We start from the raw sequence: 40,459 nt of genomic DNA, 5'->3' as shown, positions 1-40,459 counted from the left end.
GCATGAGGCTGCATGAGGTGGCCACAAGCCTGCTTCCAGCCGCCCGATCCGGAAGGGAGACAAGAGAGCCCCCCTCAGAGAGAACAGCGTCCCGCTGGCCTGACTAATTCTGCGGCCTGCTAGAGTGCAGGTGGCTACCCGCAGGCCGGACTGAAGCTGATACGTTTCGCCGGATTTATTGTCAGACCGCTGATGCCCGGTGCGATGCCGAAAATTAATGATTGTTCGTGGAATAATATGAGTGCCTCGTACGTCTTTTCCTTAAGTGCCTGTGTTCAGCAGCACATAGCCAGCGGCCAAGGGAGGAAAAAATGGCGCCAGACAATGACAAGAAACGCTCGGTTCAGGAATTCTTTGCGGAAAACCCGGAACAGGCGGATCGCGAGTTTTTCGGACGGGTTGCGAATCCTGACCGGCGCGGGTTTCTGAAGCGGACCGGGCTTGCCACGATGGCAGCCATGGTCGGCACCTCGATCCCTTTTCACCGCAGCATGCCTATCGGGTTTGTCCCGGCCGCGATGGCGGGCGAGGATGTGCTGACCGGCAAGGACGGGCTGACGCTGCTTAATGACCGCCCGTTGAACGCTGAAACCCCGCCCGAGCTGCTGGATGATCCGATCACCCCGACCAGCCGGCACTTCATCCGCAACAACGGTCTGCCACCCGAGGATGTGGACCCCGAAACCTGGACACTGACCATTGACGGTTTTGTCGACACGCCGCTGGAGCTGAGCATCGCGGACCTGCAGGAACAGTTCGAGGTGGTGACCATGGCACTGACACTCGAATGCGGAGGTAACGGGCGCGGTTTCTTTAACCCGCCGGCCAAGGGCAACCAGTGGACCTATGGCGCGGTGGCCTGTTCGGAATGGACCGGCGTGCGTCTGAAGGACGTGCTGGAGAAGGCGGGTGTTCAGTCCAATGTGGTTTATACCGCCCACTATGGGGCCGACGCTCATCTGTCGGGCAACCCGGACAAGCTGCCGATTTCACGCGGTATGCCGATTGCAAAGGCACTGACCGACAATATTCTGATCGCATTTGAAATGAACGGCGGCCCGCTGCATCCGATGAACGGCGCGCCGCTGCGTCTTGTGGTGCCGGGGTGGCCTGCCTCCACCGCTCAGAAATGGCTGACCCGGATCGAGCTCCGCGATCAGGTTCACGATGGTCCCAAGATGACCGGCACCGCCTATCGCGTACCTGCCTACCCGGTGTCTCCGGGGCAGAGCGTGCCGAAGGAGGATTTTGTGATCATCGAGCGGATGCCGGTGAAATCGCTGGTGACTTTCCCGGCGAACAACAGCGATCTTGGCGCCTTGCAAACTCAGGTGCGCGGCCACGCCTGGTCCGGCGACCGCACGGTGGAGAAGGTGGAAATCTCCACCGACTTCGGCGCGACCTGGAACGCGGCCGAGCTGGATGCCCCGGTCAATTCCGGCGCCTGGCAGAATTGGCGGGCCGAGGTGACCTTTCCCCAGGCAGGCTACTACGAGATCTGGGCGCGGGCGACCGACAGTGAAGGGGTGATGCAGCCCTTTGCGATCGACTGGAACCCCAAAGGTTACCTCAACAACACCATGCACCGCGTTGGCGTGCGTGCCGGCTGACAAAACAGGCGGTTGCCGGCCCGCCGGCCGCCGCCAGGATGCCACTTCCAATCAGGAGCAGTAGAATGAAACTCGCAGCTTTGCGGTGCCTGTCTGTCGCGGTCGGCGCCCTGTGCCTTGCTATGCCTGCCGTTGCCGATATCAGCGCCGCGCTTGCGGATGCCGACCCCGGTCAAGGTGAACGTGTTTTTAAGAAATGTGCCGCCTGCCACACTGTTGAACAGGGCGGAAAAAAGAAAGTCGGCCCCAATCTCTATGGGATCGTCGGCGGCCCGGTCGCGGGAATGGAAGATTATACGTATTCTTCCGCCCTGAGCGGCTATGGCGGGGAGTGGACCGTCGAACGCCTGGACGCCTTCCTGGAAAAGCCCAAAGCCGAGGTGAAGGGCACCAAGATGAGCTTTGCCGGGTTGAAGAATGACAGTCAGCGGCTGGATCTGATTGCTTACCTGAACGGCTTCTCTGACAGCCCGCTGGCCTTTGGCGCCGTGGCGGCCGCCGCCCCGGTTGAGGACGCCGAGGAAGAGTATGAATTCGGTGTGTTGTTCGACGCCCCCGGAGTCGAAACCACCTACTACATGTGCAGTGCCTGCCATTCCGAGATGATCGTGGCCCAGCAGGGGCTGACCCGGGACGGCTGGGTCGAGATGCTGGAATGGATGGTGGATGAACAGGGTATGTCCGAAATCGAAGAGCCGGAGTTGAGCGAAGTGCTCGACTACCTCTCGGCTCATTACGGCGAAGACCGCCCGAACTTTCCGCAACCTGGAAGCAACTGACGGGCCGGGGCCGCCCCTAAGGCGGAGCCGTCACCCGACACAGGGGCTGGCAGCGGCCGTGGCTTCGTTGAGTGAGGCCACGGCCCCCTTGTTGGCTTGCAGCCCGGTTGCAAGTTTGAGGAAGGCGGCAATGGCGTCGAACTTTGCCCGGTCCATGCCGGTTGCAATGATCATGTGCTGCGTGCTTGGGCCGGTGGTCCAGGAAATGGATTGAACATGTGCCGGCGGCTGTCCTGGCTCTGCAGCATTTCCCAGGAAATAGGAAAGCCTGCAACCGTTCCGGCCTGCATAATGCGTTACGCTTCCATCCTGCAGGACCTTGAACGCGACCGGTGCCAGATTGGCGCTGGCGAGATCCGGCACACCATGCAAGCTCAATGCTTCAGCCCGCTGAAGGTCCGAGAAACCCACCGAGAAACTCTGGTCGGCCAAGTCTTGATGCAGATCAAACGCTGTTGGCGTGTCAAACGTCCCGGAGCCCCAAAGTGCCGCCAAAGCCAGAGCGGCAGCAACAGCGCCACCAGCCAGCCAACGGGCCGGGCTCCGGTTTGAGTTGGCAGCAGCAGGCGCCTGCAGCTCTACTGGCGCCGCGGCAGAAGCAAGCGCCAAGGTGGGCCGCAGGCCCCCCAGGCTTTGCGAAACCTCTTTGACACTGGCCAATGCCGCCGCCAACTCAGGCTCCGCGGCCAGCCGTTTGACGAATGCCTGCGCCTCAGGTTCCGCCAGCGCACCATCGTGGTATGCGTTCACCAATTCCCAGTCCTGTTCGCTCAACCCGCTCATTTCCGGCGTGTCACCTTCTGCTCATTTGGTTGTGTCCCATCGACCAGGTCCAGCAGGGCCCGCCGCGCTCTGCTAACGCGGCTCATGACGGTGCCGGGCGGTACATTCATCACTTCGGCGGCCTCTGCGTATTTCAAACCCATTATGTCGACAAGGCACAGCACTTCGCGCTTTTCGGGTGTCAGCCGTTCAAAGGCCTGCCTGATTAGAACGTCCCGGGCCGTGTCGGAACTGCTAGCCTCATAAGATAGACGTTTTTCAGCCGCCAAATATTCCCGGCGCACACGGATTTTTCTAAGCTCATCGAAATGCAGATTCCGAATGACCCGGAACATCCAGTGGCGAAGCTCGCCCAGATGAGAAGGCCACCGCCCGCTCTTGAGAGCGCGCTCAATTGCGTCTTGAACTAAATCCTCGGACTCGCTCTGCCCGGAGCAGATCGCCGCTGCGTAGGCCTGTAGCTCCGGCAAGAGAAATTCGATTTGGGTCGTCGAAGGCATAACGCAATCTGCTGCAACCCTGGTCCTCAGTCAAAGGCAGAATGCCTTGGCAGCTCTTTTTCGGTTTTCTTTTCCATACTTGTAGTCAAGCAGCTTGCCCGAAATGATGGCGAAGGCGGCAAAGGTGCGACGGAGATCGTGCTGCCGGGTATCAGATGTGCAGAGCGCGATCCAGCGCGCGCAGGCAGGCCTCCTGCAGACCTTCGGACTGGGTCGGATGGGCGTGGATGGTGGCTCCGATGTCTTCAAGGCAGGCGCCCATTTCGATGGCGAGCGAGAAGGCTGCCGACATCTCGGAAATCCCCGCACCGACCGCCTGAATGCCCAGCACCGCGTGATCCGCCTCGCGCCAGACGACGCGGATGAAGCCGTCCTCGCGCTCGGTGGTCATGGCGCGGCCATTTGCGGCAAAGGGGAAGTCGGTCGCCTTGGTGCCTTCGACCTCGCCCGGCAGCGCACCGCAGGTGACGATCTCGGGGTCGGTGAAGCAGACCGCGGGGATCGCGCGCTTGTCCCACTCGACCGCGTGGCCCGCGACATGTTCGGCAACCATTTCGCCTTGCGCCATAGCGCGGTGGGCCAGCATTGGCTCGCCAGTCACGTCGCCAATCGCATAGATCCCGCGCATCGAAGTCTGGCAGGTCTTGTCGATGCGGATGAAGGGGCCGTTCAGGGTCAGCGCCAGCTCATCAATGCCGATGCCGGCGGTGCGGGGGCGGCGGCCGACGGTGACCAGCACCTTCTCCGCCGCGACCTCGCCCGCGTTGGTCGCGAGCACGCCATCCACATGGCCGCTGGCCTTGGCGCCGGTCAGCACGGTGACGCCCAGCTCTTCCAGCCGCTTGGCGACAGGCCGGGTCAGCGCCTTGTCATAGGCGGGCAGGATGCTGCCCTCGGCCTCGACGATGGTGACCTTAGTGCCGAGCTTGGCAAAGACCGTGCCCAGTTCGAGCCCGATATAGCCGGCACCGACCACGGCGAGGGTTTTGGGCACCTCCGTCAGCGCCAGCGCCGCGGTGGAGGACAGGATGTCGCCGCCATAGGGCAGGAAGGGCAGCTCAACGGGTGCAGAGCCGGAGGCGATCACGATGCGCTCGGCGCGGATGTGGGTCTCGGTTTTACCGTTGCGCACCAGCACCGTCTTGCCGTCCAGGAAGCGCGCGCGGCCCTCGACCAGCTTGGCGCCGGCCTTGCGCATCAGCCCGGCCACGCCGCCGGTCAGCCGCTGCACGATGCCGTCTTTCCACGCCATCGTCTTGCCCAGATCGATCTGCGGCGCGCCTGCGGTGATGCCCAGCGGGCCAGAGCCCGCATGGGCGAGCTTGTGGAATTCATCCGCCGCGTGGATCAGCGCCTTGGAGGGGATGCAGCCCACGTTCAGGCAGGTGCCGCCGGGCGCGGCCTCGTCCACCACGATGGTGTCGATGCCCAGCTGCCCTGCGCGGATGGCGCAGACATAGCCGCCGGGCCCGGCACCGATGATCAGCAGTTTACATTTCAGATCAGTCATTCAGCCCTCGACAAACAGCATTGCCGGAGATTCCAGCAGGGTTTTCAGTTTCTGCACGAACACCGCCGCATCCCAGCCATCGACAACGCGGTGGTCGAAGGAGCAGGACAGGTTCATCATCTTGCGCGGCTGGAACTGCTGGCCGTCCCAGACCGGGCGGATCTGCATCTTGTTGACGCCGACGATCGCCACCTCCGGGTGGTTGATGATCGGCGTGGTGGCAATCGCCCCCAGCGCCCCGAGCGAGGTGATGGTGATAGTGCCGCCCGACAGCTCCTCGCGCTTGATCGAGCCTTCGCGCGCGGCCTCGGCCAGGCGGGCCAGCTCACCGGCGTTGTCCCACAGGCTGCCCGCCTCGGCGTGGTGCACGACCGGCACGTTCAGCCCCTGCGGCGTCTGGGTGGCAATGCCGATGTGCACGCCGCCGTGGCGGTGAATCACCCCGGCCTTGTCATCAAAACGCGCGTTCAGGCCGGGCTGCTCGCGCACCGCCTCGACGATCGCGCGCATCAGGAAGGGCAGCAGCGTCAGCTTGGGGCGTTCGCCCGCGTGCTTCTTGTTCAGCGCCGCGCGCAGGTCTTCCAGCGCGCCCATCTCGACCTCTTCGACGATGGTGATATGCGGGATCTGCCGCTTCGACTGCGCCATCTTCTCGGCGATCTTGCGGCGCATGCCGATGACGCGGATTTCCTCGACGCCGGTGTTGCGGCCGCGCTTGACGCTGCCCTGCTGGATGCCGCCCGAGGCGATCCAGCTGTCCAGGTCCTCGTGGCTGATGCGCCCGCCGGGGCCGGTGCCCGGCACGTGGCGCAGATCCACCCCTTCAGAGCGCGCCCGCGCCCGCACCGAGGGCGCAGCCAATGGCTTGGCGCCCTCCGGTCGCGGCAGCCGGTGGCCCGGTTTCTTGGCCGCAGGGGCGGGGGCTGCGGGTTCGGCGGCGGGCTTGGCTTCTTTCGGTTCCGCAGACTCCTCCGCCTCCTGCGGCGCGTCTTCGGAACCCGATGCCGTATCCGCGCCGTCTTTGGCGGAGGAGGGCGCCGGGTTCGCGGCATCGGCGCTCTCGTTGCCGTCGCCATCGACCTCAATGCGGATCAGCACGGAGCCGATCGCCATCATCTCGCCAATCTCGCCGCCCAGCTCCAGCACCTTGCCTGCTACGGCCGAGGGCACCTCGACCGCGGCCTTGTCTGTCATCACCGCCGCCAGGATGTCATCCTCCTGAACGATGTCGCCGGGCTTCACATGCCATTCGGTCAGTTCGGCCTCGGCAATGCCTTCCCCCACATCGGGCAGGCGCATGGCAAAAACACCCATCGTTTCAGCCCTCCATCACTTTTTTCAAGGCCTCGCCGACACGGGCCGGGCCGGGGAAATATTCCCACTCCTGCGCGTGCGGATAGGGCGTGTCCCAGCCGGTCACCCGGATCATCGGCGCCTCGAGGTGGTAAAAACAGCTTTCCTGCACCAGGCTCATCAGCTCGGCCCCGAAACCGGAGGTGCGTGTCGCCTCATGCACGATCACGCAGCGGCCGGTCTTCTCGACCGAGGCGGTGATGGTGTCCAGATCCAAGGGCAGCAGGGTGCGCAGGTCGATCACCTCGGCATCGATGCCGGCGGCCTCGGCGGCGGCTTCGGCCACGTAAACCATGGTGCCATAGGCCAGAACCGTCACATCCGACCCCTCGCGGGTGATGCTGGCCTTGCCCAGCGGCGCGATCTCGTTGCCTTCGGGCACTTCGCCCTTGGGGTGTTTCTTCCAGCTGGTGACGGGGCGGTCGTGGTAGCCGTCAAACGGCCCGTTATAAAGCCGCTTGGGCTCGAGGAAGATCACCGGGTCGGGGTCCTCGATCGAGGCCAGCAGCAGCCCCTTGGCGTCGCGCGGATTGGAGGGCACCACCACCTTCAGGCCGGAAACATGGGTGAACAGCGCTTCCGGGCTCTGGCTGTGGGTCTGGCCGCCGAAGATGCCGCCGCCGGTGGGCATGCGGATCACGATCGGGCAGGTGAAATCGGCGTTGGAGCGGTGGCGCAGCCGCGCGGCCTCCGACACGATCTGGTCATAGGCCGGATAGACGTAGTCCGCGAACTGGATCTCGATCACCGGCTTCAGCCCATAGGCGGCCATGCCGATGGCGGTGCCGACGATGCCGGATTCGTTGATCGGCGTGTCAAAGCAGCGCGATTTGCCGTATTTCGCCTGCAAGCCCGCGGTGCAGCGGAACACGCCGCCGAAAAAGCCGACATCCTCACCGAAGACGACGACGCGGTCGTCTGCCGCCATGGCGACATCATGGGCCTCGCGGATGGCCTCGATCATGGTCATGCTGGCCATCTCAGTACCCCGCCTCCTGGCGCTGCCGGATCAGATGCGGCGGCATGGTTTCGTAAACGCCTTCGAACATGTCGCGCGGGCTAGGGGTCTTGCCGCCGCCCAATGTGCCGATGGCTTCGGCCTGCTTCTGGGTGGCGATGACCTCATCCAGAATTTCCGCTTCGGCCTGTTTGTGGCGCTCGTCGCTCCATTCTCCGATGGTGATCAGGTGTTTTTTCAGCCGCTCGATCGGGTCGCCCAGCGGCCAGGCGGCGGCTTCGCGCTTGGAGCGGTAAGCGGAGGGGTCGTCGCTGGTGGAATGCCCGCCCGCGCGGTAGGTGACATGCTCGATCAGCGTCGGTCCATGGCCGCGCCGTGCGCGCTCGGTGGCCCATTGCGCCACCGCATGAACGGCCAGGTAGTCGTTGCCGTCGACCCGGATCGAGGCGATGCCGAAGCCGTGGCCGCGGGCCGCGAAGGTACCGACTTCGCCTCGTGCAATGCCCTGGAAGGTCGAGATGGCCCACTGGTTGTTGACGATGTTCAGAACAACCGGCGCGTCATAGGTTGAGGCGAAGACCATGGCGGAGTGAAAATCGCTCTCCGCCGTGGAGCCGTCTCCGATCCAACCGGTGGCGATCTTGGTATCGCCCGAGATCGCCGAGGCCATCGCCCAGCCAACCGATTGCACGAACTGGGTGCCGAGGTTTCCGGAGATCGAGAAGAACCCGTGTTCCTTGGAGGAATACATGATCGGCAACTGGCGCCCGTGCAGCGGGTCGTCGGCATTTGAATAGATCTGGTTCATCATGGTCAGCATCGGATAGCCGCCCGCAATCAGCAGCCCGGCCTGGCGGTAGGTCGGAAAATTCATGTCGCCCGGCCGCAAAGCGCGGGAAAAGGCGCAGGACACGGCCTCCTCACCCAAGTGCTGCATGTAGAAGCTGGTCTTGCCCTGGCGCTGCGCGTTCAGCATCCGCGCGTCAAACGTGCGTAGGGTGAGCATGTGCCGCAGGCCCTCGCGCAGTTCCTCCGCACTCAGCGCGCCGGCCCAGTCGCCCACCGTCTCGCCGTCCTTGTTCAGCACGCGGACAATGGAAAACGCCATGTCGCGGATCGAGTCAGGCTCCACATCCGTTGGCGGGCGTTTCACTGCCCCGGCGCGCGGAATTTCGAAGTCCGAGAAATCAGGCGTGCTGCCCGGCCTGCAACCTGGTTCCGGCACATTCAGCGATAGCGGCGGGAAGTCATCACTCATGCGGTTTCCTTCTTTTCTGGGCGTGTCCAGGCAGCGGGCATGAATCCATATGCGGCGCGGCGCCAGTCTTTCCAGCTTAGCAAAACCCTTTGGTTGACAAGCCTCTTATTTGGCTACCTGGTCGCAAATTTTAGACGAAGATAGCTAATTTTTCCCTTTCGTTGGCGATTTTCGCTAAGAAGTGGTTGGCTGGAAGATTTTGTGCTCTGAGCGGAGAAGCGGCTTGTTCGTTCGCAGACGCGTCCGGCTTATATAGGGCGGCTCAGACAGGTTCCCATTCCCGCCTGAAGGTAGCGACCAAATGCAGAAGCGCCAGACCAAGCTTCTGCAGAGTTAGGGTCAGGATTCATAACCAATAGATGAGGGTCGCAGCCAGAGCGATGGCTGAGAGGAAGACCTTGGGACAGCGATCATAGCGTGTCGCCACGCGCCGCCAGTCCTTGAGCCTGGCGAACATGATCTCGATGCGGTTGCGTCGTTTGTGTCGGCGCTTGTCGTATCGAACCGGTGTCTTTCATTTCTTTCGGCCGGGGATGCATGCGCGTATCCCTTTGTCTTGCAATGCTTCTCGGAACCAGTCGGCGTCATAGCCGCGGTCCCCGAGCAGCCAGTCGACCTTGGGCAGGCTGCTCAGTAACACCCGCGCACCGATGTAGTCACTTCTGTGGTTGCCGCCCAAAGTGCAAGAAGTTTCTGACTTTCCAGGTCTGTGACCGAGTGCGAACTTCTGTAAGGCCTCTCTCCGCGGCATTTTTAGAAGCCGCAGGCCGGGATGGTGATCAGCGGATCAGGTCCAAATCTAACCTTCGAGCTCTTTGCTCGCAGCGACTAACTGGTTTTCCTGATCCAGATCTGTTCGATCATTTTGCCCATTCATGTCATCGTCTTCTTACACTCCCCACCGGTCCTCGCAGATTTACATGGGCATCATGCCAAGCTTGCAATTTCCGGATGCTTGTAATCCTCGCGTTTCGTCAGCATCGCCCAGATTTGGCGCGCCATTTTGTTGGCCAGAGCGATTGCGACCAGCATCTTGGGCTTGCGGGCCAACATGCGTGACAGCCAGCTATCCTCAGTAATCGAGCGCACCCCAAGCCAATTCAGCCGAGACATTGCGCCAATGATCAGAAAGCGTCGAATATCGGCCTGGCCTGCCTTGGTCATACGTCCCAAACGCTCTTTACCTCCAGATGAGTGTTGCCTGGGCACAAACCCTAGCCAAGCTGCGAAGCTACGCCCGGTTTTGAACTGTGCCATGTCGGGCCCGAAAGCGTCCACCGCGATGGCTGTGATGGGGCCTATACCCGGCATGGTTTGGAGCCGGCGAGCGCTATCTGACTGGGACGCCAGAGTTGAGAGTTTCCTGTTCCTTTCGAGGACACGAGCTGTTTTCTCTGCAATTTGCGCCAGCAGTTCTTTGCACTCCTCTAGGACCAGGGCTGTCAGGTCCGCAGTTTCATCCTCCAACAGCGACGCCATGCGATCCAGAGAACGAATGCCTACAGGGAATACGTGGCCATACTCATACAGCAACGCCCGTAAGGCATTCACGTCTTCAGTTCTTTGATGGACCAATCGCTCACGGCGGCGAAACACTGCCGCGCGAGATTGCTGCTCAGCTGTCTTGACCGCCACAAAGCTCATTTCCGGCTGACGAACTGCGATCACGATCGCCTCGGCATCGGCGGCATCATTCTTTTGATGCTTCACGAAAGGGCTCACGTATTGTGGGGCAATTAGCTTGGACCCGTGACCAAGCGCTTCCATCTCGCGCGCCCAGAAATGCGCACCCCCACACGCTTCATAGATGACCAGACAGGGCTCTAGGTTGGCCATGAACGAAACAAACTGCTTTCGTGTGAGCTTTATGCGAAACTGCACCTCCCCGGTCTGAAGAGCTCCATGCACTTGAAGAACAGTTTTTGCCAGATCGACCCCAATCATCATATCTTTCATGCCGCCGTCCTCTCCATATTGTGGCTGTCGCAGATGGCATGCAGTTTGGTATTCATGCCGCCCTTGGTTCGGCCGACCAGGCGTCCACGCCCCCCCCTTTTTCGCGGCCAAGCTGGTCGCAGTGCGATGCGCCTTCAAATAGGTCGCGTCGATCATCACGGTCTTTTCCTCGCCGTGCTCGGCAGCTAGGCCGACCATCATTTGCGCAAAGATGCCTTTCTCGCTCCAACGCTTCCATCGGCTGTAAGGCGTCTTTTGCGGACCATATTCCCGCGGCGCATCCCGCCAGTGCAACCCATTGCGGTTGATGAAGATAATCCCGCTCGAAACCCGCTTGTCATCGACCCGAGGCTTCCCATGCGACTTTGGAAAGAAGGGCTCCAGTCGCACCATCTGCGCGTCGGTCAGCCAGAAGAGATCAGGCATATCACCGCTCCGTTTTCGGAACCGTGAATCATGGGTTGCAGCGAAAATCAATGCATTCTGACCCTAGCTGGCTGCCACACAACGGCAGCCAGCCCGAAGGGGACATGATTTGTGCAGCCTCAGCACCATTACCTTCCCAAAGAGGGCGGAAAGCCGACATTCTCTGTAACCGAGAACCAATTGGGCGGCAAACTTGGAAACTGACATTTGATGCGCGCTTTTCTGTGCTTCGATCGGTATAACTGTTTGGCGCCAAGGGAGGTCAAGACGGCCACCGGGGCGGACATCAGCCTCGCGACGGTATCAGTATGAATGCGCTTCTAGTCAGGCATATAGCCATTCCGGCTAAATCTCAGCGATCAGAGCAGTTGCCTTTGGCCAACCACATCCAATGAATGGAGCTGGCGATGTAGATGCCGCCATAGGCCGCGCAGGCCCTGCCGGCAAATGCGCTGTCGGCGCGCGTCAGAAGGTACGCAAACAGTACAAGGCTTGCGATGCCGGGCACCAGCCAGAGCGGCGAGCGGTCGAGGCGCAGCCACTCCCATAAGGCAAAGCACCCGGCGAATTCTGCCAGCGCTGCCAACTCAAAGATCAGTAACGACCCGGTCAGGATGCCAGCGCCTCCAGAACCGGGCGCTCCGGGACATCCTCGCCGGAACATTGATCTGCTGTTGCTGCAAGGACTTTCTTGATGCGCCGAAGGTCTGCAATTTTTGGCGCACATCGCTGAGATGGCGTTCTGTCAGGGCTTTCACCTCACCGCAGGTCTGAGTGCCGCCGTCGACCAGGCCAAGCAGCCCCTTGATTTCGTCGATAGCAAAGCCGAGCTCACTGGCCTTCAGAATGAAACGCAGACGCTGAACATGGCTCTGCCTTCCGGTGCAAAAGGATTGCCCGCTGTGTTGGTTTGTTCACCACCGAATCACCATCTCCGGCTGATGGCGACCCTCCTGCACAGGAAGGTTAGCAAGGCTGCCAGGCAGCCTGCGGCCAGACCAGAAAACTCAGGGAAAACATCTCTGAAATGCGCAAATTTGTACTCCCTATGCATAATTGCCGTCTTGACGCGCGGCGGTCCGGTCAGGACAAATACCCTCATGGCGCATCTCGCAAATATCCTTCAGCTGATCAGGGTGACTGCTCTATTGGCAATGATCCTTGCGCTGGGATTTTCTCTGCCATCCGCCGCGCATGCCATCGCGGGCCATCACGGAAACGCCGCGGTCCCGCAAAGCGGCGAGAGCCATACCGGTACAGCCTTGCATGGCACGGGGCATGACATAGCCCACACCGGCGCGCATCATGGTCACGATAAATCTCAGACCAGCGACATCGGGAGCTGCTGTTCAGGTTCCTGCATGGCGGATGCGGTGCTGACCTTCTTGCCGGAGAAAACCTCCCTGGCGGAACCCCTGCAGTGGAAGCAGGAGAATTCGCAGCTGCCGTCCCGCGAGCAGCTCGCGCTACTGCGCCCGCCGAAAACCTGAGACATCTGAACCGCTCAAACGGGCACTAGTCTTCTCCTGCAAGCAGATGCAGGAGCCGTGCAGATATTTCTCAGGAAAGTCACATGAAATCTCTCTTTCTGGCCGGGGCAGGAGCCCTGCTGCTGGGGGCGTGCGCCAGGACACCGGCGGCGCTGCCTGAAACAGCAGCCCTGCAAAATCCGGCGGTATCATCCGGCCCTTACCGCACCTTGGCATACCAGGATCCGTTCAGGGGTTTTGAACGCCAGCAGCCGAGCGGCCCCGCTTCGTGGCGCGGCGTCAACGAGCAGCAGGAGGACCACTGATGACAGCGAATACTTGGCGCGTCCTGCTGGCGTCGCCCCTGGTACTGGCCGCCTGTTCGGCAGCGGTGCCGGACATGTACACCAGCCCGCAGGCCGGGTTTCAGGAGGTCGCCAGCCAGACCTCGGCCGCGATCGGCAAGCGCACGGCCTTTGCCCAGACTCAGGCCCAGAACGAGGCTCTGGCCAAGGAGGTCCGCAGCCTTGTTCATGGCAAGACCATCTCGGCCGATACCGCGGTGCAGGCAGCACTGCTGAACAACAAGGGGCTGCAGGCGTCCTATGCGGCGGTCGGTCTCTCGGCCGCCGAGGCCTGGCAGCAGATGACACCGGAGAACCCGGTGGTTTCGATCGGCCTGATGGGGCTCGGCGCGCCGGAACTGGGCCTGTACCGGGCGCTGGAATCCACCATTGCGGTCAACCTGCTGGACGTGAAGACCCGCAAGCAGCGCATCGGGGTTGCGGAAACGCAGTTCCAGCAGGCGCAGCTGGCTGCGGTGAATGACACCCTGGCGCTCGCGGCGCAGACGCGGCAGGCATGGATCAACGCGGTGGCGGCCTTTGAACGCCTCAGCTATCTCCGTCAGGCGGGCGAAACTTCCGCCGCAGGCGCCGAACTGGCCAGCCAGCTGGGCAGGACCGGCGCGCTGAACAAGGCGGGTCAGGCGCGGGAGTTTGCCTTTAATGCAGAGCTCGCAGGTCAGGTGGCCCGCGCCCGGCTGGACGCGCAACTGGCGAAGGAGGAACTGACCCGGCTGATGGGCCTATGGGGCAGTGATGCCGACTACTACGTTCCGGATGCGCTGCCTGCGCTGCCGAGGTCGCTGAGCAAAGTGCCTGCCATTGAGAAGGCAGCACTGCAGAACCGGGTGGACCTGCAGGTTGCCAAGCTGGGGCTGGAAGCACAGGCGCGGGCCTTCGGCCTGACGGACAAGACCCGGCTGGTCACCGATCTGGAGCTGATCGCCGGCGTGGAGTCCGAACGCGAGCGTGAGGATGGGGAGACCCATACTGAAACTCTGCCGCAGTTGGAACTGGAGTTCGCCATTCCGGTCTTTGACACCGGCAAGGCGCGGATGCGAAAGGCGGAACTGGCCTACATGCAGGCCGCTAACACGCTGGCCGAACGGGCGGTGAATGTCCGTTCCGAGGCGCGCAGCGCGGAGCTGGCCTATTATTCCTCGTATGAGATCGCCCGCCACTACCGCGATGTGCTGGTGCCGCTGCGCGAGTCGATCGAGGAAGAAGGGCTGCTGAGCTATAATGGCATGATCACCAACACCTTCGAACTGCTGACCGATGTGCGCGAAAAGCTGTCCAGCTCACTGGAGGCGGCCAATGCCAAGCGCGACTTCTGGCTGGCGCAGGCCAATGTCACCGCCGCGATCTACGGCGGCGGCGCAGGATCGGCCCCGCAGGGCGGCGGCGCAGAAATCGCCGCTGGCGGCGGTGCAGGCCATTGAAAGGACCAACTGACATGATGAACCGACGTCAATTGCTCGGAGCCGGCGCCGCGGGTGCCGCGCTGGTCTCCAGCCAGGCCTGGGGCAAGACCTCCAACATGGGCCTGCCCGAAGCTGCGAGCATGGACACGGCGGCCACCCAGCCGCCGCTGGCCCCGGCCACCGGGCCGGATTACAACCCGACCGTTACCCTGAATGGCTGGACCCTGCCGTTCCGGATGAACAACGGGGTGAAGGAATTCCACCTGGTGGCCGAGCCGGTCGAGCGCGAGCTGGCCGACGGGATGATCGCGCATCTGTGGGGCTACAACGGCCAGTCCACCGGCCCCACAATCGAAGCGGTGGAGGGCGACCGGGTCCGCATCTTCGTGACCAACAAGCTGCCGGAGCATACTTCGGTGCATTGGCACGGGCTGATCCTGCCCTCCGGCATGGACGGGGTCGGCGGTCTCAGCCATCCGGGCATCCCGCCCGGCAAGACCTTTGTCTACGAGTTCGACCTGACCAAGTCCGGCACCTTCATGTACCACCCGCACGCGGATGAGATGGTGCAGATGGCGATGGGCATGATGGGGATGTTCATCGTGCATCCCAAGGATCCGTCGTTCATGCCGGTCGACCGGGACTTCCTGATCATGCTGAACGCCTTTGACATCGATCCCGGCTCCTACGTGCCGCGGGTGATGGAGATGACGGACTTCAACCTGTGGACCTGGAACAGCCGGATCTTCCCGGACATCGATCCCCTGGTGGTCAATCAGGGCGACAGGGTGCGGGTGAGGGTCGGCAACCTGACCATGACCAACCACCCGATCCACATGCATGGCTACGACTTCGAGGTCACCTGCACCGACGGCGGCTGGGTGCCGGAAACGGCCCGCTGGCCGGAAGTGTCGATCGACATTCCGGTCGGCGCGATGCGCGCCTATGAGTTCGACGCGGTGCATCCGGGCGACTGGGCGATCCACTGCCACAAATCGCACCACACGATGAACGCAATGGGCCACGACGTGCCCACCTTCATCGGCACCGACAAGCGCAAGCTGACCGGCCAGATCCGCAAGCTGCAACCCGAATACATGCCGATGGGCACCGCGGGCATGGCCGACATGGGCGAAATGTCGATGCCGCTGCCCGACAACACCGTGCCGATGATGGCGGGCTGGGGCCCGCACGGCCCGCTGGAGATGGGCGGCATGTTCTCGGTCGTGAAGGTGCGCGAGGGCATTGAGGCCGGCGATTACAGCGATCCCGGCTGGTACGAAAACCCGCCCGGCACCCAGGCCTATGAGTGGACCGGCGAATTGCCGGACTTCGCCCGCGCGGATGACTCGCAAACCCGCATTACCCCGAAACCCGCTGCCAAGGGCTGAGCAGCCCTTGGCTCCCAACCAAACCTGACGAGGAGACAGACATGAACAAGATCCTATCGGCAGCCGTTATTGCCGCTCTTTCTGCTCCGCCGGCATTTGCCGGCGGCACCCACGGCGGCGGCCATCACGATGAAATGGAGGTCGGCAAACCCGGCGAGGCTGCGCACGCCGACCGCGAAATCGCCGTCACCATGAAGGAGACCGATGACGGCAAAATGATCTTCGAGCCGTCCAGCTTTTCTTTTGCAAAGGGCGAGACGATCAAATTCGTGATCACCAACTCAGGCGAACTGGAGCATGAGTTTGTGCTGGACACGCCTGAGCGAAATGTTCACCACAAGGAACTGATGGCCAAGATGGACATGGAGCATGATGACCCCAACTCGGTGCGCCTGGATCCGGGGGCAAGCGGGGAAATCGTGTGGACGTTTTCCAACCCCGGCACCTTTGAGTTCGCCTGTCTGATCCCCGGCCACTACGAATCCGGCATGCACGGACCGGTTGCGGTGCTTGAAGGCGGCGGCACCTTCACCGCGGGCACTGTCAAGAAGGTCGATCCCAAGTCCGGCAAAGTGACCATCAAGCACGAAGAGCTGGTGGACTTGGAGATGCCGGCGATGACCATGGTGTTCCGTGTCGCTGATGACGCAATGCTGGAGCAGCTGAAGGCGGGCGACGCGATTGAGTTCACCGCCGAGCGGGTCAAGGGAAAGCTGACCATCACAGCATTGAAGTAACGCAACGGCGGAGGCCGCACCGCCGGCCTCCGCCGTTGTCAAACTTCAGCGGTCCCAGCCAGCGCCCAGGAGCAGAAGAACACTTACGTTTCGGTGCCGCTGGTGAACATCAGATAACAGGCGATCTTTCCCGCAATGCTGGATCTGCATACTCTCACACACGATGCTGCGGGTGCTTTCGGGTTCTGGTATGATGAGACCGCTCCCGGATGGCTGCACCCGGTGATGCATCTGGTGCTGGTGCTGGCCCCCGCGCTGCTTGTTCTGACCCTGGCCGCCAAGGCCGTCTGGCTGCTGCGCCGTCGTTTTCTGCGGCGGGCGGCATCCTTCGCGCCGCCTCAGTTCCCGGCAGGCGGTCTGGAGCCGGGACTGCCAGGCCTTATCCTGCGCACTACCGGGCAACATCAAACGGTCCTGGTTCTGCTCAGCCTGACCGCGATGCCGATCCTTTACTTGACTCTCGAATTGCCCAAACAGATCGTGAATCGTGTTTTCGAAGGCGGAGACGCCGCAGTTACGCTTCTGGGCTTCGACGTCTCGCAGATCTCGCTGCTGTTTCTGCTTTGCGGCGCATATCTGGTGGCCATCACACTCAACGGTCTCAACAAATACTGTTTGAACATCCGCAAGGGCCGGGTTGCCGAAAGCTTCGTTCGCCGCCTGCGGCTGGCCATCTACCGCCAGTGGAGGCAGGATCAGCCCGCTGAGCGCCAGCCGGCCATCATGCCGGTACTTGGCCCCGAGGTTGAACCGGTCGGCGGCTTTGCCTCTGAACTGCTGACTGTCCCGCTACTGCAGGGCGGGACACTGGCAACGATCCTTCTGTTCATGTTCGTGCAGGATCCGATCCTTGCCGCGGCGGCCCTGACGGTGCTTCCGCTGCAACTGATCATTGTGCCGCGTCTGCAGCGGCGGGTGAACACCGTGTCCCGCAAGCAGATCCGGGAAATGCGGCTGCTCGGCACACATCTGGACTTGCAAATGCGATCGCTGGGGCAGGGCGCGCGGCCGGTTGCGCGCGGTTTCCGGCAGCTGCAGGATCTGCGTCTGCAAATCCACCGGCTGAAATTCCTGGCCAAGGCGATCAACAACTTCCTGACCGCCCTGACCCCGTTCCTGTTCTACTCCCTGGGCGGATATTTCGTGCTGCAGGAGCGCGTCTCGCTGGGCGCGCTGTTGGCAATGCTGTCTGCCCACAAGGAGTTTTCTTCACCGCTCAAGGATCTGTTCCGCTTTTACCGTAAGCGGTGCAAAGACCCCATGTTTCAATAAAATAAGGGGTTTGAGATACTGGCGCCACCTGAAGAAAGGAGGTGGTGATGCTGGATGGAATGATGCCGGAAGAGGTGAAGGTGTGGGGGTTCACGATCCCCGTTTCCTCATCCGGGCGGCGAAAATGGCCTGACGCGCTCCGCGCTAAGGCCGTTAAAAAGATCCTGGCTGGAGCCGGAATCCGCGAGACGGCTGAGGAGATTGGCGCCAACAAATCTCTGGTTGCTCTCTGGGTTAAGAAGGCCGGGGCTTCCGGGATGAGCCCAGCTTTTGTTGAGATCGTTGCTCCGGCGGCCCAGCGGTCGGCCGTGCCTCCTCACGAAAATGGTCCGGAGGCAGCAAACAGCACCTCATGCCGGATCTGTATCGGAGCGGCAGCCATCGAGATACCCCCTGGCTATCCTGCCGACCACCTGGTGGAAGTGTTGCGTGCCGTGAGGGCAGCACAATGATTTCTCCTGCCAGCAACTTCCGGATTTATCTTGCCTCGGAGCCGGTCGATTTCCGCAAGGGTATGGACGGGCTTGCCGCCTGTGTGGCTAACAGCTTTGAGCTCGATCCTTATTCCGGGGCGATTTACGTGTTCCGCTCCCGGCGCGCCGACCGGTTGAAGATTCTGGTCTGGGATGGTTCAGGCCTTGTGCTGATCATGAAACGGCTGAATGGCAAGCGCTTCACCTGGCCGAAACCGCAAGCCGGGCCTGTCACTTTGAGCAAAGTCCAGTTCGACGCCCTGTTCGAAGGGATCGATTGGACCCAGGTGGCAGCATCAAACAGCCGCAAGCCAGTCTTCCTGTAAACCCAACAGTCAGTTCCTTGTTGAGCGGCCGGAGCGGTTTCGGCCAACAACCCAACTTTGCCATAGGTCTTACCCTGATGCCCCGCATCCCCTTCATCGAAGCCCGGTTTTTCAACCCGGATGACACCACCTACACTCTGGAGAAACGGTTCGTGCAGCACCTTCGCGACCTGCGAAGCCGGGAGCAGCCAGATACCAGCGCTGGTGCAGAGCGCGCAGACATCAGTGAAAAGGCTGCAAGGCGCCGCCACGCCACCAGCCCCAGCGAACAGGAAAGAGCGCGGATCAAACGCCGTGCAGACCTTCTTATCGAGCGCCGGAAGGCGGCTTCCGGCATGGGGCATCTCACCCGGGAGCACCGGGATCGGCTTGCTGTGCTGCGTGATGGGGTCAGGCTGGTTGCGATTACTACTGAACACCAGGCTGATGAACTGGCGGCTGAACTGCACGGGGAAATGCCCTGGATGGCTTCGGCGACGGAAACAGTGTGGCAAGCGATGCGCCGGTCCGTACGCGAAGGGTGGCCGGGCCTGCGGCTGCCGCCCATGCTGCTGGATGGGCCGCCCGGTGTCGGTAAGAGCCACTGGGCGCGGCGTCTCGGGCAGCTGCTCACAGTCCCAACGGCCGTTGTTGAAGCTACCAGCGAGAACGCGTCGTTCGGCGTTGTCGGGTCGCAGCGGGGCTGGGGCAGTGCGTATCCGGGGCGCGTGCTGGAAACCATTCTGCAGGCGGGGGTAGCAAACCCGATCCTTGTCGTGGATGAAGTGGAAAAGGCCGGGAAGGCTACGTCCAATAAGGGCCATACTTTTGGTCTGGCTGAGGCGCTCTTGCCGTTGCTCGAACCCATGACTGCCAAACGCTGGAATTGCCCTTACTACCAGGTGAAATTCGACATGAGCTGGGTGGGCTGGGTGCTGACGTCCAACAATTACCGCCTGTTGCCTGAACCGCTTCTCAGCAGATGCCCGCCTGTCCGGTTGCGCGAGCTCACGCCCACGGAGGTAAATGATTTTGTGCGGCGGGAAGGCGCTAAGCGGCATCTCTCGGCCATCGCGGTCCAAACTGTTACCGAAGCTGTTGATCACGCTTACCAACATGGGATGCGCATCGACCTGCGGATTGCATCCCGACTGCTCCAGCGCGCTGAAGACCTGGAACGTCAACCTGTCTGGCATTGACACCGTGAAACTTCAGCGTTGCGCTGAAATTGGATGTTGGAGCTTTCTTTGGCTCATTCGTTTGGCTCAAGGGGTGCATTACGCAGGAAGCGCCTTTGCAAACTCAGCCTCTTGAGACGTCCCCTCGGCGCTTCGCTCTGCGAATTTCCAAAACGGAAGCTGACGTTTGCCGCAGGCGCATCGTCAAACCATCATCGAAACGTTGCAGCGCGGGCGATACCGGCATTCTGTTTTAGGAACTTTGCAAAGGAAGGCTGTTGAAAATATTACGCTCCTGCACAAAATGAGAATAATCGTATATCAAGGCTAAGATTTCGCACAGACTGTTACACCTTGGCGAAGCGCCTGCATCTGCCTTGTTAGAAATCAGTTAAAGGAAAACAGTTACAAAATTTTCTAGCGGAAGGGGGCAGAATCTGCCATGAGCTAGTCGGCGATGCCATAGCGGTTTTGCAAACTTAAACCGACCCAAGGTCAATCCGCTCCTGAAAATCTTTAAGGGTGAAGAAATAAAGTCATGTTTCCAATCAGGCACACAAACCACGTCATCGACACCCGCGCGGTACGAAAAGTGATAAGTCAATTGGATGAGAACTGGCTCATCCGAGGACTTGAGGAGCGAGATTATGGCGTCGATCTTGCATTTGAGATATTTCGAGATCAACTGCCCACCGGCGAAACCGGCCTTATTCAAGTCAAGGGAGCCAAAAAATCATTCAAAAAGTCGGCCAACCTATCCTTTCCGACCAAAACAATCGAATATGCACTATTGTTCCCGCAACCTTTTTTTGTGTTTCATGTCTCACTGAAAGATAATTCGATTCGCTATGTATGGCTCCAACGTTATGCACGTCTGATTCTTGACGCGAATGACAAAGGATGGCGCGAGCAAAAAACTGTCACTATCAAATTTCCAGAAGAAAACAATTTCAAAGATGGACAACGCAAGATTGAGGGGTTCTTGAAACAGAGCATCTGTCGAGACGAGGCGATTAAAGTTAAGTTCACGCTTGATGAAATTTATCAAATTTGGCACCACCAGAAAGCTTTCATAAATCAATGTTCCATCGAATTTATTGAGTCTCGACTGGAAGAGTTGGAGCAATGCAGCCGCTTTTGGAAAGAATACCCCTTGACGAATGCCAAATTCAGCCATGCGAAAAAAGATCTGTCTGATATGAAATCTAACGCCATCTCCTTCAATGGTGCGGATCAAGATCAACTGGAATACGCCAACACTGATCACATGAAGAGTTTTGATAAGTTTTTGACCGAAATCCAGGCCGCATATCAGGTGTTTACAGAACATGCTGTCGGAGACGCCTTTTTCGATGAAAGCCTAGGTCACTTCCCGTATTAGTTTCAGGATTGATAGACAATAAATGGCGTTGCTGCGAGGGCGATGGCAGAGAGAACTACCTTGGGGCGGTGGACATGGCGGATCGCGACGCGCATCCAGTCCTTAAGACTGCAGCACATGACTTCGATGCGGCTGCGCCGCTTGTATCTAGGATTGTCGTATTTGTCCGGGGTCTTGCATAGCTTTCGGTCAGGGGTGAAGGCGCGTACCCCTCCGTCTTTTTAACGCCTCTGTAAACAAGTCGGCCTCGTAGCCGCGATCCCCGAGCAGCCAGTTGATTACTATTGGGAGGCCACTGGGCAAAGATCGTGCTCCGGTATAGCCGCTGACTTGACCGGCGGTGACGAACAGGTCAAGCGGGAATCCCTGGTTTTTTGGGCTCAGTCATCGTCAGGACGAAGCTTTGCGAAGAGAAAGTGGGCGCGAAAGCCTGGTGAAACGGGCTTTGCAAAACTGGTCAAATTTTCCTTAGCCGCCTCACCTGAAAGATCCAATACTGCAGTGCAATGCTTGCACTGCAGCATGCGCAATTCTTGTTTCTCATTTTCAGGGTAACCCTAACGCGGTCAGATAAGGCCAAGACTTTTCCGTTCCACGATTAGCCGATTGAAACGCGACCCTCTCGCACATAACCCACAACCGTCTCCAACCTTCGAAAGACCGCCATGAATATCTTCGCCTCTACAATCTGGTTTCCCGCCAAAATGTGAGAAAAACTTCTACCCCCAGGAGTATGTAGCTTTTCAGCCAGACCGACTATCAATTCCGAAAGCTGAGTTGCCTCGGCAGCAGATGGTCTTCTGTACTCTTCGGCTGAAATCTCCAGCCAACCGTTTTCGACCATAAACTCGCGGAGTTTTTTGTACGCAGGTTTTGCGTCTGAATAGTTAGCATCAAACTTAATAATTTGCTGCTCAACCTTTTCAAATAAAGGGTCGGACCCTCGAATTGATATCTTTCCAGGTGAGGCCCACTGAACAGCTGCTAGGCTCGGCTTTGACCGGTAAGGTAATGCAGACTTGAGCGATGAAAAGAAGCCAAGATAACTTGATCCGCCTCGAAACGGTTTATCGCGGAACGCTGAAACGTATGCCGTCGGGATCGACGAAATCTGTCTACCTTCTATCTCATTCATGCATTCATGGAAAACGTAAATATCTGAGTACCGAGAATAGAATTCCTTAAACTCAGACATCCTCCACTGGCCGTCAATTGCTATTTCATGTTTTGACGGAGGAAGCTCTACAATGTCATAGGCAACATTATGGTCAGCAGCAAAAAAACCACGGTCAGGAATTACATCTTCAGGCACAGTGCCCTCAAAGGGCGTGAGCTCAATACTGGCGGAGAATATGTCAGGCCCGCTTATTTGATAGTACTCGGAGTTCTTTGCATAGACATAGACGTAGTGCAGATCTGACTTTCCAAAGAAATAGTCCGTAGTTGTTTCTTTGGAAGCAGAGACTGCGAAATAGGAGGACACCTCCCCCTGATCATCTACAAGTGCCGATGCAAAATAATACGTAGTTCCGCGTGAAGTTGTGCGCTTCAGTAAAGCCAATGCCGCAAAGCCAGCATCTACAAGCACCGTTTCGAACGATGCGCTTGTTTTCCGAACTGCTTTAGTTTGTTGGCTCATAGCTTATCAACAGTTTGAGTGATGTCTTGCGTAATGTCGTAAGCGCCCAAGCGCCAAAGATGAAGATGCCCATCCCCATCCAAACGGCTTGGACCGGCCTTCGGGCCAATGTCCAGGCACACTGCCGGTTTATTCTTGAACGGAGAAATCTTCGCCATCTTTTTTGCTCGTTCTTCATCGAACATGGAGCAAGATGCCCAGTCGCAAGGGTCCTTGCCCGGTGGACAAGGTTTACCTCTGCCGTGCTGACTGGAAAAGGCTTGTCCGTCGATATCGGAAAGGCCTCCAGGATAGTTGACCATGACGAAACGCCAATACCCATTTCTCTGCACTTGTGTGGCGTTTCCGTTAGGGCACGCTTCAGGCAGCTCTTCTGCAAAATCAAAGTCTTCAAAGCTCATGCCATCGTGTTGCAGCCTATTAGCACCAAGCGCAACACATTTTTTCAATCACCAGGCGGCGCAATACAACCAGTGGCTCTGATACTGCACAAGTACTTGACCGTAAAAGGGTTTGTGTCGAATGCCAAACGAAGGCGACACGAACCTACCGTTTTTCTGAGTCGTGGCGGCACGCCGTGCCAAGCTATCCTGACCCAACTGCCAAGCATTTTCGACCCAAACGGGACCGTCGCGGTGATCCGCATGGAGGTCGGCAGCGCGGGACTCTCCAGACATTGGCCTTTGGGCATGTTGCTGACGCAGCAACCGTTTGCATCTGCGGCACGCTCGTCGTCGCTACGCAGCGAAAGTCACCGAAGCAGCCGTTCGACAGCGCGAATTTGGCTGAGACCGAAACTGTCAATTCGCCGCAGCTTGATCCGACAACTCAGACGCCGGACATAACCGCCTTTTGCTCACGCCGCTATTGCTGATGCAGAAATACCTCGCTTCCGCAGCGCGAGATTGTCGGCAGCGCAGCAGGCTTCATCAGAGCGGTCATTGGATGCCGCACCGGCGGGCGGATTTCAAACCGTCTGTTCGCGGCACATTTTCCGAAGAAGCATGACGCGGGCAAAGGTGAGCTCGGTGTGAACATCTAAATGACAGAAAACTATATGTTGCGAATTTGGGGGCGGCTTTCAGAGTTTATTGCCAAACGGCGGAAAGAAAAAACCGAATTTCAGCGCGCTCTGGCCTTGTGTCTGCAAATGCGCTGCACGGTTTCAATCAGCTCACCACGGAAAAAAGGTTTGGTGAGAACAGCATCTATCTTCAGCTTTCTGGCCTGGTCATGGACTTCAGGCGTTTTCATACCGCTGTAAATTATCACAGGTATTTCCGGGCGAGCGGCGCGGACCTTGGCGGCCAGCTGAACACCGGTCATTCCCGGCATCGAGTAGTCCGTCATGAGCAGCTCATATTTTTCCGGGCAGCGCTTGAAGTGCTGCCATGCTGCGCCGGGGTCTGAAAATGTCTCGACTTCAGCGAACAGCCTGACCAGAGAGTGTTCGGTAAGGTCGATCAGCTTCTGTTCGTCGTCGACAAGCATGACGGTCCGGAACCTGCGGACCGCGGCGCCGGGCGTATGTTCCTCGGCACGGGGGGAGGCAGGCAGCGCACCGCGGTAAACTGGCAGGTAAATGCTGAAGCAGCTTCCGCTTCCTGGCGCACTGCTGACGCAAAGATGGCCGCCGTGGCTGGTGACGATGCTATGCGCCAGGGTGAGACCCAGCCCGTGCCCGGTGCCCTTGGTCGTAAAAAAACCATCGAAAATCCGTTCTGCAGTTTCTTCATCCATGCCGCAACCAGTGTCCGAGATGGTGAGTTTCAGCAGATCGGCGTGACTAGACAGAGTTGGCCCGGCTTCATCCCCGCCGGTGCAGTGTGACAGGATCACATTGATTTGCCCGCCATCTGGCATGGCGTCGGCGGCATTCAAAAGGATGTTGGTCACAACCTGGCTGATTTGGACAGGGTCAGCGTAGATGGCCAGCGAACCGGCAAGATTGGTGAATTCGACGGTTGTTGCGGAGGGTGCCGTTTCCCGGAACTGGTCTATGCAGGTGCCAGCAAGTTCTACGGCTAGAACACCGCTGCGGTGCTTGCTGGAAGGGCTGGAGAAGCTGAGAATCTGCTTGACCAGCGCCCGTCCCCGCGTGCCGGCCTCAAGTGTGCGGGCGACGTATTTCTGGGCGCTGCTTTCGGGCGGTATCAAATCAGAGGCGATTTCGGCGGCCCCGATGGCAATGCCAAGAATATTGTTGAAATCATGCGCGATCCCGCCGGCCATCGTGCCGATGGCCTCCATTTTCTGGGATTGCGCCAGTTGCCGTTCCAGCAGGTCCTTTTCCCGCTGCATGGCTTTTCGGTGGGAGATGTCCCGTAGCTGCAAGACATAGAAGTTCTCCTGGCCCGTCCTGACGCTGGAAATGGTTGCTTCGGCCGGAAAAGCTGGTCGTTGCGGTGAAACCAGATCCACCTCCTTGCGCTGGCCAACCATGCCATCCGAAAATCTTTTCATGAAACTGTCAAAAGTAGCTGTGGCCTCAGGCATCTTTCCATCCAGCCAGATCACGTTCTGGAACGGCTCGCCGACAGCGTCCTCTTTAGAAACTGCAAAAGTTTTCTCGGCCGCTGGGTTGAACTGGACGATCTTGCCTGTATCGGAAATCGTGACCAGGCAATCCAGCGTGCTGTCGATCACCGCACGTTTCAGCGCTTCGCTTTCCTGCAACTCCTGCCGCTGGGCCTCAACCTGGGCAAAATAGTCCTTCAGCGCACGCCGCATGGCATCGAAGGAACTGCCGAGCCTGCCGACCTCGCCCCAGCCGGAAGTGTCGACCTTGGAGCCGAGGACGCCTTCGGCCACCGATTGCGCACTCATCGCGAGCGACCGCAGCGGGCGGATGACATTGCGCTGCAGAAAGAACAGGATCACAAGAAGGCTCACTGCAAACTGCGCTACCGCCGCCAGCAGAATCCGCTGCTCCTCGGCTTCCAAAACGGCCTCCATCCTTGCTGTGCTCATCTCGACGACCACAAAGGCGATCTTCTCATCGCCCCGGTAGATGGCTTTCTGCATCAGCAGGGGCCTGCCGACCTTGCTGCGCCGGGACGGTTCGCTGGCTTGAAGGAAACGCGGAATAAGCTCCGTGTAGACTGTGATGTCCACGACGCGCTCATCACTCATGACGGCATTCAGTAGCGGCCGCGCTGCTTCGGCGTCCAAGTTCCAGGTCGATGAAACCAGCCCAGAAGCCAGAACATCCGTGACTTCGCTTAGGTGCTGGCGAAGCTCATTCAGCAGCGTCTCTTTCCGTTCGTTGTGGGTATGAAAGGCCAGCAGGGAAATCGGAACGGTCAGGCCGATCACAAGCACCAAAAACAAAGACGATTGCAGTGAAAAACCAGCGAAAAACGTTCCGGTCCTGCGGGCAAGCTGCTTGATCATGTCAGGGTTCCCGCTCCAGGCCGTATTTGCGGCGTAATGCTTCCAGACGGCCGCTGCGCATCAGGTGCGACATGCCGATGTCAAACAGAGCTGCATAGCGCTGGGAGTGCCGTGCCGCTGGCGAGAACGCCACATAGACTTCAACTGGGGCGCCGACTTCTATGAGCCGAATCTGCTCCGACACCCCTTGCCGGCTGGCGAGGTAGTTGAGCACCGCCTTATGTCCAAGCAGGGCGTCAATGCGACCTGCAATCAGTTTCTGCAGCCCCAGCGCCCCGGCATTGCTCTGGAAGACAATATCCACCCGCCGCAGGTCGTTTGCATGCCGGACCAGGTACTCGTCTATTTCGTCGGTGAAATTATAGCCATGTTGGGCACTGACAAGAATGCCTTCAAAGGATTCAACCCCTTGGTAACTGAAATCGCTTGCCGCGCGTACCGCGATAACGGGCTGCACCTTTGCCAGCGGCGTGGCGGGAATGACATAGCGCGCTACACCTTGCGGTACTGCGCCGACGAGGGCGTCGAACATACCCATCCGGGATTCCCGTAAGGCACGGTTCCGAGGGCGGTTCTCATAATTAATTGTATGGCCAGAGGACGCAAAGGCCTCTGTCAGCACCTCGACCATGTAGCCGGGCTGCTCACTTCCGGTTTCGCAATTGTAGGGGCACCATTCGTTGCTGCGTATGGTGATGACATCCGCAAGTGCGGGCAAGGGCAGGACAGCTGCAGCAACGATTGTTATGCTGTGCATAATCCGGATTAGAGGGTTTGGACTCGTCTGATCTATCTAGGCCTCCTGGCAAATAGGTGGGACGGCATTTGCAATGCCTGTGGCAAGCGGCACTTGGTTCCAGTCGGCAAAGGCAGCCTTCTAAGCACCGCGGTTGCGGTATGCACAGAGGCTAGCCTTCCTTCCCGGCATCCGCCAACTCATTCCGCCGACATTGTTTCAACTGAAATATTTCGAAATCCGATTTCAATAGAACTGAACGCCGCGGCCAAGTGAAATGAGGGGCAACGGCCTCGGTTAAAAGAATGGCCGCCATCGAACACAAAACGACAGAGAGGAAGCCATGTTCAAACTGATGACACAACGCGTAATGAGGAAGGGCATTTTGTGCGGCATTCTGATGGGATCGACAGCGCTCGCAACGATGTCTCCCGCCTATGCCGACTCGGCGGAGCCGATCAAAATCGTCGAGAACAACTGGACCAGTCAGCTTGTGCTGTCACGAATTACCGGCGCTCTTTTGGAAAAGGCTGGCTACAATGTCGAGTACAAGCCTGCCGACAATCAGCTGCAGTTTGTGGCCATCGGCAATGGCGACATGCATGTTCAGGTCGAGGTCTGGGAAGGCACGCACCGGACGTCGTTCCAGCGCCAGCTCGATGCGGGCCGGATGATCGACGCGGGAAGCCACGATGCTGTTACGCGCGAAGACTGGTGGTACCCGGCCTATATGGAAAAGACATGTCCCGGCTTGCCGGATTACGAGGCGCTGAACAAATGTGCCGAAGCCTTTGCCACCCCGGAAACTGCGCCCAAGGGCCGTTACCTGGGGGGCCCGATCGATTGGGAAAAACCTGACCCCGAGCGGATTGAAGCGCTGGGAATGGATTTCGAAGTGGTCAACGCAGGCCAAGCCTCGACGCTTTGGGCGGAACTCGACGCTGCATACCGGCGCGAAGAACCGATCGTGCTGTTCAACTGGACCCCGAACTGGGTTGAAGCACGCTACGACGGCAAGTTTATCGAATTCCCCGAGCATGACGCCAAATGCGAAACTGATCCCTCCTGGGGTACAAATCCCGAGCTGACTCATGACTGCGGCAATCCGCGGGCCGGTTGGCTCAAGAAAGGGGTTTGGTCGGGAATGGAAGAAGAATGGCCTGGAGCATACGAAATCATCCAGAACGTCAATTTCACTAACGAGCATATCGCCCAGGCGGCGGCCATGGTCGATGTGGACGGGTTGAAGCCGGAAGAAGCCGCAGAGCAGTGGATCAAGGAAAACGAAAACGTCTGGAACGCTTGGTTGAACTGATCCGAACCTGAAAGCCGGGCCGGGCAGCTCACGTTGCCCGGCCTTTTATTGCTAAACAGGAAAGAACGGGTCCGGGATGGGCAACACAGCAAAAATATCATGCCGCGGATTGTGGAAAGTTTTCGGCCCTGATCCCCGGGGATTTTTGAGGCAGCACGGGCATACACCTGGTCCCGGCGATTATGCGGCGACCAAGCATGTGGGCGCGGTTCAGGATGTTTCCTTTGACGTCCTCGAAGGGGAAATCCTGGTAATCATGGGACTGAGCGGATCCGGCAAGTCGACCTTGATCCGATGCCTCACGCGTCTGATCGAACCTACTGAAGGGCAACTGGAATTCGAAAACCGCGACCTTCTGCAACTGAGCAAGCGAGAGCACATCGATTTGCGCCGCAAAAAACTGGGCATGGTGTTTCAGCATTTCGGGCTGCTTCCGCACCGTACAACGCTGGAGAATGTCGCGTTTCCACTGGAAATCCAAGGTGTTCCGCAAGAGGAAAGAAACGCATGTGCCAGAAAATACCTGACGCTTGTCGGATTGGACGGCAAGGAGGACTTCTATCCGCGTGAACTGTCAGGGGGACAGAAACAGCGTGTCGGCATCGCGCGCTCTTTGACTACCGATCCTGAAATCTGGTTCCTAGACGAACCTTTCTCTGCGCTTGATCCGTTGATCCGGCGCGAGTTGCAGGACGAGTTTCTCAAGCTTCAGCAGAGTCTTCGGAAAACTATCATCTTCATCACGCATGACTTCTCAGAGGCGCTCCGGCTGGCAGACCGCATTGCCATCATGCGGGACGGCCGGATTGTCCAACTGGATACGCCGGAAATGATCGTTGCCCGCCCGGCTGACAGTTATGTTGCGAAATTCGGCGCCGATGCACCGAAGGAAGACGTCCTATCGGCCGGTGCAATTGCCGATCCGAACTTGCCGGACGTGCTGCCAGCCCAGCATGTCCGCGCAAGTCAGAAATTGTCCGAGATTATTCCACAAATGCTGACGGATGGCGAAAGCCGTGTGGTTCTCAATAGGGACAACCTGCCTGCAGGCGTCCTCACCAAGGAACGCCTTTTGTCTGCCGTCTTCAGAGGAAACTGAACTATGACTACCGTTGACACCAATGCCGCCCGGTCCTCTGGCGGCGCAGGCGGGAATTCTTTGACCTATGCAATAGGCCTGCGCTGTATGCGGCTGGCGCTGGCCGCTGCGGCTGTGATTGCCGCTGGCTACCTCATGAACAATCTCTTCGTCTGGGCACGTGATTACCCGGAGTCCTGGGTCATGCCTATCAGCAGGTATATTTCCGCTTTCTTTGACTGGCTCGGCTATAAAGCGGATTTCGGGCTTTTTACTTTCCGCGACCTGACCCGCGCCGTTTCGCAGGTACTGGAATGGCCTCTCGCCTTCACAGAAGGCTTGCTGGTCTCCGGCTTTGGCGGCGTGCCGCTGCTGCCGCTGCCCTGGGTTACGGTAACGCTGATCTTCTCTCTTGCTGGGCTGCTTCTTGGGAGTTGGCGGCTGGCTGCAATTCTACTTGGGTGCTTCACCTTTCTGGCGGTCTTCGGCGTCTGGGAACCCGCGATGAACACGTTTTCGCTGGTGCTGGTCATTGTCCCGTTTGCCGCGTTGATGGGCATGGCCGCGGGCGTTGTGCTGGCCGGGGCGCCACGGCTGGAGCGGGGGCTTTCACCTGTGCTGGATGTGATGCAGAGCACACCGCATTTTGCCTACCTTGCCCCCATTGTCGTGCTGTTCGGGTTCGGCCAGGTGCCTGCGTTGATTGCCACCGTAATCTTTGCTGCTCCGCCGATGATCCGCTGCACATTGGTCGGGCTGCGGTCGGTGTCGCCAGAACTGATCGAATGCGGCCGGATGGCAGGCTGCACAAAGTGGCAGCTTCTCAGCAAGGTGCGTTTCCCTGCCGCCGCAGCAACGCTGCTGCTGGGCCTCAACCAGGTCATCATGCAGACCCTGGCAATGGTAGTTATCGCCTCCCTCATAGGGGCGTCCGGACTGGGCCATGACCTGCTGATCGCTCTGAATTCCCTGAAGCTCGGGACCGCTTTGGAGCTTGGTGCCGCCATTGTCGTGCTAGCCGTCGCTCTGGACCGGCTCAGCTTGGCGGCCTCGCGCTATGATCCCTATAAGCGGGGTGAACAGAAACGCCGCCGGGGCATCCTTCTTTTTGGCGTTGTGCTGTGCGCGGCAACTGTTGCTGCCGCGCCCTTTGCAGATGGGCTACACCTTTATCCGGCGGCCTATACAGTGACTTCAGCACCATTTTGGGATGCTGTCGTCATCTACGTTTCGGACGAGTGGTATGATGGGCTGCAGGCGTTCAAGAACTTTCTGCTGAGTTATGTCCTCATTCCCAGCCGTAATGCGCTGCTCTGGCTGCCCTGGCCCGTTGTCATCGCCCTCGTTGCTATGACTGGTTACCGCATCGGAGGTGGGAAACTGGCTGCAACGGTTGCAACGCTGGCTGCCTTCCCGCTGATCACCGGGTTCTGGGTTCCAACCATGATCACGCTTTACATGATCGCCATGGCAGTGGTTGTCAGCATTCTGATCGGCCTGCCAATCGGGCTGCTCGCCTCGCGCAACGAACGGCTGTCAAGTTTCATCCTGCTGATCTGCGATACGCTTCAGACCTTCCCGTCCTTTGTTTACCTCATCCCTGTAGTCATGCTGTTCAAGGTCGGTGACGTGGCGGCTATCACGGCGGTCATTGCCTATGCCACTGTGCCGATGATCCGATACACGAACCTAGGCCTGCGTAGGGTTTCGGCACAAACCAAGGAAGCGGCCGAGGCAATTGGCTGCACCAAGCGGCAATTGCTGTGGAAGGTCGAGCTGCCGCTGGCGCTTCCGGAAATCATGCTGGGGATCAACCAGACCATCATGATGGGGCTGTTCATGGTCGCGATTGCAGCGCTCGTCGGCACCAAGGACCTGGGTCAGCAGATCGCCCGGGCACTGTCGGACGGCGATACCGGGCGCGGCTTGATCGCGGGCCTTTGCATCGCCAGCCTCGGCATCACCGCCGACCGGATCCTGCGCACATGGAGCCGCAAGCGCAGTGAAGCGCTTGGCCTCACGGGCTGAAAGGCATGTCGCACAAGAATTACGGAGCTAAATCATGGGCATTCACACAGTGAACACCAGCCGGTGGAAACACCTTGTCGAACCGGGGATTTCCCTGTGGCAACAGGGGATCGAACGCGATGAAATCGCGTCCAGGTCACTCTCTGCTTACCAGGTCTTTGCGGGCGATACCTTGCACATCGTTGCAATCGAGGGCGGACAGGTTTGCGATCTTCTTTTTCTTACCTCGGACGGGCGCCGGGATTCTCATGGCATCAAGGAGATTGAAGGGCAGTCCGGGACAGTGGTCTTTGAACTGGGCACGGGCACACAATTCTATAGCGGTGAAGCTCTTGCCTCTCTCCGCAGTTTCATGAAGCGCAGGAAATATGATCCGGTGGGCCGGTCGGCGGTTCGGTTATTTGAGGATCAGCCGCTTCCCGGGGTCCGCCACGGCTTCACAGTTGCGGAAGACGGGTATTGCCTGATCGCAGCTCCAAGCATGGCTATGAGTGTTGCCGGAGACCATGCGCCGGCCCGTGTAGAAGTTCTTATCAAGCGGGCCAATCCGGAGAAGTCCCTGCTGCGCAAACTGCCTGACCCGCTGGCTGATCCGCTGCAGGACATCCATGTTCCCCACTCCTCCGCTGTAAGCTATGAAGTCAAAGCCGGAGACTTCATTCAGATTATTGACGTATCCGGCCGGCAGTGCTCCGACTTCCAGGCGCTGACGCTACGGGGGCTCGACCGGGGGCGCGAGCTGGACATTCACCACACCACGACACGCTCGCTGATGGGGGCTGCTTATCCCGCACCGGGGCTGCACTCCAAGTTCTTCAATGTGGACCAGGAGCCGATGTTCGAAGTCATCCGCGACACGGTCGGGCGGCATGATACCTTCGGACTCGCCTGTTTTGCGCGGTTCTATGAGGAACTGGGTTACCCGGGCCATGTCAATTGCACTGACAATATTAACCAGCGTCTGGCCGCCTATGATGTCGCGCCGCGGGCCGGATGGGAGGCGGTGAACTTCTTCTTCAACTCCCGGACTGAGCATGACAACGCGCTGTCGTTCGACGAGGCCTGGTCGCGGCCCGGCGACTACGTGCTGCTGCGCGCCCTGACCGATTGCGTATGCCTCTCCACCTCTTGCCCGAATGACCTAGACCCAGCGAACGGGTGGAACCCGACCGACATCCATGTCCGCACCTACAGCGCTAAAGAAATCTTCTCCAAATCCGTGGCGGTAAGAATGACACCCGAAGCAAAACCAACTCTGACACGCCAATCGCCTTTTCACAGCCGGACTTCAGCTCTGACAGGGGACTACAGCGATTTCGGCGGTGTCTGGCTGCCGGCCAGTTATCGGAACCACGGCACTGTCGGCGAATATCATGCCTGCCGTGAGAAGGTTGTCATGATGGATCTGTCCTCCCTGCGGAAGTTTGAGGTCACCGGGCCGGATGCGGAAAAGCTGATGAACCTGGCGGTGACCCGCAATGTCCGCAAACTTTCGGTGGGGGAAGTCGTATATACCGCGATGTGCCACGAGACCGGTGGCATGATCGACGATGGAACCCTGTTCCGGATGGGAGAGGATCTGTTCCGCTGGGTGTGTGCCGAAGATTATTGCGGGGTCCGGCTGCGCGAGCTTGCCGCGAGAGAAAACTTCAAGGCCTGGGTGAAACCGTCGACCGAGCAGCTAGCCAATCTTGCGGTGCAAGGCCCGTTCAGCCGCAAGGCTCTGGAGAAGATTATCTGGACACGGGACTGCGAAACCCCGTTGGCGGACCTGGGATGTTTCCGGTTCTCGATTGCCCGGCTGCATGGGTTTGACGGCATCCCGCTGGTGGTGTCGCGCACCGGCTATACCGGCGAGCTGGGGTATGAGGTGTTTTGCCATCACGCCGATGCGCCGGCCGTCTGGGATGCCATTGCCGAGGCCGGGGCAGAGTTCGGCATTGCGCCGTTTGGCACCGATGCCTTGCAGATGGTGCGGATTGAGGCCGGACTGGTCATGGGACACTATGAGTTCGATGACACGATTGACCCGTTTGAGGCGGGTATCGGCTTCACGGTTCCCTTAAAATCAAAAACCGATGATTTCGCCGGGAAGCTGGCATTGCAGCGCCGCAAAGAGCAGGGGCGGTTTAAGCTGGCAGGACTGGAACTGGATGGCAATGAACTGGCCGAACACGGTGATCTGCTTTTCTCAGGGCGCGCGCAGATCGGGGTGGTGACCAGCTGCACGCGTTCGCCGGTCCTGAAGAAGACAATCGCGCTGTGCCGGATCGAAAAGGATTACGCAGCTGCGGGCAGCTGTGTTGAAATCGGCAAGCTTGATGGGCACCAGAAGCGCCTGAAGGCGTGCATTGTGCCTGTGCCGTTCTATGACCCCGAAAGAAAGCGGGTGCGGTCATGACAACGGGCTGCGGTTGCCAGCGGGAGAGAAGTCATCAATAATCGGTACTCTTCCTAGATGTGAGTGTAATGGCGTCTAACCCGAAAACGATCATGATAGTTGACGATGACCCCGGTATCTGCGGGCTGCTGAGCGACTATTTGGAGGATCAGGGGTTCCGGGTCAGGGGCTTTCCCACCTGCGCTGAGGCGCGTGAATACCTGCGCAGCGGCGAGGTGGATCTTCTGGTGCTTGACCTGAAACTGCCCGATGAAAACGGGCTTGTCTTCCTGCAGAAATTCCGCAAGAGCACCGAGACGCCTGTCATCATGCTCACCGGTGTCAGTGACGAAGCGGACCGAATTGTCGGCCTTGAACTGGGGGCCGACGACTATGTAACAAAGCCGTTTAGCCCACGAGAACTTTTGGCGCGAGTTCGGGCAATCCTGCGCCGCTCGTCTCCTGATGCACAGCCGCCAGGGCCGGATGGTGGTAGCATTCAGGAAGAGTATGGTTTCAACGGCTGGACCCTCAAAATCATCGGCAGGAAACTGATCAGCCCGGGCGGCACGGAGACTGGTCTGTCCAACAATGAATTCAATCTTCTGCACGCGTTGTGCCAGAACATGAACGTTCCGATGTCCCGCCAGGAGCTTATAGATTTCAGCAGGGTAAGCGGCGATGAGATTTTCGATCGCAGTATAGATGTCCTCGTATACCGGCTGCGCCAGAAAATAGAGCCGGATCCTGCGGTGCCGGTTGCGCTCAAGACCGTCCGCAATGTCGGGTATGTATTATGCGGCGAGCAGGTTCCGGGCGCGGCGGGCCGGAATTGACATAGGCATCGGTACTTGGATGCTCTTCAATGGCGGTTGTCACCCACAGGGACGCCCTGTACATCTGCGATCAGCAGATCCGCCTGCCCAGGCAGAGCGCGGAACGCCGGCGGCGGCCGCCGGTCGGTGACAATTAGGTCGTTTGCCGTAAGCTCCGGCAAACGCAGCGCTGGACTGGTGCTGGCTTCGTTGAATTTTGTTGAATCAACAGCCATGATGGTTTGCTCGGCAATTTCCTTCATTGCCCCAGCCATGTCCGCTTCGCACTGGTCATAAACCATGAACCCCCTGGCCGGATGGACCAGCGAGGCAGAAAGCACCGCAGTCTGCACAGAAACACTGGCAATCACATCATAGGCGGCCCGGTCGAATGCGGCACCGTCGTGATTGCGCAGCTGTGTGCCCGCCATGAACACTCGGTTTCCTTCCTCCATCGACAGCGTGGCAGCGATGAATGCCGAATTGGTTACCACGGTGAGGTTTTTGCGCGTCCGCAGCGCCTGGGCAATGAAGCCAGAGGTGGAGCCGGTGTCGATGGCGATGGCGCAGCCGTCGGGGATCCGTTCAGCAACCGCATTGGCAATCGCAACCTTCGCTGCCCGGTTCTGGGTCATGCGCGCCATGAAGGGAGGGTCCAGCACATTCTGGGTGCTGACCAGCGCGCCATGCACCTTGGAGAGGCGCCCGTCTTCGACCATGGGCTTCACGATCCGCCGCACGGTCTGATCCGAAACCTGCAGAATCCGGGCCAGGTCCATGACGGAAACCCGCCCGTGCAGGTTCACGGTGTTGAGTATGTCTTGCTCGTATTTCGACATTTTTTGACGCTTTTATGTTGCCTGTTGGAGGTTAGGGTCAGTTTTTCTCGCAATCAACCGACAAATTTCAACAAAATAGCAACAAAAGTGTTGATTTATGTTGATTGGAGGGATTTGATTTCGCCAACGATCTTGCAACAGGGAAACGTCATGACCACTCACTCAGCCAAGCATCTCATCATTGGCGGCGGTATCATCGGATGCTCCATCGCCTATCATCTGGCCCGGGCAGGCGAGAAAGACGTCGTTTTGCTGGAAAAAGCGTCCCTGACGGAAGGCGCCACCTGGCACGCGGCCGGCCTGGTCGGGCAGCTGCGCTCCTCGCGCAATACCACCCGGATGCTGAAACGCTCGGTGGCGCTTTATGACCGGCTGGCCAGCGAGACCGGCATGGAGTTCGACTGGAAGAAAGTGGGCAGCCTGCGCCTGGCCGCAACCGAGGAGCGGTTGCTGGAAGCCAGGCGGCTGGCAACGATGGCGCGAAGCTTCGATCTGGAAATGGAGATCATCACAGCAGCCGAAGCCAAGGAGCTGTTCCCCTATATCGATGCGGAAGGGCTGGAAGGAGCCGCGTTCATTCCTTCGGACGGCCATGTGGATCCCGCCAGCCTCTGCCAGGCGATTGCGGCTGGGGCCCGCATGCACGGCGCGCAAATCCGCCAAGGCGTCAAGGTCGAGGATTTCGAGCTGAAGGGCTGCCGCATTTCCAGGGTGATGACGTCCGAGGGAGACTACGAAGCCGAAACCGTTATTCTGGCCACGGGAATGTGGAGCCGGGAACTGGCCGCGAAACTGGGTGTTGTTGTCCCTGCCTGCGCGGTCGAGCACCAGTACATCGTGACCGAACCGCTGCCCCAGCCGGAGCTGGTCAAAGGTCTGCCGACACTGCGCGATCCGGAGCGGCTGGTCTATTACAAGCCGGACGCCGGCGGGCAGCTGGTGATCGGCGGTTATGAAGAGGGGACGCTGCCCTTTGGCGACAACGGCATCCCGGGTGAGTTCGTGCGTCAGTTGCTGCCGGACAATCTGGACAGGTTTGCCCCGCTGGCGGAGCTGGCCGGCCAGGTCACGCCGGTCGTCAACGAGGTCGGAATCCGCCAGGTCATCAATGGCCCGATCCCCTATTCCGCAGATGGCGATTTCGTCATGGGCTGGGCGCCCGAACTGAAGAACCTGATGCTGTCGACCGGCTTCCTGTATGGCATTGCCGCTGGCGGTGGCGCCGGGGAAATCATTGCGGAATGGATACTGGAGGGCCGGCCGAGCCTGGATCTGTGGCCGCTGGATGTGCGCCGCTTCAGCCCGCACCACTCCACCCGCGCTTTCATTTATCCCCGGGCGGTGGAGCATTATGCGCATCACTACAAGATGCGCTATCCGGGCCAAGAGGCGGAGACCGCCAGAAACCTTCGATTGTCGCCGCTGCATGACCGGCTGAAGCAGCATGGCGCGGTGTTCGGATCGAAGAACGGCTGGGAGCGCCCGCTGTGGTTCGCCCCCGAAGGCGTCGAGCCGGTGGACCAGCTGGATTTCCTGAACCCGGGCTGGAAGGTGTTTGCTGAACAGGAACACAAGGCCGCACGGGAAGGCGTTGTGCTGATCGACCAGTCCAGCTTCTCCAAATTCGAGTTGATCGGCCCCGGGGCATTGGCTGCCATTCAGAACCTCGCAGTATCCAACATGGACAAGCCGGACGGCGCGGTGATTTACACGCAGCTTTGCAACGAGAAAGGCGGCACCGAGGCGGACATCACAGTCACTCGGCTGGGGCGCGATCATTTCTACATCGTGACGGGCGCTGGGTTCGGGGTGCATGATGCCGACTGGATCCGCCGCCACCTGCCCAAGGATGGATCGGCGCAGCTGATTGAGATGACCTCGGCCCGCGCGGTGATCAATATCTGCGGTCCCAAGTCGCGGGAAGTGCTGCAGGCGGTTGCGGAGGAAGATGTGTCCAACGGGGCCTTTCCCTTTGCGACCGCGCAACAGATCACGCTGGGCGCCGCCAAGGTGCGCGCAGCCCGGATCGGCTATACCGGTGAGCTGGGCTGGGAGCTTCATATTCCGACGGAATTCGCCCTGCATGTCTATGACCTGCTGTGGCAGGCCGGGCAGGATCACGGCATCCGCGATCTCGGCTACCGGGCCATCGAGTCGCTGCGGCTGGAGAAAGGCTATGTGTACTGGAGCGCTGATATCACTCCAGATTATTCACCTGTCGAGGCCGGTCTCGCTGCCCGCGTGCATCTGAAGTCCAAAGGAGATTTCCTGGGCCGCCCGGTTCTGGAACGGCAGAAAGCACAGGGGACCAGCCTGCGTCTCTGTACCTTTGCAGCGGAGGAGCGGCTGCCGATGACCGGCGGTGAGACGATCCTCCATCAAGGGGCCGCGGTATCGCTTGCCTGCAGCGGCGGCTATGGCCCCACAGCCGGAAAGACGATTGTCTACGGCTATCTTCCGACGGAATTGGCCGGGGAAAGGGACTTTGAGCTTGAACTGTTCGGCGAACACCGCGCGCTGCGCAGGGTGGACGGGCCGCTTTTTGACCCCGCCAATGACCGCCTGAAAGCCTGAGGGAGGCCGCAATGAATATGGAACATGTCACCCGGATTACCGAAGCGTTGCAAAATCTTAAGGGGTTTGTAGACCGTGATGCAACGGAACTTCAGGTGCAGCGCCTGGGAGGTTTGACGAATCTGGTCTACCGCGTGGAAGGCGGGCCGCAGGCAGTGATCGTGCGTATTCCCGGAGAAGGCACCGAAGAGTATATCGACCGCTCTGTGGAGATTCATAACGCGCAGGTTGCAGCAGACGCCGGGGTTGGGCCAGTGGTCCTGTGGGCGGATCCTGCAACCGGTGTAATGATCAGCCAGTGCATTCCGGAAATTGCCACCATGACCCCGGAATTGTTTGCCGAACGCCCGGGGGCGGCGGCGCGGGCGGGAAGGGCTCTGCGGCAATTGCATGATGCGCCGGCCCCGTTCAAGTTCCGCTTCGAGCTGTTTTCGATGATCAGCGGCTATATGGAGGTGCTGGCCGCCAAAGACGCCAGTCTTCCCGAAGGCTATGCCGAGGTGGTCGCCGAAGCGGCTCCGATCAGGGAACTGCTCAAGGCTAGGCCCGGCAAGCTGGTGCCCAGCCACTGCGACCCGCTTTGCGAGAACTTCCTGGATAACGGCGACCGGATGTGGATTGTCGATTTCGAATACTCAGGCATGAATGATGCGCTGTGGGATCTGGGCGATCTGTCAGTTGAGGCAGGCATGACCGAGGCCCAGGAACGGGAGATGCTGACAGCCTATCTCGGCTCCCCACCGGGTGCTGCACATTACGGGCGAATGGTGATCTACAAAGCGATGTGCGATCTGCTTTGGACACTCTGGGGGCTGATCCAGCACGCGGACGGCAACCCGGCGGAGGACTTCTGGGCCTATGCCACCAACCGATTTGCGCGCTGCAAGACCCTTATGCTTGCGCCCTCCTTTGCGGACCATCTGGCCGCCGTTGCTGCTGAATAACCAACAGCTCCGTCTTTAACTTGCAGCCCGCATGCTGCGCAGCACGCAGGCTAGCCTTAAGCCTTAGGGGAATATCTTGGTCGTTTTTGACTTCGACGGTGTTATCGCAGACTCGCTTGGAATTTGCACAAGGGCCTGCATCCACGCAGCCAGGCAGCAAGGCTGTACCCGCCCGCTTGCGGAAAACCCGTTTACCGGTCTGGAACAGGTCAGTTTTGAAGGGCTGGCTGCGGAACTGGGCCTCGACACCCGGGCCTTTGCAGCGGATGCCTGCAGTTATCTCGAAAACTGCCAGGAGATTGCACCGGTGTTTCCGGGCATGGCTGAAACTTTGCGTCAAGTGGCGTCGAACGGCGCGCTCTGCATCCTGTCTGCGTCGCCCCGCAGCACCATAGAGCCATTCCTCCGGTTTCACGGCTGCTATGAGCATGTGTCCGTAATACTTTCGCGGGATATTCCGGGCGGCAAGGCCGGGAAGCTGAAGGCCCTGCAACGAGAGGCGCTTGAGCCTGTCATCTGCATGGTGGGCGATGGGGTCAGCGACATTTCTGCTGCGAAACAGGCGGGTATTCCGTCGGTAGCGGTGGCCTGGGGATGGCAGGCCCCGGATGTGCTTCGCAAGGCCGGAGCGGACTTTATTGCCGACACTCCCGGTCGCATTGTCGGTATCCTGGAAGCTCTGTGAGAAACAGCGGGTCCGGAACGATGCAAGCTCGCAGAAGGATCTTGGAAAAGATGCCCCTTCTGGGGCCTTGACTGTGGAAGGTCCGGTTCGATCCTGAGACAAAAAGCCTCCAGCGGGTGACCCCGCTGGAGAAGTCGGGGAAAATTCTACATCGCGGCCTTGAACAGCTGTGCGAGGTTTTCCTCGTTGAGTTCGATGGGGTTGCCGCCGCAGGAGGGGTCGATGATGGCCCCCTTGACCAGCTCGGGGATCGCATCGGCGGTGACACCCAGTTCGCCCAGCCCGCGCGGGATACCCAGGGAAACGTTCAGCTCCTGCACATAGCTGCGGAAGCCGTCGAAGCCGCCTTCAATGCCCAAGTATGCCGCGGCCATGTTGAACCGGTCCGCAATCGCAGCGGCATTGAACTCCAGCACCGCGGGCATGCAGACCGCGTTGGTGGTGCCGTGGTGGGTGTTGAAATGCGCGCCGACCGGGTGGCTCATCGCGTGGATCGCGCCGAGGCCCTTCTGGAAGGCAGTGGCGCCCATTGCAGCCGCCGACATCATCTGGGCGCGGGCCTCGATATCAGTGCCGTCGGCATAGGCGCGCGGCAAATAGTCCTTGACCAGGCGCATGCCCTCCAGCGCAATGCCTTGGGACATCGGGTGATAATGGGGGCTGCTGAACGCCTCGACGCAATGAGCAAATGCATCCAGTCCGGTGCCTGCAGTGATGAACTTGGGCATGCCGACCGTCAGCTCGGGATCGCAAATGACCACTGCGGGCAGCACCTTGGGGTGGAAGATAATCTTCTTCTGGTGGGTGACGCTGTCGGTGATCACCGAGGCGCGGCCGACTTCGGAACCCGTGCCTGCGGTGGTCGGCACCGCGATGATCGGCGCGATGGCATCGGCATCGGCGCGGGTCCACCAGTCGCCGATATC

35 protein-coding genes and 3 pseudogenes are annotated in these 40,459 nt (G+C 59.4%); 20 read left to right on the top strand and 18 right to left on the bottom strand.

The window, feature by feature from the left end; all coding sequences use genetic code 11:
• Positions 1–311 precede the first annotated feature (311 nt).
• Complete coding sequence (locus tag KUV26_RS22190) at positions 312–1,610, top strand: sulfite oxidase (RefSeq protein ID WP_222510067.1); 1,299 nt, start codon at positions 312–314, stop codon at positions 1,608–1,610.
• A gap of 65 nt (positions 1,611–1,675) precedes the next feature.
• Positions 1,676–2,389, top strand: coding sequence for a c-type cytochrome (locus KUV26_RS22185; RefSeq protein WP_222510066.1), 714 nt, complete (start codon positions 1,676–1,678; stop codon positions 2,387–2,389).
• A gap of 30 nt (positions 2,390–2,419) precedes the next feature.
• Here KUV26_RS22185 and KUV26_RS22180 read toward each other — a convergent pair whose 3' ends face one another.
• The 11 genes and pseudogenes from KUV26_RS22180 to KUV26_RS22130 form a co-directional block, all read right to left on the bottom strand.
• The gene (locus KUV26_RS22180) at positions 2,420–3,172 is read right to left on the bottom strand and encodes a hypothetical protein (RefSeq protein ID WP_222510065.1); all 753 of its coding nucleotides are present in this window, start codon (positions 3,170–3,172) and stop codon (positions 2,420–2,422) included.
• A complete protein-coding gene (locus KUV26_RS22175) occupies positions 3,169–3,672 on the bottom strand; it encodes an RNA polymerase sigma factor (RefSeq protein ID WP_222510064.1) in 504 nt (167 codons plus the stop codon). Before KUV26_RS22175 ends, KUV26_RS22180 begins: the two co-directional genes overlap by 4 nt.
• A 151-nt stretch (positions 3,673–3,823) precedes the next feature.
• Positions 3,824–5,182, bottom strand: coding sequence for a dihydrolipoyl dehydrogenase (gene lpdA / locus KUV26_RS22170; protein ID WP_222510063.1), 1,359 nt, complete (start codon positions 5,180–5,182; stop codon positions 3,824–3,826).
• Positions 5,183–6,496 carry a dihydrolipoamide acetyltransferase family protein gene (locus KUV26_RS22165; RefSeq protein ID WP_222510062.1) on the bottom strand — a complete coding sequence of 438 codons (1,314 nt, stop codon included), beginning with the start codon at positions 6,494–6,496 and terminating at the stop codon, positions 5,183–5,185.
• Positions 6,497–6,500: 4 nt separating this feature from the next.
• Positions 6,501–7,514 carry an alpha-ketoacid dehydrogenase subunit beta gene (locus KUV26_RS22160; protein WP_222510061.1) on the bottom strand — a complete coding sequence of 338 codons (1,014 nt, stop codon included), beginning with the start codon at positions 7,512–7,514 and terminating at the stop codon, positions 6,501–6,503.
• Between the two features lies 1 nt (position 7,515).
• Entirely contained in the window at positions 7,516–8,751 is a 1,236-nt protein-coding gene (locus KUV26_RS22155; RefSeq protein WP_222510060.1) for a 3-methyl-2-oxobutanoate dehydrogenase (2-methylpropanoyl-transferring) subunit alpha, read from the bottom strand.
• A 346-nt stretch (positions 8,752–9,097) separates the two neighbouring features.
• Positions 9,098–9,412: pseudogene (locus KUV26_RS22150) on the bottom strand (transposase); the annotation flags it as partial.
• A 266-nt stretch (positions 9,413–9,678) separates the two neighbouring features.
• The gene (locus KUV26_RS22145) at positions 9,679–10,707 is read right to left on the bottom strand and encodes an IS110 family transposase (protein WP_222510059.1); all 1,029 of its coding nucleotides are present in this window, start codon (positions 10,705–10,707) and stop codon (positions 9,679–9,681) included.
• A gap of 23 nt (positions 10,708–10,730) precedes the next feature.
• A pseudogene (locus KUV26_RS22140) lies at positions 10,731–11,133 on the bottom strand (IS5 family transposase); the annotation flags it as partial.
• 352 nt (positions 11,134–11,485) lie between these two features.
• Positions 11,486–11,797, bottom strand: a complete 312-nt coding sequence (locus KUV26_RS22135; protein WP_222510058.1) for a YnfA family protein — start codon at positions 11,795–11,797, stop codon at positions 11,486–11,488.
• Positions 11,721–11,942, bottom strand: coding sequence for a MerR family DNA-binding protein (locus tag KUV26_RS22130; protein ID WP_315900168.1), 222 nt, complete (start codon positions 11,940–11,942; stop codon positions 11,721–11,723). The genes KUV26_RS22135 and KUV26_RS22130 overlap by 77 nt, the downstream gene beginning before the upstream one ends.
• On the opposite strand from KUV26_RS22130, the gene KUV26_RS23835 reads away from it, so the two are divergent.
• The 10 genes from KUV26_RS23835 to KUV26_RS22085 all read left to right on the top strand — a co-directional run bounded on the left by KUV26_RS23835 (position 11,850) and on the right by KUV26_RS22085 (position 21,107).
• A complete protein-coding gene (locus KUV26_RS23835) occupies positions 11,850–12,623 on the top strand; it encodes a hypothetical protein (protein ID WP_315900166.1) in 774 nt (257 codons plus the stop codon). The two genes, KUV26_RS22130 and KUV26_RS23835, sit on opposite strands and share 93 nt — an antisense overlap.
• An 83-nt stretch (positions 12,624–12,706) precedes the next feature.
• Positions 12,707–12,928: a hypothetical protein gene (locus KUV26_RS22125; protein WP_222510057.1), complete on the top strand. Its 222-nt coding sequence runs from the start codon at positions 12,707–12,709 to the stop codon at positions 12,926–12,928.
• Positions 12,928–14,388: a TolC family protein gene (locus KUV26_RS22120; protein ID WP_222510056.1), complete on the top strand. Its 1,461-nt coding sequence runs from the start codon at positions 12,928–12,930 to the stop codon at positions 14,386–14,388. Before KUV26_RS22125 ends, KUV26_RS22120 begins: the two co-directional genes overlap by 1 nt.
• A 14-nt stretch (positions 14,389–14,402) precedes the next feature.
• A complete protein-coding gene (locus tag KUV26_RS22115) occupies positions 14,403–15,761 on the top strand; it encodes a multicopper oxidase family protein (RefSeq protein WP_222510055.1) in 1,359 nt (452 codons plus the stop codon).
• 41 nt (positions 15,762–15,802) lie between these two features.
• Positions 15,803–16,498, top strand: a complete 696-nt coding sequence (locus KUV26_RS22110) for a copper-binding protein (RefSeq protein ID WP_222510054.1) — start codon at positions 15,803–15,805, stop codon at positions 16,496–16,498.
• A gap of 135 nt (positions 16,499–16,633) precedes the next feature.
• Positions 16,634–17,770 (top strand): ABC transporter ATP-binding protein, encoded by a 1,137-nt coding sequence (locus KUV26_RS22105; RefSeq protein ID WP_222510053.1) that lies wholly within the window; start codon positions 16,634–16,636, stop codon positions 17,768–17,770.
• Positions 17,771–17,817: 47 nt separating this feature from the next.
• Entirely contained in the window at positions 17,818–18,222 is a 405-nt protein-coding gene (locus tag KUV26_RS22100) for a transposase (RefSeq protein WP_222510052.1), read from the top strand.
• Positions 18,219–18,569, top strand: coding sequence for an IS66 family insertion sequence element accessory protein TnpB (tnpB, locus tag KUV26_RS22095; RefSeq protein ID WP_065269725.1), 351 nt, complete (start codon positions 18,219–18,221; stop codon positions 18,567–18,569). The genes KUV26_RS22100 and tnpB overlap by 4 nt, the downstream gene beginning before the upstream one ends.
• Positions 18,570–18,646: 77 nt before the next feature.
• On the top strand, positions 18,647–19,747 hold the full coding sequence (locus KUV26_RS22090) for an AAA family ATPase (protein WP_222510051.1): 1,101 nt from the start codon (positions 18,647–18,649) through the stop codon (positions 19,745–19,747).
• A 517-nt stretch (positions 19,748–20,264) separates the two neighbouring features.
• Positions 20,265–21,107: a DUF4365 domain-containing protein gene (locus KUV26_RS22085; protein WP_222510050.1), complete on the top strand. Its 843-nt coding sequence runs from the start codon at positions 20,265–20,267 to the stop codon at positions 21,105–21,107.
• 2 nt (positions 21,108–21,109) lie between these two features.
• Here the strand turns inward: KUV26_RS22085 and KUV26_RS23775 are convergent.
• From KUV26_RS23775 to KUV26_RS22065, 5 genes and pseudogenes are all read right to left on the bottom strand, one after another.
• Positions 21,110–21,479: pseudogene (locus KUV26_RS23775) on the bottom strand (IS5/IS1182 family transposase); the annotation flags it as partial.
• Positions 21,480–21,705: 226 nt separating this feature from the next.
• A complete protein-coding gene (locus KUV26_RS22080; protein ID WP_065269722.1) occupies positions 21,706–22,746 on the bottom strand; it encodes a hypothetical protein in 1,041 nt (346 codons plus the stop codon).
• Positions 22,743–23,147, bottom strand: a complete 405-nt coding sequence (locus tag KUV26_RS22075) for a hypothetical protein (protein WP_222510049.1) — start codon at positions 23,145–23,147, stop codon at positions 22,743–22,745. The genes KUV26_RS22080 and KUV26_RS22075 overlap by 4 nt, the downstream gene beginning before the upstream one ends.
• Positions 23,148–23,868: 721 nt before the next feature.
• Positions 23,869–26,139 (bottom strand): ATP-binding protein, encoded by a 2,271-nt coding sequence (locus tag KUV26_RS22070; RefSeq protein WP_222510048.1) that lies wholly within the window; start codon positions 26,137–26,139, stop codon positions 23,869–23,871.
• A 1-nt stretch (position 26,140) separates the two neighbouring features.
• Positions 26,141–26,677 (bottom strand): substrate-binding periplasmic protein, encoded by a 537-nt coding sequence (locus tag KUV26_RS22065; protein ID WP_409996957.1) that lies wholly within the window; start codon positions 26,675–26,677, stop codon positions 26,141–26,143.
• A gap of 541 nt (positions 26,678–27,218) precedes the next feature.
• Here KUV26_RS22065 and KUV26_RS22060 point away from each other — a divergent pair.
• The 5 genes from KUV26_RS22060 (at position 27,219) to KUV26_RS22040 (ending at position 34,512) form a co-directional block, all read left to right on the top strand.
• On the top strand, positions 27,219–28,190 hold the full coding sequence (locus KUV26_RS22060; RefSeq protein WP_261400063.1) for an ABC transporter substrate-binding protein: 972 nt from the start codon (positions 27,219–27,221) through the stop codon (positions 28,188–28,190).
• Between the two features lie 76 nt (positions 28,191–28,266).
• Positions 28,267–29,289, top strand: a complete 1,023-nt coding sequence (locus KUV26_RS22055; RefSeq protein WP_222510046.1) for a glycine betaine/L-proline ABC transporter ATP-binding protein — start codon at positions 28,267–28,269, stop codon at positions 29,287–29,289.
• A 3-nt stretch (positions 29,290–29,292) separates the two neighbouring features.
• Positions 29,293–31,296, top strand: a complete 2,004-nt coding sequence (locus KUV26_RS22050; protein WP_222510045.1) for an ABC transporter permease — start codon at positions 29,293–29,295, stop codon at positions 31,294–31,296.
• 34 nt (positions 31,297–31,330) lie between these two features.
• Positions 31,331–33,697, top strand: coding sequence for a DUF1989 domain-containing protein (locus tag KUV26_RS22045; protein ID WP_222510044.1), 2,367 nt, complete (start codon positions 31,331–31,333; stop codon positions 33,695–33,697).
• A 92-nt stretch (positions 33,698–33,789) separates the two neighbouring features.
• A complete protein-coding gene (locus KUV26_RS22040) occupies positions 33,790–34,512 on the top strand; it encodes a response regulator (protein WP_222510043.1) in 723 nt (240 codons plus the stop codon).
• A 26-nt stretch (positions 34,513–34,538) separates the two neighbouring features.
• On the opposite strand, the gene KUV26_RS22035 is transcribed toward KUV26_RS22040, so the two are convergent.
• The gene (locus tag KUV26_RS22035) at positions 34,539–35,330 is read right to left on the bottom strand and encodes a DeoR/GlpR family DNA-binding transcription regulator (RefSeq protein ID WP_222510042.1); all 792 of its coding nucleotides are present in this window, start codon (positions 35,328–35,330) and stop codon (positions 34,539–34,541) included.
• Between the two features lie 150 nt (positions 35,331–35,480).
• Between KUV26_RS22035 and KUV26_RS22030 the strand changes: the two genes are divergently transcribed.
• From KUV26_RS22030 to KUV26_RS22020, 3 genes are all read left to right on the top strand, one after another.
• The gene (locus tag KUV26_RS22030) at positions 35,481–37,904 is read left to right on the top strand and encodes an FAD-dependent oxidoreductase (protein ID WP_222510041.1); all 2,424 of its coding nucleotides are present in this window, start codon (positions 35,481–35,483) and stop codon (positions 37,902–37,904) included.
• 11 nt (positions 37,905–37,915) lie between these two features.
• Complete coding sequence (locus KUV26_RS22025; RefSeq protein WP_261400061.1) at positions 37,916–38,848, top strand: choline/ethanolamine kinase family protein; 933 nt, start codon at positions 37,916–37,918, stop codon at positions 38,846–38,848.
• 76 nt (positions 38,849–38,924) lie between these two features.
• Positions 38,925–39,533 (top strand): HAD family hydrolase, encoded by a 609-nt coding sequence (locus KUV26_RS22020; protein ID WP_222510040.1) that lies wholly within the window; start codon positions 38,925–38,927, stop codon positions 39,531–39,533.
• 146 nt (positions 39,534–39,679) lie between these two features.
• On the opposite strand, the gene KUV26_RS22015 is transcribed toward KUV26_RS22020, so the two are convergent.
• A partial coding sequence (locus KUV26_RS22015; RefSeq protein ID WP_222510039.1) for an iron-containing alcohol dehydrogenase occupies positions 39,680–40,459 on the bottom strand: 780 nt, incomplete at its 5' end.

The organism is Leisingera daeponensis (assembly GCF_019801465.1).
Taxonomy (GTDB): domain Bacteria; phylum Pseudomonadota; class Alphaproteobacteria; order Rhodobacterales; family Rhodobacteraceae; genus Leisingera; species Leisingera daeponensis_A.
Note: the sequence above shows the minus strand (reverse complement) of the source record. Positions and strands in the feature narration are given on the sequence as shown.

Bases quoted from the DNA above. Each gene is read 5' to 3' on its own strand.
- KUV26_RS22190 (WP_222510067.1), top strand. From the start codon at position 312: ATGGCGCCAGACAATGACAAGAAACGCTCGGTTCAGGAATTCTTTGCG.
- KUV26_RS22185 (WP_222510066.1), top strand. From the start codon at position 1,676: ATGAAACTCGCAGCTTTGCGGTGCCTGTCTGTCGCGGTCGGCGCCCTG.
- KUV26_RS22180 (WP_222510065.1), bottom strand. From the start codon at position 3,172: ATGAGCGGGTTGAGCGAACAGGACTGGGAATTGGTGAACGCATACCAC.
- KUV26_RS22175 (WP_222510064.1), bottom strand. From the start codon at position 3,672: ATGCCTTCGACGACCCAAATCGAATTTCTCTTGCCGGAGCTACAGGCC.
- lpdA (WP_222510063.1), bottom strand. From the start codon at position 5,182: ATGACTGATCTGAAATGTAAACTGCTGATCATCGGTGCCGGGCCCGGC.
- KUV26_RS22165 (WP_222510062.1), bottom strand. From the start codon at position 6,496: ATGGGTGTTTTTGCCATGCGCCTGCCCGATGTGGGGGAAGGCATTGCC.
- KUV26_RS22160 (WP_222510061.1), bottom strand. From the start codon at position 7,514: ATGGCCAGCATGACCATGATCGAGGCCATCCGCGAGGCCCATGATGTC.
- KUV26_RS22155 (WP_222510060.1), bottom strand. From the start codon at position 8,751: ATGAGTGATGACTTCCCGCCGCTATCGCTGAATGTGCCGGAACCAGGT.
- KUV26_RS22145 (WP_222510059.1), bottom strand. From the start codon at position 10,707: ATGAAAGATATGATGATTGGGGTCGATCTGGCAAAAACTGTTCTTCAA.
- KUV26_RS22135 (WP_222510058.1), bottom strand. From the start codon at position 11,797: ATGTTCCGGCGAGGATGTCCCGGAGCGCCCGGTTCTGGAGGCGCTGGC.
- KUV26_RS22125 (WP_222510057.1), top strand. From the start codon at position 12,707: ATGAAATCTCTCTTTCTGGCCGGGGCAGGAGCCCTGCTGCTGGGGGCG.
- KUV26_RS22120 (WP_222510056.1), top strand. From the start codon at position 12,928: ATGACAGCGAATACTTGGCGCGTCCTGCTGGCGTCGCCCCTGGTACTG.
- KUV26_RS22115 (WP_222510055.1), top strand. From the start codon at position 14,403: ATGATGAACCGACGTCAATTGCTCGGAGCCGGCGCCGCGGGTGCCGCG.
- KUV26_RS22110 (WP_222510054.1), top strand. From the start codon at position 15,803: ATGAACAAGATCCTATCGGCAGCCGTTATTGCCGCTCTTTCTGCTCCG.
- KUV26_RS22105 (WP_222510053.1), top strand. From the start codon at position 16,634: ATGCTGGATCTGCATACTCTCACACACGATGCTGCGGGTGCTTTCGGG.
- KUV26_RS22100 (WP_222510052.1), top strand. From the start codon at position 17,818: ATGCTGGATGGAATGATGCCGGAAGAGGTGAAGGTGTGGGGGTTCACG.
- tnpB (WP_065269725.1), top strand. From the start codon at position 18,219: ATGATTTCTCCTGCCAGCAACTTCCGGATTTATCTTGCCTCGGAGCCG.
- KUV26_RS22090 (WP_222510051.1), top strand. From the start codon at position 18,647: ATGCCCCGCATCCCCTTCATCGAAGCCCGGTTTTTCAACCCGGATGAC.
- KUV26_RS22085 (WP_222510050.1), top strand. From the start codon at position 20,265: ATGTTTCCAATCAGGCACACAAACCACGTCATCGACACCCGCGCGGTA.
- KUV26_RS22080 (WP_065269722.1), bottom strand. From the start codon at position 22,746: ATGAGCCAACAAACTAAAGCAGTTCGGAAAACAAGCGCATCGTTCGAA.
- KUV26_RS22075 (WP_222510049.1), bottom strand. From the start codon at position 23,147: ATGAGCTTTGAAGACTTTGATTTTGCAGAAGAGCTGCCTGAAGCGTGC.
- KUV26_RS22070 (WP_222510048.1), bottom strand. From the start codon at position 26,139: ATGATCAAGCAGCTTGCCCGCAGGACCGGAACGTTTTTCGCTGGTTTT.
- KUV26_RS22065 (WP_409996957.1), bottom strand. From the start codon at position 26,677: ATGGGTATGTTCGACGCCCTCGTCGGCGCAGTACCGCAAGGTGTAGCG.
- KUV26_RS22060 (WP_261400063.1), top strand. From the start codon at position 27,219: ATGTTCAAACTGATGACACAACGCGTAATGAGGAAGGGCATTTTGTGC.
- KUV26_RS22055 (WP_222510046.1), top strand. From the start codon at position 28,267: ATGGGCAACACAGCAAAAATATCATGCCGCGGATTGTGGAAAGTTTTC.
- KUV26_RS22050 (WP_222510045.1), top strand. From the start codon at position 29,293: ATGACTACCGTTGACACCAATGCCGCCCGGTCCTCTGGCGGCGCAGGC.
- KUV26_RS22045 (WP_222510044.1), top strand. From the start codon at position 31,331: ATGGGCATTCACACAGTGAACACCAGCCGGTGGAAACACCTTGTCGAA.
- KUV26_RS22040 (WP_222510043.1), top strand. From the start codon at position 33,790: ATGATAGTTGACGATGACCCCGGTATCTGCGGGCTGCTGAGCGACTAT.
- KUV26_RS22035 (WP_222510042.1), bottom strand. From the start codon at position 35,330: ATGTCGAAATACGAGCAAGACATACTCAACACCGTGAACCTGCACGGG.
- KUV26_RS22030 (WP_222510041.1), top strand. From the start codon at position 35,481: ATGACCACTCACTCAGCCAAGCATCTCATCATTGGCGGCGGTATCATC.
- KUV26_RS22025 (WP_261400061.1), top strand. From the start codon at position 37,916: ATGAATATGGAACATGTCACCCGGATTACCGAAGCGTTGCAAAATCTT.